This is a genomic window from Brevibacterium gallinarum (genome assembly GCF_014836885.1).
GTDB classification, from domain to species: domain Bacteria; phylum Actinomycetota; class Actinomycetes; order Actinomycetales; family Brevibacteriaceae; genus Brevibacterium; species Brevibacterium gallinarum.
Genome location: NZ_JACSPY010000010.1, coordinates 57,672 through 99,187 on the forward strand (window position 1 = coordinate 57,672; position 41,516 = coordinate 99,187).

General features: G+C 67.0%; 37 protein-coding genes (1 of these 37 only partly in view). 21 read left to right on the forward strand and 16 right to left on the reverse strand.

From position 1 onward, the window contains the following. The 4 genes from rsmA to H9634_RS10645 form a co-directional block, all read left to right on the forward strand. Positions 1–131, forward strand: partial view of a 16S rRNA (adenine(1518)-N(6)/adenine(1519)-N(6))-dimethyltransferase RsmA gene (rsmA, locus tag H9634_RS10630; RefSeq protein WP_191726629.1) — the end only. Its footprint begins 820 nt before the window's first position; only the last 131 of its 951 coding nucleotides appear in the window; its start codon lies off the left edge, out of view; it ends in the stop codon at positions 129–131. Beyond that, on the forward strand, positions 128–1,066 hold the full coding sequence (locus H9634_RS10635) for a 4-(cytidine 5'-diphospho)-2-C-methyl-D-erythritol kinase (RefSeq protein ID WP_191726630.1): 939 nt from the start codon (positions 128–130) through the stop codon (positions 1,064–1,066). The genes rsmA and H9634_RS10635 overlap by 4 nt, the downstream gene beginning before the upstream one ends. Before the next feature lie 206 nt (positions 1,067–1,272). Further along, positions 1,273–1,728 (forward strand): DUF2871 domain-containing protein, encoded by a 456-nt coding sequence (locus H9634_RS10640; protein ID WP_191726631.1) that lies wholly within the window; start codon positions 1,273–1,275, stop codon positions 1,726–1,728. Continuing rightward, on the forward strand, positions 1,728–3,386 hold the full coding sequence (locus H9634_RS10645) for an MFS transporter (RefSeq protein ID WP_191726632.1): 1,659 nt from the start codon (positions 1,728–1,730) through the stop codon (positions 3,384–3,386). Before H9634_RS10640 ends, H9634_RS10645 begins: the two co-directional genes overlap by 1 nt. Positions 3,387–3,484: 98 nt before the next feature. Here the strand turns inward: H9634_RS10645 and H9634_RS10650 are convergent, their stop codons facing one another. Beyond that, positions 3,485–3,994, reverse strand: coding sequence for a hypothetical protein (locus H9634_RS10650; RefSeq protein ID WP_191726633.1), 510 nt, complete (start codon positions 3,992–3,994; stop codon positions 3,485–3,487). A 1,233-nt stretch (positions 3,995–5,227) separates the two neighbouring features. On the opposite strand from H9634_RS10650, the gene H9634_RS10655 reads away from it, so the two are divergent. Continuing rightward, a complete protein-coding gene (locus H9634_RS10655; RefSeq protein WP_191726634.1) occupies positions 5,228–5,620 on the forward strand; it encodes a hypothetical protein in 393 nt (130 codons plus the stop codon). 34 nt (positions 5,621–5,654) lie between these two features. Here H9634_RS10655 and H9634_RS10660 read toward each other — a convergent pair whose 3' ends face one another. Together H9634_RS10660 and H9634_RS10665 are read right to left on the reverse strand one after the other, a co-directional pair. Continuing rightward, complete coding sequence (locus H9634_RS10660) at positions 5,655–6,320, reverse strand: DUF402 domain-containing protein (protein ID WP_191726635.1); 666 nt, start codon at positions 6,318–6,320, stop codon at positions 5,655–5,657. 51 nt (positions 6,321–6,371) lie between these two features. After that, positions 6,372–8,201 (reverse strand): ABC-F family ATP-binding cassette domain-containing protein, encoded by a 1,830-nt coding sequence (locus H9634_RS10665; protein WP_191726636.1) that lies wholly within the window; start codon positions 8,199–8,201, stop codon positions 6,372–6,374. A 302-nt stretch (positions 8,202–8,503) separates the two neighbouring features. On the opposite strand from H9634_RS10665, the gene H9634_RS10670 reads away from it, so the two are divergent. After that, positions 8,504–9,496 (forward strand): hypothetical protein, encoded by a 993-nt coding sequence (locus tag H9634_RS10670; protein ID WP_191726637.1) that lies wholly within the window; start codon positions 8,504–8,506, stop codon positions 9,494–9,496. Positions 9,497–9,831: 335 nt separating this feature from the next. Here H9634_RS10670 and H9634_RS10675 read toward each other — a convergent pair whose 3' ends face one another. Then, positions 9,832–10,359, reverse strand: coding sequence for a MarR family winged helix-turn-helix transcriptional regulator (locus tag H9634_RS10675; protein WP_191726638.1), 528 nt, complete (start codon positions 10,357–10,359; stop codon positions 9,832–9,834). A gap of 296 nt (positions 10,360–10,655) precedes the next feature. On the opposite strand from H9634_RS10675, the gene H9634_RS10680 reads away from it, so the two are divergent. The 7 genes from H9634_RS10680 to deoC all read left to right on the forward strand — a co-directional run bounded on the left by H9634_RS10680 (position 10,656) and on the right by deoC (position 18,511). Next, positions 10,656–11,750 carry a BMP family lipoprotein gene (locus H9634_RS10680; protein WP_318245082.1) on the forward strand — a complete coding sequence of 365 codons (1,095 nt, stop codon included), beginning with the start codon at positions 10,656–10,658 and terminating at the stop codon, positions 11,748–11,750. A 104-nt stretch (positions 11,751–11,854) separates the two neighbouring features. Then, positions 11,855–13,426, forward strand: a complete 1,572-nt coding sequence (locus H9634_RS10685) for an ABC transporter ATP-binding protein (RefSeq protein WP_191726639.1) — start codon at positions 11,855–11,857, stop codon at positions 13,424–13,426. Next, the gene (locus H9634_RS10690) at positions 13,426–14,718 is read left to right on the forward strand and encodes an ABC transporter permease (protein ID WP_191726640.1); all 1,293 of its coding nucleotides are present in this window, start codon (positions 13,426–13,428) and stop codon (positions 14,716–14,718) included. Before H9634_RS10685 ends, H9634_RS10690 begins: the two co-directional genes overlap by 1 nt. Next, entirely contained in the window at positions 14,715–16,013 is a 1,299-nt protein-coding gene (locus H9634_RS10695) for an ABC transporter permease (protein WP_191726641.1), read from the forward strand. The genes H9634_RS10690 and H9634_RS10695 overlap by 4 nt, the downstream gene beginning before the upstream one ends. A 29-nt stretch (positions 16,014–16,042) precedes the next feature. Next, positions 16,043–16,465, forward strand: coding sequence for a cytidine deaminase (locus tag H9634_RS10700; protein ID WP_191726642.1), 423 nt, complete (start codon positions 16,043–16,045; stop codon positions 16,463–16,465). Next, positions 16,462–17,781 (forward strand): thymidine phosphorylase, encoded by a 1,320-nt coding sequence (locus tag H9634_RS10705; protein WP_191726643.1) that lies wholly within the window; start codon positions 16,462–16,464, stop codon positions 17,779–17,781. The genes H9634_RS10700 and H9634_RS10705 overlap by 4 nt, the downstream gene beginning before the upstream one ends. 52 nt (positions 17,782–17,833) lie before the next feature. Continuing rightward, positions 17,834–18,511 (forward strand): deoxyribose-phosphate aldolase, encoded by a 678-nt coding sequence (gene deoC, locus H9634_RS10710; protein ID WP_191726644.1) that lies wholly within the window; start codon positions 17,834–17,836, stop codon positions 18,509–18,511. Positions 18,512–18,670: 159 nt separating this feature from the next. On the opposite strand, the gene H9634_RS10715 is transcribed toward deoC, so the two are convergent. Together H9634_RS10715 and H9634_RS10720 are read right to left on the reverse strand one after the other, a co-directional pair. Then, positions 18,671–20,506: a phospho-sugar mutase gene (locus H9634_RS10715; RefSeq protein WP_191726645.1), complete on the reverse strand. Its 1,836-nt coding sequence runs from the start codon at positions 20,504–20,506 to the stop codon at positions 18,671–18,673. Then, positions 20,506–21,348 (reverse strand): purine-nucleoside phosphorylase, encoded by an 843-nt coding sequence (locus H9634_RS10720; protein WP_191726646.1) that lies wholly within the window; start codon positions 21,346–21,348, stop codon positions 20,506–20,508. Before H9634_RS10720 ends, H9634_RS10715 begins: the two co-directional genes overlap by 1 nt. 58 nt (positions 21,349–21,406) lie before the next feature. On the opposite strand from H9634_RS10720, the gene H9634_RS10725 reads away from it, so the two are divergent. Beyond that, positions 21,407–22,366, forward strand: a complete 960-nt coding sequence (locus H9634_RS10725; RefSeq protein ID WP_191726647.1) for a GNAT family N-acetyltransferase — start codon at positions 21,407–21,409, stop codon at positions 22,364–22,366. On the opposite strand, the gene H9634_RS10730 is transcribed toward H9634_RS10725, so the two are convergent. From H9634_RS10730 to H9634_RS10765, 8 genes are all read right to left on the reverse strand, one after another. Further along, a complete protein-coding gene (locus H9634_RS10730; RefSeq protein ID WP_191726648.1) occupies positions 22,342–26,277 on the reverse strand; it encodes an FtsK/SpoIIIE domain-containing protein in 3,936 nt (1,311 codons plus the stop codon). The two genes, H9634_RS10725 and H9634_RS10730, sit on opposite strands and share 25 nt — an antisense overlap. A gap of 133 nt (positions 26,278–26,410) precedes the next feature. Beyond that, the gene (locus H9634_RS10735) at positions 26,411–26,872 is read right to left on the reverse strand and encodes a pilus assembly protein TadG-related protein (RefSeq protein WP_191726649.1); all 462 of its coding nucleotides are present in this window, start codon (positions 26,870–26,872) and stop codon (positions 26,411–26,413) included. Continuing rightward, positions 26,869–27,318 carry a hypothetical protein gene (locus tag H9634_RS10740; protein WP_175294073.1) on the reverse strand — a complete coding sequence of 150 codons (450 nt, stop codon included), beginning with the start codon at positions 27,316–27,318 and terminating at the stop codon, positions 26,869–26,871. The genes H9634_RS10735 and H9634_RS10740 overlap by 4 nt, the downstream gene beginning before the upstream one ends. Before the next feature lie 11 nt (positions 27,319–27,329). Continuing rightward, positions 27,330–27,782, reverse strand: a complete 453-nt coding sequence (locus H9634_RS10745) for a TadE family protein (protein WP_404801686.1) — start codon at positions 27,780–27,782, stop codon at positions 27,330–27,332. After that, positions 27,779–28,075, reverse strand: coding sequence for a hypothetical protein (locus H9634_RS10750; protein ID WP_404801687.1), 297 nt, complete (start codon positions 28,073–28,075; stop codon positions 27,779–27,781). Before H9634_RS10750 ends, H9634_RS10745 begins: the two co-directional genes overlap by 4 nt. Before the next feature lie 120 nt (positions 28,076–28,195). Next, positions 28,196–29,173, reverse strand: coding sequence for a type II secretion system F family protein (locus H9634_RS10755; RefSeq protein WP_318245084.1), 978 nt, complete (start codon positions 29,171–29,173; stop codon positions 28,196–28,198). 12 nt (positions 29,174–29,185) lie between these two features. After that, the gene (locus H9634_RS10760; protein WP_191726650.1) at positions 29,186–30,058 is read right to left on the reverse strand and encodes a type II secretion system F family protein; all 873 of its coding nucleotides are present in this window, start codon (positions 30,056–30,058) and stop codon (positions 29,186–29,188) included. Positions 30,059–30,064: 6 nt separating this feature from the next. Then, positions 30,065–31,291, reverse strand: a complete 1,227-nt coding sequence (locus H9634_RS10765) for a CpaF family protein (protein WP_191726651.1) — start codon at positions 31,289–31,291, stop codon at positions 30,065–30,067. A gap of 174 nt (positions 31,292–31,465) precedes the next feature. On the opposite strand from H9634_RS10765, the gene H9634_RS15005 reads away from it, so the two are divergent. Continuing rightward, a complete protein-coding gene (locus tag H9634_RS15005; RefSeq protein WP_191726652.1) occupies positions 31,466–31,828 on the forward strand; it encodes a DUF1707 SHOCT-like domain-containing protein in 363 nt (120 codons plus the stop codon). Here H9634_RS15005 and H9634_RS10775 read toward each other — a convergent pair. Together H9634_RS10775 and H9634_RS10780 are read right to left on the reverse strand one after the other, a co-directional pair. Next, complete coding sequence (locus H9634_RS10775; RefSeq protein ID WP_191726653.1) at positions 31,719–32,192, reverse strand: RidA family protein; 474 nt, start codon at positions 32,190–32,192, stop codon at positions 31,719–31,721. The two genes, H9634_RS15005 and H9634_RS10775, sit on opposite strands and share 110 nt — an antisense overlap. A 164-nt stretch (positions 32,193–32,356) precedes the next feature. Further along, positions 32,357–32,815, reverse strand: coding sequence for a GNAT family N-acetyltransferase (locus H9634_RS10780; RefSeq protein WP_191726654.1), 459 nt, complete (start codon positions 32,813–32,815; stop codon positions 32,357–32,359). Positions 32,816–32,952: 137 nt separating this feature from the next. Here H9634_RS10780 and H9634_RS10785 point away from each other — a divergent pair, with 137 nt between their 5' ends. From H9634_RS10785 to H9634_RS10810, 6 genes are all read left to right on the forward strand, one after another. Continuing rightward, a complete protein-coding gene (locus tag H9634_RS10785; RefSeq protein ID WP_191726655.1) occupies positions 32,953–34,119 on the forward strand; it encodes an FAD-dependent oxidoreductase in 1,167 nt (388 codons plus the stop codon). Positions 34,120–34,122: 3 nt separating this feature from the next. Continuing rightward, positions 34,123–36,978 (forward strand): DEAD/DEAH box helicase family protein, encoded by a 2,856-nt coding sequence (locus tag H9634_RS10790; RefSeq protein WP_225210844.1) that lies wholly within the window; start codon positions 34,123–34,125, stop codon positions 36,976–36,978. Positions 36,979–37,037: 59 nt separating this feature from the next. Continuing rightward, a complete protein-coding gene (gene prfB / locus H9634_RS10795; RefSeq protein ID WP_102162979.1) occupies positions 37,038–38,168 on the forward strand; it encodes a peptide chain release factor 2 in 1,131 nt (376 codons plus the stop codon). 131 nt (positions 38,169–38,299) lie between these two features. After that, positions 38,300–38,989 carry a cell division ATP-binding protein FtsE gene (gene ftsE, locus H9634_RS10800; RefSeq protein WP_175294082.1) on the forward strand — a complete coding sequence of 230 codons (690 nt, stop codon included), beginning with the start codon at positions 38,300–38,302 and terminating at the stop codon, positions 38,987–38,989. Next, the gene (gene ftsX / locus H9634_RS10805) at positions 38,986–39,900 is read left to right on the forward strand and encodes a permease-like cell division protein FtsX (RefSeq protein WP_175294083.1); all 915 of its coding nucleotides are present in this window, start codon (positions 38,986–38,988) and stop codon (positions 39,898–39,900) included. Before ftsE ends, ftsX begins: the two co-directional genes overlap by 4 nt. A 10-nt stretch (positions 39,901–39,910) precedes the next feature. Continuing rightward, positions 39,911–41,158 carry a peptidoglycan DD-metalloendopeptidase family protein gene (locus H9634_RS10810; protein WP_191726656.1) on the forward strand — a complete coding sequence of 416 codons (1,248 nt, stop codon included), beginning with the start codon at positions 39,911–39,913 and terminating at the stop codon, positions 41,156–41,158. Positions 41,159–41,516 lie beyond the last annotated feature (358 nt).

The following is a 41,516-nucleotide window of genomic DNA, read 5'->3' on the forward strand; positions in this document are numbered from 1 at the left end:
CCGACTTCATCGCCATCGCCGAGGCGGCGGAGACGACCAGCGTCCAGGCGCCCACCGCCTCGGGCGCGGCTCCCACGGCCTCAGGAACAGCGCCCACCGCCTCGGGAATGGGGGAGGAGGACCGGGCATGAACGCAGAAGTCGCCCAGCTCGGCGCCCGCTCGGTCACCGCGCGTGCCTACGGCAAGATCAACGTCTTCCTCTCCGTCGGCCCGCAGCGCGCCGACGGCTACCACGACCTCGTCAGCGTCTTCCAGACCCTCGACCTGGCCGAGACGATCACCCTGTCACCGGCGGCCGAGACCGCGGTGACACTCACCGGCCCCCGGGCGGACACGACCGTCCCACTCGATGACCGCAACCTCGCCGTCCAAGCCGTCGCGGCACTGTCCGAGGCGACTGAGACGCACATCCCGGTCGCCATCACGATCGACAAACAGGTCCCGGTCGCCGGCGGGATGGGCGGCGGGTCAGCCGACGCGGCTGCGGCACTGGTCGCCTATGCCGAACTCATCGGCTGCGATGACGCTGACCTGCTCACCCGGATCGCCGCCGAACTCGGCGCCGACGTGCCGTTCGCGCTCACCGGCGGCACCGCGATCGGCACCGGCCGCGGCGACGAACTCGTGCCCGTCGCCGGGTCCGGTGCATTCCACTGGGTGCTCGCCACCTCGGTGGCGTCCCTGTCCACACCCGAGGTGTACCGCACCCTCGATGAGCTGCGCCGCGAGACCTCGACAGCGACCGATGACACGCTGCGCGACCCCGATGACGTCGTCACCGCGCTGACCGCAGGTGACCCGCACGCTCTGGCCGGGGTGCTACACAACGACATGACCGACGCGGCGATCGAACTGCTGCCCGGCATCGCCGAAGTCATGGAATCCGGGCGGCAGGCAGGGGCCCTGGCTGCGCTCGTGTCCGGATCAGGACCGACGGTCGGGTTCCTCGTCGCCGACCCGACCCATGCCCTCGACCTCACCGTGCTGCTCGAAGCCACCCGCGGAGTCCGCGACGTGGTGCGCACCACCGCACCGGCCGGCGGCGCCCACCTGGTGACCGGCTGAGCACTCGGCGGCGACTGGGCGTTCGCCCGCCCGCCAGCGACTGGCTGGCTGCGCGCCCGCGACTGAGCGCCTGCCTGCAGCTGAGAATCAACCGTTCGGTTGATGCCGGGTTCGACCTCCCGCACGATCCCAACTGCCGGGGATCCTGGTGAGATGGAATCGACGCCTCCTGCACCTGCACCAGGCTCTCCAGAGAAGGGATACCCATGACCGCACTGTTCAGGGCCGCAACCGCCTACCTCATCCTCGGGCTCGCCGCCGGCCTGTACTACCGCGAATTCACCAAAGCCAACGACTTCCCCGCCGGCGAGTTCACCCAGCTCTCGGCCACGCACACCCATCTGCTGGCGCTCGGCTTCATGATGTTCCTCATCTTCCTCGCCCTCGAGAAGGTCTTCGCGCTCTCCGGCAGCCCGAAGCTGTTCACCTGGTTCCTCTGGCTCTACAACGCCGGCGTGCTCACCACCGTGGCGATGATGGTCTGGCACGGCAGCCTCACCGTCCTCGGCCGGGAATCCAACGCCATGATCGCCGGCATCGCAGGCCTCGGCCACATCCTCATCACTGCTGGCCTCATCATCTTCATCATCGCCCTGCGCCGGGCCATCACCACACCGCCCACCGCCGCGTCTGCTGAATCCCGGACGGCCGTGAGCGCCTGATGACCGCTTTCGAGGCGGAGGGCACCGGTGCGCGTCCGGAACGTCGCGACTGGCTCGCGTTGGCCGTCCTGTCGGTCGGGCTCGGACTCATCGTCCTCGACGGCACGATCGTCGGGGTGGCACTGCCGGCGATCATCACCGACCTCCGCCTCGACCTGGCCCAGGCACAGTGGGTCAACAGCCTCTACGCGGTGCTGCTGGCCGCCCTGCTGCTGTCGACCGGCAAACTCGCCGACAGCTGGGGCCGCAAAGGCACCTTCATCACTGGCCTGGCCGTCTTCATCGCCGGCAGCATTCTCGCTGGCCTGTCGACTGCGGCGGGGCCGCTCATCGCCGCTCGCGCCGTGCAGGCCGTGGGTGCGGCGCTCATCATGCCTTCGACGCTCTCAACCGTCAACGCCGTGTTCCGCGGCCGCTACCGGGCGGCAGCTTTCGGTGTGTGGGGCGCAGTCATCTCGGGTGCCGCCGCTGTCGGCCCGCTGGCTGGCGGTGCGCTGACCCAATGGATGTCCTGGCATTGGATCTTCCTTGTGAATGTGCCCCTCGGCCTGCTCGTGGCGCTCGCCGCAGTCTTCACGGTGCGCGAGACCCGCAGCGATCAGCGCCTGCCCGGTGCTGACATCGACGGTGCGATCCTGAGCATCCTCACCTTCGGCGCCCTCGTCTTCGCCGTCATCGAAGGCCCCGACCTCGGCTGGTGGACACCCACGGCCGACCTCGTCATCCTCGGCTGGAGTTGGCCGGCCGTCGCCCCGATCTCTGCCGTGCCGGTCGCGCTGGCGGTCTCCGTTCTCGCCTTTATCGTCTTCATCCGCTGGGAGAGGCGCCGCGCGCGCCGGCACCGGTCAGCCATCCTCGACCTCGGGCTGTTCTCCTACTCGACCTTCTCGTGGGGCAACGTCGCTGCCGCAATGGTCGCGATCGGCGAGTTCGCCATCATCTTCGTCCTGCCGCTCTACCTCATCAACGCCCTGGCTCTCAGCGTCATGAGCGCCGGCCTGGTGCTTGCCGCAATGGCACTCGGCGCGTTCTTCTCCGGGGCTGCTGCGCGGCACGTCGCCGCCCGGCTCGGGGCTCCGGCCACCATGCTCATCGGCCTCGGACTCGAAGTCAGCGGCGTGCTCGTTCTCACGTTCGTCATCGGCGGCCAGACACCGGCCTGGATCATTGCGGCCCCGCTCGTCGCCTATGGACTCGGCCTCGGCCTGGCATCAGCGCAGCTGACCAGCACCGTGCTCAATGAGATCCCGGTCGGCAGCTCTGGGCAGGCCTCGGCCACCCAGAGCACCGTCCGCCAGGTCGGCTCGGCACTCGGCACCGCGTTCGCCGGTGCTGCCCTGTCCCTGTCGCTGGCCCTCACCCTGCCGAGCGCCCTCGGCTCTGCCGGCATGACCGGACAGGCCGGTGACGCGCTTGCCGAGGCGACACGCCAGTCAGCCGGCGGCACCATCGTCCAGCTGCGGGCCGAAGGATCTGGCAGTCAGTTCGGGGAGCACACTTTCGCCGTCGTCGACGCGCTCGCGACCGGATTCGCCGACGCCACCCGGTGGACGCTGCTGACCGCAACCGTCTTCCTCATCCTCGGATTCGTCGGTGCTGTCCGCGTCCGGCAGGCCGCGGCGAAGCACGAGAGCGCACAGTCGAAGCAATCATCCTGAAAGCGGTCATCACCCGGCATGACCGCCCTCGCCCGCGACCGGGCCCCGGGAGCCGACGCTCCCGAGGCGCGACGATGAAAGGGCAGCCGGTCAGTGGGTCAGATGAACGCGTGCACCCACTTTGAGATCAGGCGTGCTCGGTCAGCTTCGACGCCCTGGTCGATGAGGAGCTCGACGAACTCCTTCTCGGTCGGGTCACCGATCTTGTCCATAAGCTCGTAGAGCTCATCGGCGATCGGGCGGATGTAGTCGGGCAGGAACGGCTTGCCGTACTTCAATGCGGCTTTGACCGCCATCTTGGCGATGACACCCCAGCCCTGTGCCTGATAGGCGTCGGAGTCGACAGCGGCTGGCTCGGCGACGGCGATCTGCGCAGCATCGCGGGCAGCTTCTGCACTCGCTGCATCACCATCGGCTTCCGCCGCACGCGCGATCTCCTGCCACTGGTCGGCAGTGATGTCACCGAACTCCGCACCAGGCTGAGCATGGTCGGTGACGGACGGCCGCACATCTGCAGCTGGAGGCGCGGCGAGGGCTGGGGACAGACCGGCTCCCCCGAGAGTGATACCGGCGGCAACAGAAACAGCAATAAGGGATGACTTCTTCATGTCCATTCTCTTTTCATAAGGGTAGTGCAATAGATGATCGCTGTGCGATCAGAAATCAGTGTATTTTCACAGAGAATCCAAATTAAGATGTTCTGCCGAATTCCTGAATTCGCCGTCGAATGCTCATATGACGATGTCTGACGAATTGTGCATCGACGCCGATTGCTGCCAATTGACTTTTCACTGGCCGGGTGAGTGCTACTGCGATGAGCGCTTGACGATGAAATGGCCCAGATGAATCCGATGCAGTTACAGCCTGGCTCGTTATAGATGTGAATATGTCGTTGCGGCCCGGAAGCAGCGGATCCCGGCGCCTTGGGCGTCCTACGGCTGGGACGGCCACCGGCGCCCGACAGGCGTCGACAGTGTTGCCGCTGCTGGGCTCCCGGGTTCACACTCGGTCAGTCGGATGACGTGGAGGGCGTCTTTTCTGGTGCCGTCGGTGGTCGTGTCGTGGGCAGGTTGTCGTGGGTGTCTGCACTGCACCGGTATCTGGAGCTCGCACCGCGTTGGGGGCAGCAGGGGAGCTCGAGTACGCCTGATGCGCCGGGCGCCTGACGGAGTGAGCTCCGCGAAGAGCTTGGTGAGCACCCGGTGGCTGGGCCGAGTCTGATCAGCGCGGGATTCCCATTGTCGAGTTCAGTGCTCATCGCAGTTGAACACGCAATCAAAGCTGAACTGCTGGGGTGATGCTCTTCCATTGCTGCAGAACTGCTTTCTACGACCTTGGCAATAATACTCGACTCGCGACCTACGCAGAAAGTCGAATCGGCTACGACAATTTTCGTAACCCCTTTTCTGGTAATGCGTAGGCAAATGCAGTCCGAGCATGGGATAACGTAGCTCAGCGAGAGCGAGCGCGGGGTGCGGAAGCGGTCGCCGGAAGCGATTCTCCTGCTGATTCCCCGATGGAGGCGTGTGGCCGGAGACCGCGGCAGCGTTGTCCGTCCACTGGCCAGCTGTCGCAGTTGCAGGCTGGTGTGCTGCGGTGGCGCCGAGTCGGTGAGGGCAGCGAGATCCTGCCGGCGGAGCGGGTGGGCGCCGGCCGCTCCGGCGGAGTGCCTTTCGTCCGGCTGGCACCATCATGGGCGTTCTGAGACGGAAGAGACCACGGCGTGGTGAGTCACGCCGTGCGTAGCCCGCCGGTATAGTCTGTCAGGAACAGGTTCGCCTCGCTCAGGCGAGCGAGACCAGCCGGCAGGTTCGCCGCCGGCCCCGGGGGGAGGAGCCCACATGAGCGTCCGGTTCGCAGAATGCGAAGATCCGACTTTCGCGCCGCGCATGGTGACCGTCGCCGCGCTCGGATGGACCGCCATCGTGATCGGCTGGTTCACCGAGATCACCGTCATGCCGGGCTACTTCATGGACTGGCGGACGGTTGTGATCCCTGCACTGGTCGCCCTCGGCGTGGCTGCCCTCGCCGCGATCGTCTACTGGCTCAGCCTCCCGTACGGCTGGATCATCACCACCGTGGCGGTGGCCATCACCGTGGCTGTCTCAATCTTCGCCGTGGCACTCCCGGCGTTCGCGTTCCCGGTCGTCGCAGCTCCGGTGGCAGCAGTGCTCGTCGCCGCTGTGCTCTGGCTCCCGCCGATCCGCCGGTACCTGCAGCACAAGCCGCGCTGATCGGCAAGACGGCGACCGATCGCCGGTCTCCTCCTCAGCTCTGACCTGCATCAGCGTCGAACTCCCACTCAGCATCGGCAGGCAGCGTCGGCACTGTCCATTCAGGGTCGGGCTGGAAGCGCTCGTAGCCGGCGTTGAACGGACACACCCAGTTCTCAACATCTCTCACGGCCTGCCTGGCGACTTCTCTGATCTGCTCGACCTTCGCCGTCGAGAACCTCCCTGCGCGATGAGCGAGGGCAAGCTCGTCTTCGTCCTTGAACGCGCATCGGCGGTCAGGGCCGGCGACGACGTCGAGGACGAGATCGGCGCTTTCGATACCGGATGCCGTCCGGATGCATTCCTCTTCGATGTTGACGTAATACGTTTCGCGGACGCCCGGTGCTGTCTCGCAGAACCAGACGGAGTACATCGTCTCCGGCTGGAAGACAGCGACGATCCCCGAACCCGCCCATGACCTGACGGCCTGGGCTCGCGGTGCAGTGAAGGGACCGGTTCCGCTGAGGGAGCGCAGCTCCTGCCCGTCGGCACTGACCTGGAAGAGCATCCGGGTACCGGGTGCCAGCCAGACGGCAAGATGTCGCTCATCATCGGCGATGACCGTCACGGGACGTCGATCGACGAGATCGGGAAAGTCCGGGTTGCGGTAGGTCCAGAAGATGTGGTCGCCTCGCTGCCAGCGACGATGCTCATCACTCATGTTCGCAACCTAACAGGGAACGTCGAGCCCCACGAGTCTCTCGGCCGCCGCTCACCCGAGCTGATCGGTGAGCTCCAGCCACCGGTCTTCGAGCTCGGCGGATTCGCCTTCGAGTGCCTGCAGCTCCTGCGTGTACGTCTGCAGTCCCTCGAAGTCGGTCTGGTCGTGTGCGGCCATGCGCTCATGCACCTTGCTGATCTGCTCACCGACCTTGTCCATCCGGCGTTCGAGCGAGGCGAGCTCCTTCTCCGCCGCACGCCGTTCGGCACCGGACAGACCCGCCGGCGCGCCGGCACCATCAGTCCCAGCCCCGTCGCCACCGTCAGCGGTGGCACTCGGGTGCCCACCGCCTCGGGAACGGGCAGACTCGGCAGGCCCGGACTGCCGCTGCAGCTTGAGATACTCATCGACCCCGCCGGGCACATGCCGCAGGCGGCCGTCGAGGATCGCGTACTGCTGGTCGGTCACGCGTTCGAGCAGGTAGCGGTCGTGGGAGACGACGAGCAGGGTGCCCGGCCACGAATCGAGGAGGTCCTCCATCGCGGCGAGCATGTCGACGTCGAGGTCGTTGGTCGGCTCGTCGAGGATCATGACGTTCGGCTCATCGAGCAGCACGAGCAGCAGCTGCAGGCGCCGGCGCTGCCCGCCGGAGAGATCCCCGACCCGGGCCGAGAGATGCGCATTCGAGAACCCGAGGCGCTCGAGCAGCTGCGCGGGCGTGAGCTCCTTGCCGTCGACGACGACCGAGGTCTTCTGCCGGGCGAGCACCTCGCGCACCCGCTCGCCTTCGATCTCGGCCAGCTGCGAGAACTGCTGATCGAGCACGGCGAGCTTGACGGTCTTGCCGCGCTTGACGCGCCCGGCGCTCGGTGTGATCGTGCCGGCGATGAGACCGAGCAGCGTCGACTTGCCCGCCCCGTTGGCGCCGAGGATCCCGGAGCGCTCACCGGGCCCGATCCGCCACGTGACGTCGTGGAGGATCTCGCGCTCGCCGAAGGACACCGAGGCGTCCTCGACATCGATGACGTCCTTGCCCAGCCGGGCGGTCGCCAGGCGGGTGAGCTCGATCGGATTGCGCACCGGCGGCACATCGGCGATGAGCGCGTTGGCCGCATCGATGCGGAACTTCGGCTTCGACGTCCGGGCCGGAGCGCCCCGGCGCAGCCAGGCGAGCTCCTTGCGCATGAGGTTCTGCCGCTTCGCCTCGGCCACCGCGGCCTGCCGGTCGCGTTCGACGCGCTGCAGGACATAGGCGGCGTATCCGCCTTCGAAGGGTTCGACGATCCCGTCGTGGACCTCCCACGTCGTCGTGCACACCTCGTCGAGGAACCACCGGTCGTGGGTGATGACGAGCAGCGCCCCGGATCCGGCCGGCCAGCGCCTTTTGAGATGCTCGGCCAGCCACGCGATCCCCTCGACGTCGAGGTGGTTGGTCGGCTCGTCGAGGGCGAGGATGTCCCAGTCGCCGACGAGCAGCTTCGCCAGTGCCACCCGGCGGCGCTGCCCGCCGGAGAGCGCACCGATCCGGGCGGTGAAGTCGATGTCACCGGTCAGGCCTGCGAGCACATCACGGATCTTGGGGTCCGAGGCCCAGACGTGTTCGGGGGCGTCGCCGGCGATGGACTCCTGCACCGTCGCCGCGGTGTAGAGATCATCGGTCTGGTCGAGGACTCCCAGCCGGGTGCCGCCGCGGCGGGTCACCCGCCCGGCATCGGGGGTGATGGTGCCGGCGAGCATCCCCATGAGGCTGGACTTGCCGTCGCCGTTGCGGCCGACGATGCCGATCCGGTCACCGGCGTCGATGCCGAGGGTGACGGAGTCGAAGACCGTGCGGGTCGGGTATTCGAGTGCGATCGCTTCCGCGCCGAGTAGATGTGCCACGGGCCCATGGTACGCGGGCGATCACGGCTGCGGTGTCACCGCGCTTGCTGCTGGGGACGACTGCGCGCCGGGCGTTGCTCGCGTCGAAGGTTTCAAGGACCTCCTGGAAGCAAGGGCAAGGGGGCGTTCGGTTGCCTGATCTATGAGGCGGACTCTGACAAACGAAAAAAGTCCGCCGCACATTGATCGGAAGAGCCGACACTGTGATAATCTCAACTTCAATCCCTGGATCTGAGTATGATCCTATAAGTGAATGAAGGTATACATATATGTCATCCCCAATGCGATTTACCGTAGCCGCAGTGACGATCACAGCCCTGATTTCAGCCTCGGGCGTAGCCCATTCAGCTACACGTACCTCGGTAGAGGATCTTGCTAGGTCGGCGAACTTTGAACAAACCTATGATGCGGAGGCTAGCAACTTTTCTGTAGAGCATTCAGGAAGTGGCGCTCGCGTATCCGTGGAAGCGCCGGACGATGCTGGTCATGCCCAAGCGGGCGATCAGCCGGGTACTTCTTTCCAGGTGACGATTCCCGATAGCCGAAAGCCTGTGGAGCGCTCGGGTCCTGCAGAAATCTGGTCCGCAGATGGTCGATCCATCGTGAAGGTTAATCCACATGCTTCAGGAGTGGAATTTGCGACTGCCGTAGAGCCCGATAAGGGTGCCGCGGAATTGCGATTTGACCTCAATGCGCCGAAGGACGTCAGGTTAGAGCCGGGATTCGAGGGGCAGCTCCTCATTGTGGACGATCTGAATACGTATGGGGCAGTAGACGTGGTAACTGCGACTGACTCAGCAGGGGCTTCATTGCCTTCTGAAGTTAAAGTCAAGGGCGGCGTTCTAACTCAAAGCATCGACGCCGCCGATGCGGCCCCTGGCGCCGTCGCCGCGAGCATGAAGCTCGCGTACACTTTCCAGTATCACACTGATAAGTCATTCTCTAAATCGCGGTCTTTGCTCAAAAAGTGCTTTAACTGTTACTTTCCGGTGAAGGGCGCTCCAAAGAAGTTTCCGAAAAAGGGTCAGGTTCTTCCGCTTCGCTACGGCGCTATGAACATGAAATGTAAGATGCGCAGTGAGACTTTCACGTCAACGTATTTTTCATTCGGGTTCACAGCTCTGAAGGGGCATGCCTACGGAAAAGGCTCAACCATTGGATTTACATTCCGAAACAATCGGACGTTGATTGTTAGCGCTCGGTCGAAAAGCAAACTTCTTAAGAGTCGATTTGTAAGGGAAGAAACGCGGGCGCACTGGAAGAAGTTTGCTGATAATCTCCGCCGAGCGCGGTGATCTTAAGACTATAGTCAGACTCTTTGGGAAGTCTGTTCTTGGAATCTGTTTTGTCGAACGTAGTCTGCGTCGCCAAGGGGATCCAAGTATAGTTAACGCATCTGCGACGATGCTATTCTCGGAATATGTTGCTTCGGTAGCACCTATTTGTGCAGACGGATAACAGGCGTTGTCGTACGAATAGGTGCTACCGGTGCTCCATGCATGGTTGGGTCTGTCGCGAAAGGAAAGAGCGCCGGTGGCTGCGCGGGGTGATGCGCTTAGTGGGGGATGCGTTGGTTGCGGGCTGTCCCGGTAGCGAGCTTGGGTAGATGTTTACTACCACCTAATTGGAACTAACTGCCCATCGGGAGTTCTAGCCTATTGGCGCATAGGATATTTCCTGCATTTAGCGTATCAATGACAGCCTGAACGGTAGTTAGGGTGGCACCTGGATGTGCCGCAAGTGCTTCGGCGTATGAGCGGGTGAGGAGCCGGTGATGCCGTTGGAGCAGTGCTGTGGCGCTATCTGTGGGAAGCAGGGCAGTGCGGCGGCGGTCGGTGTCATGCCGCTGCCGCACGACGAACTCGGCAGCGCAGAGCCGTTCGGTGATCGACGTCAGCGTCGAGGCGGAGATGTCGAGCTGCCGGCAGATCTCCTGCGGGCTGGCCGGCTGCTCATCGTCAGCGGCCAGCGAGATGAGCTGCAGCACGAGGAAGTCCGTCAGGCTCAGCCGCTCCTGGCGCAGGAACCGGGCGGTCGCAGTGCGGAGGCTGATGACCTGCCGCTGATTGGCGCGCACGACCGCTTCGATGGCGGCAAGCGTGCGCGCCGCCTCCTCAGACGGCGGGGCCGGACGCCGGGTGCGGCGCGGAGCATTCATCGGTCGGGCCTTTCAGACGGGCAGCCGAAGCTGGTAGGACTGGACGAAAGTCGTACTCGGGACATTAGCGGCTCAGCGGCCCGATCGGGGCGGAAATGGAGCCGTATGGCAGGATTGCGCCCTCTGTGTTGCAGGATCGCCACACCTGCGGCCACATCACGGCTGGGCAACGTCTGCCGAATCCAGGCTCCTTGCCGGGGAAAATGTGCAAAAATGACTCATGATAGGTGCAGGCCGCTCTCATCGAATGGCCAGGTTCACCTCTTGGCACAACACTCGAGACTGGGAGACGTCCTGTGAAGAAATCGATTATGGTTCCGGCCACCGCCCTGATGGCAGCCTCGGCGCTGCTGCTCTCGGCCTGTGGCGAGGCTCCTGAGAAGTCCTCAGAAGGCGACGGCAAGGGCAGCGACTTCAAGGCGTGCATGGTCTCCGACTCCGGCGGCTGGGACGACAAGTCGTTCAACCAGTCCAGCAAGGCGGGCTTGGAAAAGGCCGTCAAGGACTTCAATATCAAGGAGAAGGATGTTGAGTCCAAGGAGGACTCGGACTACAAGCCGAACGTCGATAACATGATCCAGCAGGGCTGCAACCTAACCTTCGGCGTTGGCTTCCTCCTCGAGGACGCGCTGCAGGAAGCCGCCGAGAACAACACCGACATGCACTTCGCACTCGTGGACGCGATGTTTGAGGACACAGACAATAAGCCGGTGAAGCTCGACAACGCCAAGCCGCTGGTCTTCAACACCGCCGAGGCCTCTTACCTCGCCGGATACCTCGCCGCCGGCATGAGCGAGTCGGGCAAGGTCGCTACCTTCGGCGGCATGCAGATCCCGTCCGTGTCGATCTTCATGGACGGCTTCGCCGACGGTGTGAAGAAGTACAACGAGGACAAGGGCAAGGACGTCAAGCTCCTCGGCTGGGACAAGGACAAGCAGGAGGGCTCCTTCTCCGGCGACTTCGAGAATCAGGGCCAGGGCAAGGCGCTGACCGAGCAGTTCATCTCCCAAGGTGCGGACATCATCATGCCGGTCGCCGGTCCCGTCGGCCTCGGTGCCGCTTCAGCTGCATCGAAGGCTGATGGGACGAAGATCATCTGGGTCGACTCCGATGGTTACGAGTACGCACCAGAATACAAAGACGTCATGCTGACGTCGGTGAAGAAGGAAATCGCTCGGTCCGTCTACGAAACGATCAAAGCCTCTAAAGATGGCAAGTGGGATTCGGCTCCCTACGTCGGAAACCTCGAGAACGAGGGCGTGAGTCTGGCGCCCTACCACGATTTCGAGGACAAGGTCGATGACGGCCTGAAGAAGGAAGTCGAGGATCTCAAGCAGCAGATCATCGACGGCGAGATCACCGTCGAGTCGCCCTCGACCCCGCAGCAGTAAGTTCCTTCCCACGCCCGAGGCGGTGCTCGCCTGACCGCGTGCGCGCGCCAGCGCACACGCTTACGGTGAGCACCGCCTCGGCTGCGGAATAAAGGAGAGTCCACGTGAAACTCGAGCTCCGCGGGATCACCAAGGTATTCGGATCCCTCGTCGCCAACGATGACATCAACCTCGTCATCGAACCCGGCGAGATCCACGCCCTGCTCGGTGAGAACGGGGCCGGCAAGTCGACGCTCATGAACGTCCTCTACGGCCTCTACGCTCCCGACGGCGGGCAGATCCTCATCGACGGCACCGAACGCCGCTTCACCGGCCCCGGCGATGCAGTCGCCGCCGGCATCGGCATGGTCCACCAGCACTTCATGCTCGTGCCCGTCTTCACCGTTGCCGAATCCGTCGCTCTGGGCTATGAGCCGACGAAGGGCCTCGGGCTGCTCGACCTCAACCAGGCACGCGAGAAGGTCCGCGAGATCTCCGCCCGCTTCGGCTTCGACATCGACCCCGATGCCGTCATCGAGGACCTGCCGGTCGGCGCCCAGCAGCGCGTCGAGATCATCAAGGCACTCTCCCGCGACGCCGAGGTCCTCATCCTCGACGAGCCGACCGCGGTGCTGACCCCGCAGGAGACCGACGAGCTCATCGAGATCATGCGCCAGCTCAAGGCTGAGGGCACCTCGATCGTGTTCATCACCCACAAGCTGCGCGAAGTCCGAGCTGTTGCCGACCAGATCACCGTCATCCGCCGCGGGGCGGTCGTCGGCGAGGCAGAGCCGACGTCCTCGGAACAGGAACTCGCCAGCCTCATGGTCGGCCGCGACGTCAAGCTCACCACCGAGAAGGCCCCTGCCGAACCCGGTGAGGAGTCCTTCGTCGTCAAGGACCTGACCGTGCTGTCGAAGAACGGCACCGTCACCGTCGACAACGTCTCCTTCTCCGTCGCCCGCGGTGAGATCTTTGTCATCGCAGGTGTGCAGGGCAACGGCCAGACCGAGGTCGCCGAGACGATCATCGGCCTCGACGAACCGCACGCCGGCTCCATCACCCTCGAGGGTACGTCGCTGCTGGGCAAGTCGGTGAAGAAACGCCTCGACGCCGGCATCGGATTCGTGCCCGAGGACCGCTCCACCGACGGCGTCATCGCCGGCTTCTCCATCCGCGAGAACATGATCCTCGACCAGTACGACCGCGAGCCCTACGCCAAGGGCCTGGCGCTGCGGCCTGCGGTCATCCGCGAGAAGGCCGCCGAGAAGGTCGAGGAGTTCGACATCCGGCTGACCTCGATCGACGACCCGATCTCAACCCTGTCCGGCGGCAACGCGCAGAAGGTCGTGCTCTCCCGTGAACTCGGCCGCAAGCTCAGCCTGCTCATCGCCAGCCAGCCGACCCGCGGCCTCGACGTCGGTTCGATCGAGTTCGTGCACAAGCGCATCATCGCCGAACGCGATGCCGGCACCCCCTGCATCATCGTCTCCACCGAGCTCGATGAGGCCCTCAACCTCGCCGACCGGATCGCGGTCATGTACCGCGGCACGATCATCGGCATCGTCCCCGGTGACACCCCACGCGACGTGCTCGGCCTCATGATGGCAGGCGTGCCTGCCGACGAAGCCCTGGCCCGCTACCGCGACGGCTCAGGTGCCACCGCCGTGTCTGCAGCAGCGAAGGAGGAGCTCTGATGACGGACCAGCCCACTCCCGCAGCCACCGGCACGGACGCCGCCACCGGCCCCAGCGGCCCGAAGAGCCCCGCAACCCCCAACGGCCCCGGCTCCGGCGGCGGCTCGACCGCAGTCAGCGGCCCGGGTGCCACCCAGGGCACGATCATCCGCCGCATCCTGTCGTCCTCGACGATGGTCTCGGTGCTCTCGGTCGTCATCGCGCTCATCCTCGGCGGCGTCCTCATCGCCGCAGCCAACCGCGAGGTGCAGGCCACGCTCGGCTATTTCTTCGCCCGCCCGACCGACTTCTTCGTCACGGTCTTCCGCACCGTCAGCGAGGCCTACCTCGCGCTCTTCCGCGGCGCGTTCATCGACTGGCAGGCCTCCAGCTTCGTGCGCGCGATCCGCCCGCTGACCGAGACGATGGTCAACGCCACCCCGCTCATCCTCGCCGGCCTCGGCATCGCCCTGGCGTTCCGGTCCGGCCTGTTCAACATCGGTGCCCAGGGCCAGCTCATCCTCGGCGCGATCCTCGGCGGCTACTTCGGCTACGCGATCGGTCTGCCGCCGGTCATCCACTTCCTCTTCGCCCTCCTCATGGGTGCCGTCGCCGGCGCCTGCTGGGGCGGCATCGCCGGCTTCCTCAAAGCCCGCACCGGCGCCAACGAGGTCATCGTCACGATCATGCTCAACATGATCGCCGGCTACCTGCTGGCCTATCTGCTCAAGCAGAGCTGGTTCAAGCAGACCACCTCGGCCAACCCGGCCACCCGCAACATCGACGAGTCCGCCTTCCTCCCGCAGCTGCTGCCGGATCCCTTCCGCCTGCACTTCGGCTTCATCGTCGCGCTGCTGGCCGTGCTGTTCGTCTGGTGGCTGCTGGAGCGCTCCACCCTCGGCTTCGAATTCCGCGCCGTCGGCGAGAACCCGAATGCCGCCCGCACCGCCGGCATCTCCGTCGGCCGGGTCACCCTGCTCGTCATGGTCACCGCCGGCGCCTTGTCGGGACTCGCCGGAGCCTCGCTCATCCTCGGCACCGAGGCCAAGCTCACCGGCGGCATCGCCGGCACGCTCGGCTTCGACGCCATCACCGTCGCCCTGCTCGGCCGGTCCCGGCCGCTGGGCACCCTGCTCGCCGGTCTGCTGTTCGGTGCCTTCCGCGCCGGCGGCTACCTCATGCAGTCCCAGACCGGCACCCCGATCGACATCGTCCTCGTCGTCCAGTCGGTCATCGTGCTGCTCATCGCCGCACCTCCGCTGGTGCGCACGATCTTCCGCCTGCCGGCACCCCTTGCAAAGGAGGCGCGATGAACGCCAAGAAGGCCACCGCGGCTGCTGAGAGCCTCGACCACGCCGCAGCCGACGTCCGGGCGCCGATCGCCTGGAAGTTCCCGATCATCTTCGGCGTCCTCGCCGTGCTCGCGCTGCTGTTCTTCGGCCTGCTGGCCGCCGCCGGCAAGCGCACGACGTTCGCCTTCGCCTCCTCCGGTGACTTCTTCGCCATCCCCGAGGTGACGGTCCCGACGAAGCTCACCGGCATCGTCCTCGGCGTGGTCCTGCTGGCATTGGCCGCCTACGCCGCCTTCGAGGCGGCGGACCGGCGCCGCATCCCCGCCTGGGTGATGGTGTCCTTCGGTATCGTCTTCGTCCTCAGCTTCCTCAACTGGGCAGGCGGCGACACCGGCCGCATCCCGATCACTGCGCTGCTGGCCGGCTCGCTGGCCCTGTCAGTGCCGCTGATCTTCGGCTCGATGTGCGGTCTCGTCGGTGAGCGCTCGGGCATCATCAACATCGCCATCGAAGGCCAGCTGCTCGCCGGTGCGTTCCTCGCAGCCGTCGTCGCCTCGCTGTTCTCCAGCCCGTACGCCGGTCTCATCGCCGCCCCGGTCGCCGGTGCGCTCGTCGCCGTGGTGCTGACGTTCTTCGCGGTGCGCTACTGGGTCGACCAGATCATCATCGGCGTCGTGCTCAACGTGCTCGTCATCGGCGTCACCAGCTTCCTGTTCTCCACGGTGCTCACCGCCAACGCCGAGAAGTGGAACTCCCGCCAGCAGCTGCCGAACCTGCCGATCCCGCTGCTGTCGGACATCCCGGTGCTCGGCAACGTGCTGTTCAACCAGAACATCCTCGTCTACCTCATGTACGTCACGGTGATCCTGCTGCAGATCTTCGTGTTCCGCTCCCGCTGGGGCCTGCGGATGCGTGCGATCGGCGAGCATCCGAAGGCCGCTGACACCGTCGGCATCAACGTCAACCTCAACCGGGTGGCCAACACGATCTTCGCCGGTGCGATCGCCGGTCTGGGCGGGGCGTTCTTCACGATCGGCTCCGGCCTGGCCTTCGGCAAGGAGATGTCGGCCGGGCAGGGCTACATCGCCCTGGCCGCGATGATCCTCGGCAAATGGAATCCTGTCGGCGCCCTGGCGGCAGCGCTGCTGTTCGGGTTCTCCAAGAACCTCGGCAACACGCTCTCGGCGATCGGCACGCCGGTGCCCAGCGAGCTGCTGCTCATGCTGCCCTACATCGTCACGATCCTCGCCGTGGCCGGATTCGTCGGCCGGGTCCGCCCGCCGGCCGCCGAAGGCAAGCCGTACTCCACCCAGTAGCCCTGCCCCGGCAGGGAAGGAGGCAGCAGATGCGCGAGTTCGACGCCGAGGTGTGGCAGCAGCTGCATGACGCTGCGACCGCCGCGATGGAGCGTGCCTACGCACCGTACTCCGGCTACCCGGTCGGTGCCGCCGCACTCGTCGACGACGGCCGGATCGTCACCGGCTGCAATGTCGAGAACGCCTCCTACGGCCTCGGCCTGTGCGCCGAATGCGGACTTGTCAGCGAACTCGCCGGCACCGGTGGGGGACGGCTGGTCGCATTTGCCTGCGTCGACGGGAACCGTGACAAGCTGGTGCCGTGCGGGCGCTGCCGCCAGCTGCTCTACGAGTTCGGCGGACCCGACCTCGTCCTCGACATGCCGTCGGGCACGCGGCCGCTGGCAGAGGTCCTGCCCGAGGCGTTCGGCCCGGACCACCTCGACACCACCTCGCGAAAGGACTCCCCATGACTGCGAAGACCACCACGGAAGCCTTTGACGCCGTCGACGTCATCCGCACCAAGCGTGACGGCGGCACACTGTCCGATGACCAGATCGCCTGGATCATCGACGCCTACACTCGCGGCGTCGTCGCCGATGAGCAGATGTCGGCTCTGGCGATGGCGATCTTCCTGCGCGGCATGAGCGATGCGGAGACCGCCCGCTGGACGCAGGCGATGATCGACTCCGGTGAGCGGATGAGCTTCGAGTCGCTGTCCAAGCCCACTGTCGACAAGCACTCCACCGGCGGTGTCGGAGACAAGATCACTCTGCCGCTGGCACCTCTCGTCGCCGTGTTCGATGTCGCCGTCCCGCAGCTCTCCGGCCGCGGCCTCGGCCACACCGGCGGCACGCTGGACAAGCTCGAATCGATCCCCGGCTGGCAGGCCGATATGAGCAACGAGACGCTGCTGGCCCAGCTCGAGGACCTCGGCGCCGTCATCTGCGCCGCTGGCTCCGGCCTCGCTCCGGCGGACAAGAAGCTCTACGCGCTGCGCGACATCACCGCCACCGTCGACTGCCTGCCGCTCATCGCCTCGTCGATCATGTCGAAGAAGATCGCCGAGGGCACCTCCGCCCTCGTCCTCGACGTCAAGGTGGGCTCCGGTGCGTTCATGAAGGACGAAGCCTCCGCCCGCGCGCTGGCCGAGACGATGGTCCGCCTCGGCACCGCAGCCGGCGTCGACTGCACCGCGCTGCTGACCGATATGTCGACCCCGCTCGGCCGCACCGTCGGCAACGCCCTCGAAGTCCGCGAATCCGTTGAGGTGCTCGCCGGCGGCGGGCCCGCCGACGTCGTCGACCTCACCGTCGCCCTGGCTGAGGAGATGCTGCGCATGGCCGGCAAGCCCGATGCCGACGTCCGCGCAGCCCTGGCCGATGGTCGGGCGATGGACAAGTGGAACCAGATGATCCGCGCTCAGGGCGGAGATCCGGAGGCCGCGCTGCCGCAGGCTGCCGAGACCGAGGTGGTGCGCGCGGAGTCTGCCGGTGTGCTCACCGGTCTCGATGCCCTGTCCGTCGGTGTCGCCTCCTGGCGCCTGGGTGCCGGACGTGCCAAGCAGGGCGATGAGCTCTCGCTTGGAGCCGGCATCGAACTGCACGCCAAGCCCGGTGAGGCCGTCACTGCCGGCCAGCCGCTCATGACTCTGCACGCCGACAACCCGGCGCTTTTCGCCCGCGCGCAGGAAGCACTGGCCGAGGCGGTCGAGATCACCCCGGCGGCCGAAGGCGCCGACGCGGAGGCGGCCGCCGGCTCGATCGTCATCGACCGCATCACCGTTTGAACCGAACCACCCCTGACATTCGTTTTGAAAACCCGAACCTGAAGGAGATGCGATGACCGCACGCACCGACGTCGCCCGCATGATCGACCACACCCTGCTCAAGCCCCAGAGCACCGCCGAGGACGTCGCGGCACTCGTCGCCGAAGCCCAGGAGCTCGGCGTGCTCGCGGTGTGCGTCTCACCGAACATGCTGCCGCTGATGAACACCGGCGACCTCGTCGTCGCCACCGTCTGCGGTTTTCCCTCCGGTGCCCACCACGGTGAGGTCAAGGCCGCCGAGGCAGCGCTGTCGGTCCGTCAGGGGGCAGCCGAGGTCGACATGGTCATCAACCTCGGTCTCGCGCTCGCCGGTGACTTCAAGGGTGTCGAGGCTGAGATCCGCGAGGTCGTCAGCGCCTGCGCCGAGTCCAGCCGCGCCACCGGCAACGAGGCGATCGTCAAGGTCATCATCGAATCCGCGGCACTGACCGACGAGCAGATCGTCGCAGCCTGCATGGCCGCCGAGGCCGCAGGTGCCCACTTCGTCAAGACCTCGACTGGCTTCCACCCGGCAGGCGGCGCTTCGGCTCACGCCGTCAAGCTCATGCGCGAGACCGTCGGCGACCGCCTCGGCGTCAAGGCCTCCGGCGGCATCCGCGATGCCGAGGCTGCCCAGCAGATGATCGACGCCGGTGCCTCCCGCCTCGGACTCTCCGGATCGGCTGCCGTGCTCGACGGCTTCGAGAGCTGATCGCTGGGACTGATCGCACGCACTGCGTCGAGAATGCCGAACGCGCCCGGGGAAGACTCCCCGGGCGCGTTCGCGTGCGGCGGTGCTGTGCCGGTGGGCGGCATGCCCGAGTCGCTGGTGGCCGGTGTGCCCGAGTTGCTGGTGGGCGGCGTGCCCGAATCAGAGCCCGAAGAACAGCGTCAGATCCGCCCGCATCTGCTCCAGACGTGCCCGAGCTGCCTCGATCTGCGTGACCTCCCCGACCGCTTCGAGATAGCACTTGAGCTTCGGCTCGGTACCGGACGGGCGGATGATGACCCGGTCACCGGCGGCGGTCAGCAGCATGATCCCGTCTGTCGGCGGCAGCTGCGCTGACCCCTCCGCCAGGTCGATCACGTCGGTGACGTCATAGCCGGCCAGCTGCGCAGGAGCCGCGGCGCGCAGCCGGGCCATCGCCTCGCCGATGAGCGAAGTGTCGGTCAGCCGGAACGTCAGCGGCTGGGTGACGAATGCCCCGTCACGCGTGCGGATGCGCTCGAGCTCATCATCGACGCTGCGGCCCTGCTCGGCCAGCGCCGAGACCAGGGAGGCGAACACGACACCAGCCGAGATGCCGTCCTTGTCGCGCACGACCTGCGGGTCGACGCAGTAGCCCAGCGCCTCCTCATAGCCGAACGCCACACCCGGGACTCGGGAGATCCACTTGAAGCCGGTGAGTGTGGCCGCATGCTCAAGCCCGTGGGACTTCGCAGCCGCAGCCAGCGCGCGGGAGGACACGATCGAATTGGCCAGCACCGCGTCCTGCCGGCTGCAGGCGGCGATGTGCTCGCCGAGCAGCAGACCCACCTCGTCACCGGTCAGCTGCCGCCAGCCGCCAGTGCCTGACTCAGCACCGGCAGCAGGACGCACCGGCACGGCTGCAGACATGCGGTCGGCGTCCGGGTCGTTGGCGATGATGAGATCGGCACCGACCTCATCAGCCAGCGCGACCGCGGCATCGAGGGCGCCGTCCTCCTCGGGATTGGGGAAGGTCACCGTCGGGAAGTCCGGGTCCGGCTGCTCCTGCGCGGCCACCGCATGGACATCATCGAAACCAGCGCGTTCGAGTGCCGCGCGCATCGTCGCCCCGCCGACCCCGTGCAGGCTCGTGATGACGATCCGCAGCGGTGCCGTGCGCACCGCACCCAGCCGCTGGCCGAGCGCATCGATCGAGGAGAGATAGTCCTCCACGATCTGCTCCCCGACCGTCTCCCACCCGGACTCGGCACGCGGGGTGCCTGCGACCGTGGCGATCCCGGCGATATGGGCGGCGATGAGGTCATCGAAAGGCGGGACGATCTGCGCACCGGCCCCCGCCTCGGCGGCGGCAGCAGCCTGAGCATCACCCTGCCGCTGAAGCACCACCTGGAGGGGGCGGGCGCCGAGATAGACCTTGTACCCGTTGTCCTGCGGCGGATTGTGGCTGGCAGTCACCATGACCCCGGCATCGGCATCGAGGTGGCCGAGAGCGAAGGCGAGCACCGGTGTCGGCAGCTTGTCCGGCAGCAGCAGTGCCTGCCCACCGGCAGCAGTGACGACGGCAGCGGTGTCGCAGGCGAAATCGGCTGACCCGTAGCGGGCATCGCAGCCGATGACGACCCGGAACCCCTCACCGAGGGTCTCGCGCAGGAACCCGGCGAGCCCAGCAGCTGCGCGGATGACGACCGCCCGGTTCATCCGGTTCGGCCCGCCCCCGAGCGCCCCGCGCAGACCGGCGGTGCCGAAGGTCAGGGGAGCGGCGAACCGGTCCTCAAGCTCGGCGACCGCGGCCGGGTCAGCAGCGCTGCCGTCCGACCCGATCGCGGCCTGCAGCAGCGCGGTCAGCTCCGTGCGGGTCTGCTCATCGGGGTCATCGGCGATCCAGGACTTGACGATATCGGCGTCGAAACCCTCAGTGAACACCGTTGGCGCAGGTGGCTGCGGAGGCTGGGCGGGCTGCGCAGGCTCGGCGGACTGCGGAGGCTGGTCGGTGCTCATCAGCCCTCCTGGGCGATCGCGCCGACGATCTCGGCGAGCAGCCGCGAGATCCGCGGGCCTGCGGCCTTACCGGCGGCGATGACCTCAGAGTGGTCAAGCGGTTCGGCGCTGACACCGGCGGCGAGGTTCGTCACAAGCGAGATGCCGAGGATCTCAAGCCCCGCCTCACGGGCCGCGATCGCCTCGAGCGCCGTCGACATGCCGACGAGATCGGCTCCGAGAACACCGGCCATCTTCACCTCAGCCGGGGTCTCATAGTGGGGCCCGCGGAACTGCGCGTACACACCCTCAGGCAGGTCGGCGTCGATCGAGCGAGCGAGCTCACGCAGCCGGGAGGAGTACAGGTCGGTCAGGTCGACGAACGTCGCACCCTCCAGCGGGGAGGCGGCGGTGAGGTTGATGTGATCGGAGATGAGCACCGGGGTGCCCGGGCCCCATTCCGGGTTGAGTCCGCCGCAGCCGTTGGTGAGCACGAGCGACCGGCAGCCGGCGGCTGCTGCGGTGCGCACACCGTGGGCGACGGCGCGCACACCGCGGTCTTCGTAGAAGTGGGTGCGAGCCCCGAGCACAAGTGCGTGCTTGGCAGCCGCGCCGGAGCCGGTGCCGTTGATGCGCAGGGTGCGCAGGGTGCCGCCGTGACCGGCGACGACAGGGGAGTGGAAGCCGGGCACCTCGGCGGCCGGCACCTCGGAGATGGTCTCGCCGATGAGCTCGGCGGCCTCGCCCCAGCCCGAGCCCAGGACGAGGGCGATGTCGTGGTGGTCGATGCCGGCGGCCTCGTTGATGACGGTGGCTGCCTGCGTGGCGGCGGCGGTAGGATCGCTGATGTGTGAGTCGCTCATGGTCTGAGATTATCAGCGGGGCTCGCCGCCTGCCGGAACAGAGGAAAGGAACGCGCCCGTGCACATCCGACCCTTCACCGACGGTGATGACCTGCGACTCAACGACGTCTTCCACGACGCCGCGAACCCTGCTGAGCATGCCGCGCGCAACCTCTTCCGCGCCGACTCCGAGTCCCCGCTCTCCCGCTGCGTCGTCGCCTCGCTCGGCGACGAGACTCCCGGGGCCGAGGTGCTCATCGGCGCTGCTGCGATCGCCGCCTCCCCAGCACATCCTCGTCGTGCGTGGGCGCATGTCGAGGTCGCTGAGCCCGAACGTCGCCGAGGTGTCGGTGCGGCTCTGCTGCAGGCCGCTCGCGAGGCGGCGGCCGGCACGGATCTGATCGACCTGCCGCTGCGCGGACGGGTGGCCGCCGGTTCTGTCGGTGCAGCGGCTGCCGCGAGTCAGGGTGCCGACCTGCTGTTCACCACGCGGGTCATCACGGTCAAGCCCTCGGCACTCGGTGGGCTGGGCGCTGACCGGCTGGAGGACTTCGAGGTCACCGCCACCGGTTCGGTGGCGCTCACGCAGGCGTTTGCGGCTTGGTATGCGGGCGTCAACGCCGCCGACCCGGCGGCTGAGATGTCGCTCGGCGAGGTCAACCGCCGGTTCCTCTCCGAACCGACCGGCGCCCACGGTGCTGCGCTCATGCGCCGTGACGGCGAGGTCTCGGCGTTCGCGGTCTCCTACCCGCACGAGGACGGCGCCACCGAGCTCACCCTCGCTGCCGCCTATGACGGCAAGATCGGCCTCGCCAACCGGGGTGAGAACGCCGCTGATTTCACCGTCGACCGCAATGATCCCGGCTTCCAGGCCGGCCTCGAGGACACCGGTGCACTGCTGGCCCGCCTGTCGACCGACACCGAGGTCGTCGTCGAGGTCACCGACGAGATGCCGGTCGTCTCCGAGCTCATGGACGGGCTCATCTCCGCAGGGGTCGCCGAGGTGCTCTACACCTACGAGACGATCTCACTTTCCTGACCGGCAGCAGACCGGACGTCGACGGGCAGGGCGAGTGACCCGGAGACGAACCACGCCCAGCCTGCAGGCGGCAGCGGCAGATCCCGCATTCCCAGCGCTGCCAGCTCAGCCGGTTGCCGCAGTCCGAGCAGCAGCTGCGGACCCGTCTTCGTCACGGCACCCAGCGGAGAGCTGTAGGGCAGCTGGGCTGTCAGCGGATAGCTGATCGCTAAGTACTGTGCCGAAGCGGCACGTGCGGCGGCAGCCGGGTCTGCTTCGTGTGCGTCGATGAGCGCCATGACCTCCGGGGACTGACCGTCGGCCGGTGGCTGCGCGAGGTCTGCCAACAGCGGATGGCAGAGTTCTGCTGGGCCGCGGACGGTGAGCGCAGGCCCGTCGACATCCGGGGCCCAGATGATGTCCTCACCGAGTGGTCCCTGCCCGAGGCTGAATGACACCGCTCCGGCCGCGGTACGCTGGAACCCTCCGATATCGCATCCACCGGGCCCGACCGTACTGACCTGGTCTGCCCGGCTCGCTTGGCCCGCCCGGCCTGCCCGGCCCATCTGGCCAATCAGATCAGCCTCGTCCATCTGACCACCGACCGGTGGGTCGGTGTCAGGCTCCACGAACTGAACGGCCACGCCCTCTCGTGCGTTCGCCGGCGCTGGCTGGCTGCGCGCCACCGGCCCGAGCACGACGGCACGACCGGGCGGCCACACACCAGCGAAGCGCCCAGCAGGCAGACCGTAATGGAGTGAGTCCTGGGCATCATTGGTCGGGAAGACGATCCGGGTGGCAGCCCGTGCGGCGATCGGGGAGTGGAGGAACCGGCGACCTGCCACCACGACGAACATCGGCGCTGCCGCCCCTCCGGCGGTCAGCAGCTGCGCGAGCCTGTCCAATCGTCGCGACGTCTCATGCCGGGCTGTCAGTGCCTCGTAGTCATCGATGCACAGGCAGACACCGGCTGGGTTGAAAGCACCGAGGTCGAAGAGCGCGAGCAGATACTCCAGCGTCCACGGGTGATCGTGGCTGAACGTCACAAACTGCGAACCGGCCACAGCGGAGGCGCTGGGCGGTCCGGATGACAGCATGATCACCGACTTCCCGTGCGCTGCAGCCGCCTGCCCGCACCGCAGCAGCACACTCGTCGCTCCTGCGCCGCTGCCGCCGGTGATGATGACGGACCCATCACGGCCAGGGTCGTATCGCCACGGCTCTGAGACCCCGTCATCGGGGAAGTCGAGGATCCCCAGCAGCGCGGGATCTCCGTCATCTGCCGCGCGCACCGGCAGCGGCGGTGGGATGACCGTATGCGGGGCAGGCAAGCGGCGCGCGGCCTCTAGTGAGGCGTCGGCAAGTGCGCTGACGGTCAGCGCCGGCGGCTGCGGTGGTGGCACGAACCGCAGCCGAACACAGCCGGCCGTCACACCTCGCGGCGCTGACGGCCCGTCACCCAGGCGCGTCCACTGCACCTCGCAGTGCTCAGCCTCCCCACCACCGGCACCTGCCGCATCCGTCTGTGCCCCCGCCTCGTCAGCGGTGATGTCGATGGTCGCCGTGCGAAACGGGACCGGCGCACCGCCGTCGCTGAGGAACCCGAGACCCGGCTGCTCGGGTGGGATGGCGGCAGCGTCCTCACATTCGATGACCTCGCGCGAATCGACGCCATCGCGCACCCGCAGCGCGATGCGCAGATTGATATTGGCTTTCATCCGCGGGGTGACGATCCCGGCCGGCCGCTGGGTCGCGAGGACAACGTGGATGCCCAGTGACCGGCCCACCGCTGTCAGCGACTCGAGCACCTCGGTGCCGGCCGGATGCTCGGTGATGAGTGCATGGAACTCGTCGATGATGACGACCAGGCGCGGCAGCGGCTGCACCGGCGTTTTTCTGCCGGCGCCTGAGTTGAACGCTTCGATGTCAGCCGCGCCGTGCTCGGCGAGCAGCCGCTCCCGGCGCAGGATCTCAGCTCCGAGGTTGCGCAGCGTGCGCATCCCGGCCGCCGGGTCGAGGTTGCTCACCACCGCATCGGTGTGAGCGAACGCGGAGAAGGGCGCGAAAGCCGCCCCGCCTTTGAAGTCGATGAGGACGAAGCGCAGCTCGGCGCTGCTGAATCGGGCCGCCAGCGATGCGATCCACGTCTGGAGCAGCACCGACTTGCCGCTGCCTGTCGTACCGGCCAGCAGCGCATGCGGGCCGGAGGCGAACAGGTCGATGAGTGCGGCCCCGCCCGGCCCGCGCCCGAGCGGCACCGCCGACCGGTCACCGGCGGCATCAGCAGTTCCACCGGGGTGCTCCTGCCCGTCGAGCAGTTCGCCGAGCGTGCACTCCTGCTGCCAGTCGGGCAGGGGCGGCTGCCATGCCCGGTTGAGGGCGAGGAACCGTTCGGGGCGCATCCGCGTCGGCTCGATCTCGCCGGTGAGCGGACGGGGGAGGTCTTCGGGGGCCTGTGCCGGAACCTGGAGGCGTGCCGCACCGTCGTCGCTCACACGCAGCAGCCACGTCTCGACGCTGCGGCCCCGGTCGCCGCCTGGCCCGATCTGCACCTCCAGCTGCTGCCCGGCATCTGCTGCTGGCCGGCCGGTCACTTCGACGAATTCCTCCTCGTCGGGCGCCGTCAGGGGCAGTGCCGCCAGCTCCGGACAGACGGTGAGCAGCTGCGCTGTCGTCAGCTGGATGGCGAGACCTCGGCTGGTGAGCTGGGAGAGCAGCGCCCGCAGCACCGCAGCGACCTGCACCAGCGGCCCCTCGACCTGGAGGCGCTGGAGCGTGAGGTCGATGATGACCGGCACGGTGTCAGCCGCCGAGTAGTGGCGCTGCCCGAACTGCGCACCCGCCGACAGGTGCTCATCGAGCTGCCGGCGTTCTGCCAGAGCTAGCGGATCCTCCGTCGCCGAGGCGGTGGTCTCCTGTGCCGTGATGGGAATGTCCCGGACACCGCCGGGCAGCAGCGCGGAACCCAGTCCGATCGTCGTCTCCCCGCCGGTGAGTCTGCGCCGGTGGACGGCATCGAGCGCCTGCTGGTTGGACTCAGCCAAGCGGCGCAGACAGTCCCGCACCGCTGCCCGGTAGTCCCGGCAGGCGCGCAGCACGTCACGCCGGTAGCGGTTCCGGCCGGTGAGGTACATGATCCCGGCGGTGACCGGACCGGAGATGCTGAAGAGCAGGAACATCCACATCTGTGTGAAGACTGCTAAGGCGATGCCGATCGCAATCGGTGCTGCGTACATCAGCCAGGAGGGTGCACGCGGGCGGGCGACGGTGGCGATCCGCGGCCAGCCGACAGGTGCCGTGGTGGTCGACTGACCGGTGTGTGAGAGCGTCTGCGGAGGAATGAGGCGGGCAGCGGTGCTGCCGAACGCCGTCACGGCAGCGGTGGCCGCCAGCGGGATGCTGCGCATACCGCCCGATTCGCTCACCTGGATGCCCGAGGGTGCGTTGTGCAAGGTGAGCAGCTCCCGCGACAGATACGGGTCGGCCAGTGCGATATCGGCCGCAGGCGTCCGTCCCATCGTCCACGCTCCGATCGGCAGCGGGTGCGCGAAACCGGAATCCGGGCCGCTGAGGTATTCGATGATGCCGGTGCGTTCGGCCGGCAGCACCGCGACGGGGGCGAGATGGTCGGCAGCCGGGCCAGGCGGAGGTGCGGCGACCGCATCGTCGCAGGCAGGCTCATCATCGAAGATGACCAAGGTGGCTGCCGCTGCCTGCGCCCAGGTGCGCCACGGGTCGGTGAGCACCGGCGGCGGCTCGGCCCCGCAGGGCACGACGCGCGGCGGGCCGGTCAGGTGGCCCAACCCGACGCGCGGCAGGAAGTCATCGAGGAACGCATCGAGCACCGATTCGGCCGTCGGCCGCCCAGCGGCGACCACGCGCGCACTGTGCAGCGAGAACTCGGCGATGACGTAGACGATTCCACTCGGCATGACAGCACGGTAGGAGCGACGGCACCCTGCCGGTCAGCACGACGAGCATGCTGTGGACGACCGGGCGCGTCCACACCCGTGCGCACGCCAGCCCGCTCAGCTGTCCACAGCCAGCCACCGCCTCGGCGGCGGCTCACCGGTCGAGACGCAGACCGCCACGGGAGGTGGCCGCAGCCTCGAGCGGAATCCCGTCGGGGACGAACGGTGAGAGCGCCACCGGCCGGAACCGCGTCGTGATCGTCACCTCGACAGTCGAATCATCGACCGCCCGCCCGCGCACGCCCACCCGCTGAAACCGCTCAGAGCGCGGCACCTGCCGCAGGTAGTCATGGGCCCGGGCCTGCACCTCGGCGTCGGAGAACTCGATCCGCGGTCCCGAGCCCTGATAGGAGGGCTGGAAGCTGTCAGCGGCGCTGAGCGCAGCCGAGTCCGCCAGCGCGTAGAGCTTGCGCTGGGCGAGGTAGATGTCGCTGATGACAACGGCGAGGAAGATGAGCGCCAGGCCGATCGCGGTGAACCCGATCGCCAGCGGCGTGATTGACCCGTCATCGTCGCCGAACCTGAGTTTCCGGCGCTTCCGGATGCCGGCGTTCATGGCTGTCCGCCTGCCGCGCGGTGCGGGTAGATGACGTCGGAGTGCTCCGCAGTGACCGTCAGGTGCGGGGTGCGCTGCGGGCCGAAGATCGCCGGCACACCGGGGACCGGGATGCGCGCGCGGACGTGCGCGGTGACGATGTCCCCGGCTTCGGTGCACGAGTCCGAGCAGCGGAAGGTCACATCATAGGTGGCGTCCTCGACACCGAAATCGGCGAAGTGCAGCTGCGCCAGCGCCTCTGCCCGGGCCTGCGCGCTGTCGGGGTGCTCGGCCGCCACGCGAGCGGCGTTGATCGCCGTTGTGTTCGTCGCGTAGGACCCGGCCTGCAGGTGCCCGAGGGTGAGGATGAGGTAGATGAGCGGGATCAGCAGCACGACCGAGGCGAAGATGAACTCGATCGGCGCGGTTCCCTCATCGTCGCTCAGCTGCCGGCGCAGCCCAGACATCACCGGCCGCCTCATCCGTCGATGTCCTCAACGAGGGCGCGGCCGCTGAGCTGCCAGGTGCCGGTGGGCCCCAGCAGCCCGATGACCGGCACGGGCGTGGTGACGGTGACGGTGACGATGTCCTCTCCGCCGTGGGTGCTGTAGTCGACGTCGATGCGTTCGGCGTAGCGGCTGCTGACCGCCTCGCTGATGAGCTGCTGCGTCAGTTCGGCTCCTTCCCGTGGCGCGGCATCAGGCAGGGAGGCGAGCCGGGCCCCGGCGACAGCGGAGTCGATGACGGTGTTGCGCACATGCATCGCCAGGCCCAGCTGGATGACGGCGAGGAACACCAGGCTCAGCAGGGCGGCCACCATGACGAACTCTGCGACCGCGACACCGGCGTCGCTGCTTCGACCGAGTCCGCGACTGCGGTGGCTGCTGTGAGAGGCGCCCGGGCGGCTTACAGCTGTGCGGGTCACGCTCACCCGCCTGAGCCGCGCACCTTCGACATCGAGTCTTCGAACATCGACGTGAAGGCATCTCCGGCCAGCGCCCACAGGGCCACCACGAGTCCGGCGGTCATCATCGTGATGAGCACCCAGCCGGGCACGTCGCCGCGATCCGGGCTGGTCTCCCGGCGGCCGCGCTCGGCACGCCCGGGCAGGTAGGCGAAGGGGTCGATCATGAAGGCGACGACGAGCAGGTGCCAGCTGGTCCACCGACAGGTGGGCGCCTCGTCAGGGGAGTGTGTGCGCGGGGTGCGAGTCGGGCTGGTCATGGTTTCTCCTTTCGGTGTGCCGCCGGCAGGCGGCCGGAATCAGGTGCCGCGGCAGTTGCGCGGCCAGGACAGCAGGTAAGCAGGACAGGTTCAGCAGGTCAGCAGGACAGGTTCGGCAGGTCAGTAGGACAGGTTCAGCACCGCCAATGAGGGGAAGATCGCGAACAGGACGGTGATGGGCAGCACGAAGACGACGACGGGAACGAGCATCCCGACTTCCTTCTTGCCGCTGAGCTCCATGAGCTGCCGGCGGCCCTCATCGCGGACGTCTGTGGCCTGGGCGCGCAGCACCTCGGACAGCGGAGTGCCGCGGGCGATCGCTACGGCCATCCCGTCGACGAACTGCGCGATCGACTGGATGCCGGTGCGCTTGCCGAGGTGGTCGAGCGCTTCAACGAGCGGGGTGCCGGTGCGGGCCTCAGCGAGCGTGTAGGCGAGTTCCCGGCTCAGTTCGCCCTCCGTTGCACGGCAGGCGCGGTCGAGCGCATCGACGGTCCCCTCGCCTGCGGTGATGGACAGGGCCAGCAGTTCGGCGATCGTCGGGAACTCCGCCAGGATGCGGGCCTCACGCTGCCGCACGCGGTATGACAGCCACCAGTCGTTGAGCAGATGCCCGGCAACGGCCCCGAAGATGAGGCAGCCGAGGATGATGAATGGGTGCGGCCCCCGGCTCACCGACACGAACGCCGCCAGCAGCGCACCGGCGCCGAACCCGCCGGCGATGAGCAGCAGCTGCTGCGCCCGGAACCGTTCGATCGTCTCCCCGGGCCCGAGGCGGTCGAGACGTGCGGTGATCCCGGCGTTGGTCGTCAGCCGGGAGGTCAGCCACGATCCCGCGCGGTTGAGCCAGGAGGTGAGGATGCCGCGCACGCCGGCATCGGCGGGTTCGGTCTCGGCGAACAGGGCGGCGACCCGCGGCTGATCGCGCAGGTACGGGGCGATGCGGTCAGCGAGGGTGATGCGGTTGAACACCGGCCAGCTGGTGACGAAGAACGCGAGCGACAGACCGAGCACCAGCCCGGTGGCGATGATGACAGCAGGATGGGTCGGATCGATGCGCACCGATCCGAACGGTCCGAAGGGAATCTCAAAAGGCACGGCGCACCGTCCTCATCGCAGCACTCGCGGTTCAGCGGGCAGTCGGCCGATGCGCTTCATGGCGCTGTAGGCGACCAGTGAGACGGCGAGGCCGGCGAGCAGCAGCAGTGTGCCGGTGGCCGAGTTGTACGCCTGGGCGGTCTCCGGCCGGGTGGCCAGCAGGGCGAGGACCACCCAGGGGGCGGCGACGGCGAGCCGGGCGCCGGTGACCGTCCAGCTCTGCCGTGCCTGCATCTCCGCACGGGTGCGGGAGTCATCGCGCAGGAACTGGCTGAGCGTCTTGAGCATCGTGCCCAGATCGGTGCCGCCGACTTCGCGGGTGACGGCCAGTGCGGCGACGATCCGGTCGGCGACCGGGTCGGCGCAGGCGGACTTGAAGGCGGTGAGCGCCATGGAGAACGACCCGGTCGCCCGGTACTCCTCAGCGAAGACCGCGAACAGCGGACGCAGCGGCTCGGGTCCGCGCTGAGCGAGCCCGCCGAGCGCCTCGGGCAGGGCGAGACCGGCACGCACACCGGAATTGAGGTGGTCGATCGCCTCCGGCCACAGCGCCCGGCGGGCGACAGTGCGCGAACGCGCCCGGTGCCGCACCGCGTAGGACGGCACGAGTGCGGCGAAGAAGGCGAAGCAGCCGGCGATCGCGATGGCGTTCGTGACCGCATAGGCGAAGAGGAACACGATCCCGGCAGCCCCCAGCCCGCCGAGCACGAGGTGGTAGGGCCGCAGCCGGGGCAGGCCGGCGGTGGTGAGCATGTCCTGGGCGTCGCGGATGAAGCGCGGCGGCTCGGTCTGTCGTGGCGGGGACTCCCAGCACGACCACCAGATGAGGAACAGCCCGATCCCGATGCCCAGCCCGCACAGCGCTCCGCTCAGCGACGTCGTCATGGTCGATCACGCCGCCTCGAGCACGGTGTGGATGTCATGGCCGAGCTGGGCGAACCGCTCGCCGAGGTGGGTGTAGCCGCGCCCGCGCACCAGCCGCCGGTCCGCGGTGGAGGTGAAGACGGTTTCGAGTTCGATGACCTCACCTTCGATGCCGCCGGGAACTGCGACGATCTCCTCGACGCGGCGCTGCCCGCTGCGGTCGAGGCGCATGTGGACGACGAGGTCGACGCAGCTGGCCACGGTCGGGGTGACGAACGTCGAACCGATGTTCGGGCCGGCCAGAAGCGGCAGGGTGCACAGCTTCGTCACCGCTGCGCGTGCGGAGTTCGCGTGGATCGAGCCCATCGACGGCAGCCCTGAGTTCATCGCCACGAGCAGGTCGAAGCTCTCGGCCTCGCGCACCTCGCCGACGATGACGCGGTCCGGCCGCATCCGCAGCGCCTCCTTGACCAGGTTGCGCAGCGTCACCTCGCCGGTGCCCTCCAGGGACGCCTGCCGGCACTGCATCGGCACCCAGTCGCGGGAGGGAACCGAGAGCTCGAAGACCTCCTCGCACGTCACCACCCGGTCGCGGACGGGGATCGCGCCGGTGAGTGCGTTGAGCATCGTCGTCTTGCCCGCCTGGGTGGCGCCGGAGACGAGCACATTGGCACCGGCGGCCACGGCGATGGAGAGGAACTGCGCCGCCGCCGAGGTGAGGGTCCCGAGTGCGACGAGGTCGCCGAGGTTGCGGGTGCGGGTGATGAACTTGCGGATGTTGATCGCCGGATGCTTGCGGGTGATGTCCGGCAGTACGACGTGCAGCCGCGAACCGTCGGGCAGCGAGGCGTCGACGAAGGGGCTGGAGAGATCGACCCGCCGGCCGGTGGTGCGCAGCATCCGCTCGATGAGCTCGTCGACATCGGCGGCGCTCAGCACGGTCGTGGTCAGCTCGCTGACGCCGCGCCGGCTGACGAAGATCTCGCTCGGCGAATTCAGCCAGATCTCTTCGACTTCAGGGTCGTCGAGGTACTGCTGCAGCGGCCCGAAGCCTGAGACCTGGTCGAAGATCTCCCGGCAGGTCTGTTCGACGTCGGCAAGCAGAGGAAGGGAGCCTGCCAGCGTCCGCTCGTCGTAGTCGTGGACGGCCTGCACGACGAGCTCTCGGGTCGGAGCCGGTTCGGTGCGCGGGTCGATGCCGCGTCTGCGGATCTCCTCGCGCACCTCTGCGGCGATGATCTCAGCTGCGTTCATCTGGGGTGCCTTCGCTGTTCGAGGGGTCTCTCATGTGTCGTGAAACACATAAGAATGTGATTCAAATTATCGGGTGTCTCCCAGCCTTTCAAGAGGTTGCGCGCAAACTGTGGATGGAAGGCACGACCGGCATCCCCGCCGTCACTGCCTCGGCACCCGGGCTGACGTGGCAGGATGGGTCCGCGAATCACAGGTGAAGATCCGGTCGCAGGAATCCGGATCGGGCATGCCGAGCGTGAGGCGGTCATCGACACCCTCCGCGATGCCGCCGCTGACGGCCGCCTCACCTTCGATGAACTCAATGAGCGCATCGGACGCGCCGCGGAGGCCCGCGTCTTCGGTGACCTCGACGCACTCGTCGCCGATCTTCCGGTTCCGCGGCCGTCTGATCAGCTGCGCCCCCCTCAGCGCCCGCGCACCGAGCACTTCAGCGCAGCTCTGCGACGCACTCCACTTCGACGCAGATGTCGAACGGCAGCTCGGCCACCCCGATGGCCGCCCGCGCATGCGGGATGCTCTCCGGCCACAGTTCGTTGATGAGGGAGGAGAACCCGTCGATGACCGGCGGCAGGTCGATGAATCCCGGTGCGCAGTTGACGTACCCGTTGACCTTGGCGAACCCGGCGACCGCCGAGAGGGAACCGCAGTGCGCCTCCAGCGAGGACAGTGCATTCAGACACGTGAGATAGGCGGCATGCCGCGCCTGCGCGAGGCTGACATCGCGGCCGACCTTGCCGGTGACAGGAACACCCTCCGGCGCATTCGTCGGGCCCATCCCGGAGAGGAATACCAGGTTCCCTACCTGCCGGACAGGACTGTACTGACCTGCTGGTGACAGCGGCGGCGGCAGTGTGATCCCCTTCTGCCGCAGCACCTCAGCCGGATCTGTCGCAGATGTCATCAGTACTCCCTGTTCTCAACCTCTTTGCAACGCACACCCGACGCGCGTATGCCCGTGCTCCTCATCCCATCGTGTCACCGCCGCCGCACGCTGGCCATGAGAGGCTCCCACGATGAGTCTGAGGAATCAGAAGGCGTGGCTGTAGTTTCGCCTGCGCAAGTGGGTCATGTCAGACCGAACATGAGTTCAGGCAGCGTGCGGCCTGGAATCGACCCGCTCGGTGCTTCGCCGATCCGAATTGCTCCATGATGCGCATAGAACGGTTCGGCTCCGGGGTCGGCGTGAAGTGTCAGCGACGTGAAGCCTCGATTTCGTGCAACTTTCAACACGTGCTGGAGCAGCCCTCCGCCGACCCCACGGCCCATTGCGCCGACGTCGACGAACAGCGCCTCCAAATCACCGTCGGGCGGCGTTCCGTCAAGCGCTGCAAAACCCAGAATTTGGCCGTCCTGTTCGGCGACGAAGACGTCGCCCGAGCCGCACTTCTCAGCTGTATACGTCAGTTCATCTCGACACAGTTCGAGGAAGTCCGCGCTGTAGTCCCAGTGACCTTTCGACCGCAGCGCCAGAGCAGACAGAGCCGAGGCCTCATCGGGCCGCGCGAACCGGATGGCGAAGGTCACCCACGTGAGTCTACAGGGGCAAGGATCTGGGACTCTCCTCTGGACATATGCGCATGCGTTCGCACAAGATGGGACACAGGCCTGTGGCTTCGGCTGCCGGCCCGCATCGTGACTGGTCACCAGCAAGGAGGCCCCGCGTGGATTCCGCCGAGTACGTCGTCATCGGAGCCGGGCTCGTCGGAGCATCGATCGCCCGCAGCCTCGCCTGCCGCGGCCGCGAGGTCATCGTCGTCGACCAGCACGACCCCGCCGGCCCGCGCGGCAGCTCCCACGGCTCGGCCCGCATCCTGCGCATCACCTACCCTGAGGCCTTCTACTCCGACATGGCGCTGCGCGCCCGCCGCCTGTTCGACGAACTCGCCGCCGAAACCGGCCACCAGCTCATCACCGCCACCGGCACCCTCGACCACGGCGACGTCCGTCAGCCCGAACGCCTCGCCGCGGTCCTCACCGACTCAGGCGTCGACCACGAGCTCTTCTCCGCTGAGGCGGCGATGGAGCGCTGGCCGCAGTTCCGCTTCGACGGACCCGTCCTCTTCCACCGCGACGCCGGCGTCATCGACGCGGAGGCAGCCGTCGCCGCCTCACTCGAATCCGCGCTCGCCCACGGCGCACAGCTGCGCACCCAATGGCAGGTCGACAACGGCTCCCGCACCCGAGGCGGGCCTGCGGCAGGTGCCAACCTCACCCTCACCTCGGCGACGGGGGAGCAGCTGGCGGCCAGACACGTCATCGTCGCCGCCGGCGGCTGGCTGCCCGGCCTCTGCGCGCGGCTGCCGATCTGCGATCGCGCGCAGAGCGCGCTCAACCGGGTCACCGTCCGCCAAGAGCAGGTCTACCACTTCCCCATCGCAGCGGGGATGCCGGCCGACTGGCCGACGTTCATCCACAAGGATGCTGCGATGCAGGCCTACGGGCTGCCCGGCGGCCGCGACAGCGCCTACACCGACGCGACTGGAGCCACCCGGCTGGGCATCAAGCTCGCCGAGTTCAACGGCGGGCAGGTGATCGGCGATGCCGAGGAGCAGACCGGACGGCTGGACGAAGCCGGCCAGGCACGCATGATCGACTTCGTCAGCGACCGCATCCCCGGCCTCGTGGCCGAGCCGTACGCCGAGGCGACCTGCCTGTTCACCTCAACACCTGACCAGGACTTCATCATCGACACCGCCGAGGACATCACGATCGTCTCCGCCTGCTCCGGCCACGGCGCCAAGCTCGCCCCAGCCACCGGCGAGGCGGTCGCCGCAGCACTGGTCGAAGGCACCGCGCTGCCGGAGCGCTTCGCCTTCGTCCGGGACTGAGCGATGACACACGCACCACGGCTGTACGGCGAGACGCGTGCGCGTAGAGTGGCCCCGGGCATCTCGACGGGAGGGGAGATGATGACGGCAGGAGCTCTGCCGCCTCTGCGCCGGCACCAGCGGGGAGCGCTCGCCGCTCTCGCCGCCGCGAGCGCTGCTGGTCAACGCCGGTCGTGGATCGTCCTGCCTCCCGGTGCCGGCAAGACACGCGTCGGGGTCGAGCACGCTCAGACGCTGCTGGCCCAGCACACCGTTGACACCGTGGTCGCCTTCGGTCCCAACACCGCGATCCAAGGCCAGTGGGCCCATGCGTGGAACGGTCGCGGCGATGACGATTTCGGCGCCGCCGGCACGGACCGGGGGCTGCACGCGACATTCACTGCGCTGACCTATCAGTCACTGGCTGTGTTCGATGACGAGCGCAGCATGGGCAGCCTGCTCGAAGAGCTCGCGCCGGGCGGCAGGGCGCTCGTCGACCGGATCGCAGCTGCCGGCTCGGTGCTGCTCATCCTCGATGAGTGCCATCACCTGCTCGACGTGTGGGGTTCGCTGCTGGCTGAGCTGCTCGACATGCTTCCCGAGGTGTGGGTGCTCGGGCTGACCGCCACACCTCCGGCGACGATGACGCGACAGCAGAACGAGCTGGTGGACAGTCTCTTCTCCGAGGTTCGCTACGCAGCCTCGATCCCGGCTGCGGTCAAGGAAGGCGATCTGGCGCCCTTCGCCGACCTCGTCTGGCTGACAACCCCAACCCGCGAAGAAGCGGACTGGCTGGCAGCGACCAGCGTCCACTTCGACGAATTCATCACCAGCATCCTCAGCCTCGGCCACACCCATCGCAGTTCGGGATTCCTCACATGGGCCGATCAGCGGTTCCTCGGCACGCGCGCTGAAACAGTCAGCTGGACGGACCTCAGCAAGGCCGCTCCCGAACTGGCCGACGCCGCTCTGCGCCTCCACCACGCGGGACTGCTGGGTCTTCCCCCGGGTGCCAGAGTTGGCGAACAGCATCGCCGGGACCCCGACATCGACGACTGGATGAGGCTGGTCGACGATTGGATGCGCAACAGCCTGCGCGTCTCCGGTCACGCCGGTGATGCGGCCAACGCCGAGGCGATCCGCCGCGCGCTGCCGGCCCTCGGCTACCGGTGGACCCGGCACGGCATCCGTGCCGGTCGCTCGCCGGCCGACCGGGTCATCGCCCGCTCGGCTGCCAAGCCGCAGGCGTGTGCCGACATCATCGCCATTGAAGCAGCTGAGCTGTCCGAGCGTCTGCGGATGCTCATCCTGTGTGACTTCGAATCCGCCACCGCGCGATTGTCTGCTGACGTCAGCGCCGTGCTGAGCGAACAATCCGGTTCTGCACTCCTCGTCCTCGAAACGCTCATCGCCGATCCGCGCACTGAGCCGCTGCGCCCGCTGCTGGTGTCCGGGCGCACGGTCGCCGGCGCTGCCGGTGTGCTGTCCGACCTTCACGCGTGGATCGCCGAGAGCGACACAGCTCTGGCGTCACGGCTGGCCATGAGCGAGCCGTCGAACGGGGTCAGCCGCCTCGAAGGAGGCTGGACCGCCCGCACCTGGCTGCCGCTCATCACCGAGTACTTCAGCCGCGGGCATGCTCAGATCCTCATCGGCACCCGGGGGCTGCTCGGCGAGGGCTGGGACGCCCCAGCGGCCACCGGGATCATCGACCTGTCCACCGCGACCACTCCGACAGCAGTCACGCAGACCCGCGGACGTGCGCTGCGAAAGGACCCCGCATGGCCGGAGAAGGTGGCACTCAACTGGACTGTCGTCTGCTCCAGCTCGAACCACCCGCGCGGAGACCAGGACTGGATCCGACTCGTCCGCAAACACGACGGCTTCTTCGGCACTGATGCAGACGGAGACGTCGTTGACGGCGTCGCCCATATCGATCCGTCGTTCTCCGCCTTCGAACCTCCCGCCGACGCGATGTTCGACGAGATCAACGCTCGTATGATCACGCGAGCTCAGGCGCGGTCTGAGGTGGCCCAGCGCTGGAACGTCGGCGGAGAGTATCGGGACGAGCCGATCAGGACGGTGCGCATCGTCTCCGCGCTCGATGCCGGGAACCGACCGAACAGCGACGCTTCGGGCATCAACGCCATCACCGTGTCGCCTCGTCACCGTTCCGGCGACCCCGGGAACCTGGTGCCATTCCGCCTCGGCTTCGGAGCCCTGAGCGCATGGAGCGGCATCGGGTTGCTTGCCGCTGTCGGCGCGGTCGCGAGCAGTGGTCTGCTCGCCGCAGCGCTGAGTGTCATCGCTGCACTCACACTCGCCAGCCTGCCGGTGACGTTGTCTGTCGCTGGACATCGGCGCCGGCGTCTGTATGGGCGTGCACCGACTGTCGCTGAGATCGCTGGAGCAATCGCCGATGCTCTGCACGACACAGGTGCAAGCTCCGCAGGTGCGGACGCGGTGCGTGTGAGCATCGATGCCTGCGGGGACCAGCGGATCCATCTCGACGCCGATCCTGGATCAGCTGAGGTCTTCGCGCTTGCCCTCGACGAGGCCGTCTCGCCGATCTCAGATCCGCGCTACCTGATTCCCAGCTGGCATCTGGAACCGCGGCGTCCAGGGCTGCGTGGGCTCTGGGAGGATCTGCGCTCCGGGGCCGGAAGGGCACATGAACACACACCGGTGTGGCATCCCGTGCCGGCAGTGCTGGGAGCGAACCGATCCCGGGCAGAGGCCTATGCACAAGCGTGGGAGATGTGGGTCGGAGGCGGGGCACCGGTCTACACTCGCAGTCCTGAGGGAGCCGGCATCCTCACCGCGGTACGCTCCCACGCGCCGCTGGAGCTGACGACGGTGCTGCGCACGGCGTGGCGCTGAAGCAGCAACCGGGTGAGCCACCGCGGCCGCAGGCATCATGCACTACGCTAGGGAGCACTATGGCCATTGACTTTTCTTCCGAGATCGCTGCCCTCAAACAGACCTACGCCTCGATCCGCGATGTCTCCGACATCGACCAGCTGCGCTCCGAGGTCGCGGAGCTGACCGAGGCTGCGGCGGCACCGGACCTGTGGGACAACCCGGATGAGGCACAGCAGGTGACCTCGAAGCTGTCCCACCGGCAGGGGCACCTGGAGAAGCTCGAGAAGTTCGATTCCCGCATCGAGGACGTCGAGCTGCTCGTCTCGATGGCCGAGGACGAAGACGACGCCGACACCCTTGCCGAGGCCGAAGACGAGATCGGCAAGCTGCGCCGCGAACTCGACTCCCTGGAGATCGCCACGCTGCTCTCGGGCGAATACGACGAGCGCGCCGCGGTCATCACCGTCCGCTCCGGCGCCGGCGGCGACGACGCCACCGACTTCGCCCAGACCCTGACCCGCATGTACATCCGCTGGGCTGAGAGCAAGGACTACAGCGTCCAGGAACTCGACACCTCGTATGCGGAAGGCGCCGGCGTGAAGTCGGCGACCATCCAGATCAACGCCCCGTACGCCTACGGCACGCTCTCGGTCGAGGCCGGAACGCACCGGCTCGTGCGCATCAGCCCCTTCGACTCGAACGCCCGCCGCCACACCTCGTTCGCCGCCGTCGAAGTCATCCCGCTCATTGAGGCGACCGACCACATCGAGATCGACGAGAACGACCTGCGCATCGACGTCTACCGTTCCTCAGGCCCTGGCGGCCAGTCGGTCAACACGACTGACTCGGCGGTGCGCATCACCCACGTGCCGACCGGCACCGTGGTGAGCATGCAGAACGAGAAGTCCCAGATCCAGAACCGTGCCGCTGCGATGCGCGTTCTGCAGTCCCGCCTGCTGCAGCTCAAGCACGAGGAGGAGGAGCGGGAGAAGAAGAACCTCGCCGGTGACATCAAGGCCAGCTGGGGCGATCAGATGCGCTCGTACGTCACCCACCCGTACCAGATGGTCAAGGATCTGCGGACCGGGCACGAGGAGTCCAACCCGCCTGCCGTCTTCGACGGCGACATCGACGCGTTCCTCGAAGCCGGTATCCGCTGGCGCAAGGAGCAGCAGAAAGCTGCCGAAGCCGAGGCGGAACTCGCCTGATCTGACCGGTCACCGCAGGCGATCTCACACCGAACCGTGAGCGACTCGCCAGATGAGGTGCGCGCATTGGCCGGTGGAAGTTCGTACAGTGGGAACGATTGCCACTGTCCCTCTGCGATTGCGAACCTCATTTGATCACCTTCGAATCGGTCACCAAAGTCTACGATTCCAAGGCTCAGCCAGCCCTGAACGACATCTCCTTCACCGCTGAGGCCGGCGATTTCGTCTTCCTCGTCGGCGCCTCGGGCTCGGGGAAATCGACCGTCATCCGCCTGGTGCTGCGCGAAGAGGTGCCCACCAGCGGGCGGATCCGGGTGGCGGGGAAGTCCGTCGTCAAGATGCCCTCATGGCGCGTGCCGTATCTGCGCCGCAATATCGGCACCGTGTTTCAGGACTTCCGGCTGCTGCCGAACAAGACCGTCTTCGACAACGTCGCATTCACCCTCCACGTCATCGGCAAGACCAGGGCTGCGATCTCGACTCTGGTGCCCGATGTGCTTGAAACCGTCGGATTGGAGGGCAAGCACAAGCGCTATCCGCACGAGCTCTCCGGCGGTGAGCAGCAGCGCGTGGCCATCGCCCGCGCAGTGGTCAACAAGCCGGCGATCCTCCTCGCCGACGAGCCGACCGGCAATCTCGACCCGATCACCGGCGACGAGATCATGGAAGTCCTCCAGCGCATCAACCGCGCCGGCACCACCGTGCTCATGGCCACCCACGACGGTGACATCGTCAACCGGATGAATCGCCGCGTCATCGAACTGAGCAACGGCCGGATCGTCCGTGATGACGAGCACGGCAGCTACGGGGTGAGCGCATGAGATTCTCCTTCATCCTCTCCGAGACGTGGAACGGCCTGCGCCGGAACATGTCGATGGTCGTCTCGGTCATCCTCGTCACGTTCGTCTCCCTGCTCTTCGTCGGTGCTGCCGCACTGCTGCAGATGCAGATCTCGGGCATGAAGGACTACTGGTACGACCGTGTGCAGGTGGCGATCTTCTTGTGCCCGCCTGATTCCGAGGCACCGACCTGTGCGACCGGCGAGGCGACGGCCGAGCAGAAGCAGCAGATCGAGACGGCCCTCGAAGGTGCTGACCTGAGCCCGTATGTCGAAGACGTCATCTTCGAGGACAAGGCGATGGCCTACAAGCTCTTCCAGGAGCAGTTCGAGGGCACCTCGCTCGAGGGCTCCATCCCCGAAGACCAGATGCAGGAGTCGTATCGAGTCAAGCTTGCTGACGCTGAGCAGTACGAGATCATCAACGAGTACTTCTCCGCCACGCCCGGTGTTGAGGAAGTCGTCGACCAGAACCAGCTGCTCGATCAGCTGTTCTCGGTCATGAACGTGATGACAGCGATCGCGATCGGCATCGCTGGGATCATGCTGCTGTGCGCTGTCCTCCTCATCGCCACGACGATCCGGCTCTCAGCGTTCTCCAGACGCAGAGAGACCGGCATCATGCGCTTGGTCGGCGCGTCGAACATGTTCATCCAGCTGCCGTTCGTGCTCGAAGGCGTGATCGCTGCGGCGATCGGATCCCTGTTGGCAGCCTTGGGATTGGCTGTGATCGTGCACTTCGGGATCACTGGTTGGCTACAATCGCAATTGGCGAGCTTCGACCTGGTCTCAGTCGCCGACGTCGTTCTCATCGCACCGTTCCTGGTGCTGGTGGGCGTGCTCATGGCTGGGCTGTCCTCGCTCGTGACACTGCGCCGGTACATGAAGGTCTGAGTGGGAACAGATGCTGAAGACGAACGGACGGATCCTTCCCGCGCTGCTGCTGGCAGCGATCGCCATGTTCCTCACCCTGCTGATGCCGCTGACCTCAGCAGTGGCGAATCCCAAAGAGCAGAAGAACCGAATCGACAAGCGCGTCGAGGAGCTGCAGAAGGAGTTCCGCGACCTCGACGATGACCTCGCCCGCACCATCGCAGAGAAGGAAGCAGCCGAAGAGGAGATGCCCGGGGCTGAGGAAGCCCTCGGCCAGGCGCAGGAAGAACTCGAGGACGCACAGCGCGAAGACGAAGAACTCGGCGCCCGCCTGACGTCTGCCGAGAACGCCCAGTCGAGCCTGCAGGATGACATCAACAAAGGCGAAGCCGATCTGGACAGGAAGCAGAAGTCGGTGACGAAGATCGCCCGCCAGGCGTACCAGAACTCCGGAGTCACCTCCGATGTGGCGATGCTGCTGCAGATGGCCAGCACGCAGAACGGTGCTTCGGGAGCGACGCGCGTCGACTCGGCAGTGCGCGCGCAGCAGCGCAGCATCACCCAGCTGTCTGAGCAGCGCTCGCTCAACATGAACAACAAGGACCGCCTCGATGCAGTCACCGAGGAGATCGCAGAACTGAAGGAAGAGGCTGCGAAGGTGGTGCTGCGCAAGGAAGCCGCAGAGCGCGACGCGAAGCAGAAGCGCGATGACCTGGACACGCTCATCACCACGAAGGATGAGGCTTCCAAGCGCATCGAGGACAGCCGTGATGAGGCTGAGCGGCAGCTTGAGGAGCAGCAGGCAGAGCAGGACCGGCTTGCCAAGGAAGTCGAGAAGTGGGAGAAGGAGCAGGAGAAGAAGGGCCTGCCCACCGGCAACGGCGACCTCATCAACCCGGCACAGGGATACCCGATCACCTCACCGTTCGGCTACCGCATCCACCCGATCTCCAAGCGGCGCAAACTGCATACCGGCACCGACTTCGGCATGGGCTGCGGCTCGCCGGTGCGCGCATCCGGTGATGGTGTCGTCGTCTCAGCCGGCTGGGCCGGAGGCTACGGCAACCGGGTCGTGATCTCCCACGGCAAGATGAAGGGCTCCAAGATCGCCTCAACCTACAGCCACAACTCCAGTCTCAAGGTGCGGTCCGGCACGCGGGTCAAGCAGGGGCAGGTCATCGCCTCCTCCGGCACGACCGGTGCTTCAACCGGCTGCCACCTGCACTTCGAGATCATGCAGAACGGCTCGTACGTCAACCCGATGCCCTGGATCAGCTGATCCGGCCACAGGGTGTGGTCGAACCGGCAGTCGGCCCAGCCACACCCGAAGGGGCCACGTGTTTCACTGTGCGGTTATCAGACAACAATCGCTCAGCCGCTGTCCTATACAGCTGCGACCATGGCTGACACCGGCTGTGTCGGTGTGCAGGTGCAGGTGCAGCTGCAGGCGTGAGGGCGGCGAGGTTCTCACGACGGGTGTGCCTCTTCAGGGGAGAAGAGCCCGTCGTTCACGTCGTCGTGTGAGCCTGGGGAGCCCGATTGGGACTGAGCGCTGCCGGACGCGGTGCTGGCGATGAGTTCGGCATGCCGTCGGTGCAGCACAGACCCCGGTGGATGGGTCCTTGCTGTTGTGCCTC

Coding starts and splice junctions, on each gene's coding strand:
- H9634_RS10635 (WP_191726630.1), top strand. CDS start 128: ATGAACGCAGAAGTCGCCCAGCTCGGCGCCCGCTCGGTCACCGCGCGT.
- H9634_RS10640 (WP_191726631.1), top strand. CDS start 1,273: ATGACCGCACTGTTCAGGGCCGCAACCGCCTACCTCATCCTCGGGCTC.
- H9634_RS10645 (WP_191726632.1), top strand. CDS start 1,728: ATGACCGCTTTCGAGGCGGAGGGCACCGGTGCGCGTCCGGAACGTCGC.
- H9634_RS10650 (WP_191726633.1), bottom strand. CDS start 3,994: ATGAAGAAGTCATCCCTTATTGCTGTTTCTGTTGCCGCCGGTATCACT.
- H9634_RS10655 (WP_191726634.1), top strand. CDS start 5,228: ATGAGCGTCCGGTTCGCAGAATGCGAAGATCCGACTTTCGCGCCGCGC.
- H9634_RS10660 (WP_191726635.1), bottom strand. CDS start 6,320: ATGAGTGATGAGCATCGTCGCTGGCAGCGAGGCGACCACATCTTCTGG.
- H9634_RS10675 (WP_191726638.1), bottom strand. CDS start 10,359: ATGAATGCTCCGCGCCGCACCCGGCGTCCGGCCCCGCCGTCTGAGGAG.
- H9634_RS10690 (WP_191726640.1), top strand. CDS start 13,426: ATGACGGACCAGCCCACTCCCGCAGCCACCGGCACGGACGCCGCCACC.
- H9634_RS10695 (WP_191726641.1), top strand. CDS start 14,715: ATGAACGCCAAGAAGGCCACCGCGGCTGCTGAGAGCCTCGACCACGCC.
- H9634_RS10700 (WP_191726642.1), top strand. CDS start 16,043: ATGCGCGAGTTCGACGCCGAGGTGTGGCAGCAGCTGCATGACGCTGCG.
- H9634_RS10705 (WP_191726643.1), top strand. CDS start 16,462: ATGACTGCGAAGACCACCACGGAAGCCTTTGACGCCGTCGACGTCATC.
- deoC (WP_191726644.1), top strand. CDS start 17,834: ATGACCGCACGCACCGACGTCGCCCGCATGATCGACCACACCCTGCTC.
- H9634_RS10715 (WP_191726645.1), bottom strand. CDS start 20,506: ATGAGCACCGACCAGCCTCCGCAGTCCGCCGAGCCTGCGCAGCCCGCC.
- H9634_RS10720 (WP_191726646.1), bottom strand. CDS start 21,348: ATGAGCGACTCACACATCAGCGATCCTACCGCCGCCGCCACGCAGGCA.
- H9634_RS10730 (WP_191726648.1), bottom strand. CDS start 26,277: ATGCCGAGTGGAATCGTCTACGTCATCGCCGAGTTCTCGCTGCACAGT.
- H9634_RS10735 (WP_191726649.1), bottom strand. CDS start 26,872: ATGAACGCCGGCATCCGGAAGCGCCGGAAACTCAGGTTCGGCGACGAT.
- H9634_RS10740 (WP_175294073.1), bottom strand. CDS start 27,318: ATGTCTGGGCTGCGCCGGCAGCTGAGCGACGATGAGGGAACCGCGCCG.
- H9634_RS10750 (WP_404801687.1), bottom strand. CDS start 28,075: ATGACCAGCCCGACTCGCACCCCGCGCACACACTCCCCTGACGAGGCG.
- H9634_RS10760 (WP_191726650.1), bottom strand. CDS start 30,058: ATGACGACGTCGCTGAGCGGAGCGCTGTGCGGGCTGGGCATCGGGATC.
- H9634_RS10765 (WP_191726651.1), bottom strand. CDS start 31,291: ATGAACGCAGCTGAGATCATCGCCGCAGAGGTGCGCGAGGAGATCCGC.
- H9634_RS15005 (WP_191726652.1), top strand. CDS start 31,466: ATGGGTCCGCGAATCACAGGTGAAGATCCGGTCGCAGGAATCCGGATC.
- H9634_RS10775 (WP_191726653.1), bottom strand. CDS start 32,192: ATGACATCTGCGACAGATCCGGCTGAGGTGCTGCGGCAGAAGGGGATC.
- H9634_RS10790 (WP_225210844.1), top strand. CDS start 34,123: ATGACACACGCACCACGGCTGTACGGCGAGACGCGTGCGCGTAGAGTG.
- prfB (WP_102162979.1), top strand. CDS start 37,038: ATGGCCATTGACTTTTCTTCCGAGATCGCTGCCCTCAAACAGACCTAC.
- ftsX (WP_175294083.1), top strand. CDS start 38,986: ATGAGATTCTCCTTCATCCTCTCCGAGACGTGGAACGGCCTGCGCCGG.
- H9634_RS10810 (WP_191726656.1), top strand. CDS start 39,911: ATGCTGAAGACGAACGGACGGATCCTTCCCGCGCTGCTGCTGGCAGCG.